At 74.9% G+C, this 56,519-nt stretch carries 55 protein-coding genes and 2 tRNA genes (1 of these 57 only partly in view); 39 read left to right on the top strand and 18 right to left on the bottom strand.

What is annotated here, in order from left to right; translation table 11 throughout:
• Window positions 1-23: 23 nt before the first annotated feature.
• From AC4OR8_RS12755 to AC4OR8_RS12695, 13 genes are all read left to right on the top strand, one after another.
• Window positions 24-1,253, top strand: a complete 1,230-nt coding sequence (locus AC4OR8_RS12755) for an FAD-binding domain-containing protein (protein WP_492165934.1) — start codon at window positions 24-26, stop codon at window positions 1,251-1,253.
• 13 nt (window positions 1,254-1,266) lie between these two features.
• Entirely contained in the window at window positions 1,267-1,683 is a 417-nt protein-coding gene (locus AC4OR8_RS12750; protein ID WP_492165933.1) for a VOC family protein, read from the top strand.
• Entirely contained in the window at window positions 1,680-2,378 is a 699-nt protein-coding gene (locus AC4OR8_RS12745) for a 4a-hydroxytetrahydrobiopterin dehydratase (protein ID WP_492165932.1), read from the top strand. Before AC4OR8_RS12750 ends, AC4OR8_RS12745 begins: the two co-directional genes overlap by 4 nt.
• A 306-nt stretch (window positions 2,379-2,684) precedes the next feature.
• The gene (locus tag AC4OR8_RS12740) at window positions 2,685-4,439 is read left to right on the top strand and encodes an acetolactate synthase large subunit (RefSeq protein ID WP_492165931.1); all 1,755 of its coding nucleotides are present in this window, start codon (window positions 2,685-2,687) and stop codon (window positions 4,437-4,439) included.
• Window positions 4,436-4,990 carry an acetolactate synthase small subunit gene (ilvN, locus tag AC4OR8_RS12735; protein ID WP_492165930.1) on the top strand — a complete coding sequence of 185 codons (555 nt, stop codon included), beginning with the start codon at window positions 4,436-4,438 and terminating at the stop codon, window positions 4,988-4,990. The genes AC4OR8_RS12740 and ilvN overlap by 4 nt, the downstream gene beginning before the upstream one ends.
• Window positions 4,991-5,043: 53 nt before the next feature.
• Window positions 5,044-6,072, top strand: a complete 1,029-nt coding sequence (ilvC, locus tag AC4OR8_RS12730) for a ketol-acid reductoisomerase (RefSeq protein ID WP_492165929.1) — start codon at window positions 5,044-5,046, stop codon at window positions 6,070-6,072.
• Between the two features lie 53 nt (window positions 6,073-6,125).
• Entirely contained in the window at window positions 6,126-6,314 is a 189-nt protein-coding gene (locus tag AC4OR8_RS12725; protein WP_492165928.1) for a hypothetical protein, read from the top strand.
• Window positions 6,315-6,356: 42 nt separating this feature from the next.
• A complete protein-coding gene (locus AC4OR8_RS12720; protein WP_492165927.1) occupies window positions 6,357-7,070 on the top strand; it encodes a DsbA family oxidoreductase in 714 nt (237 codons plus the stop codon).
• A gap of 85 nt (window positions 7,071-7,155) precedes the next feature.
• On the top strand, window positions 7,156-8,016 hold the full coding sequence (gene efeU, locus AC4OR8_RS12715) for an iron uptake transporter permease EfeU (RefSeq protein WP_492165926.1): 861 nt from the start codon (window positions 7,156-7,158) through the stop codon (window positions 8,014-8,016).
• A gap of 78 nt (window positions 8,017-8,094) precedes the next feature.
• On the top strand, window positions 8,095-9,267 hold the full coding sequence (gene efeO, locus AC4OR8_RS12710) for an iron uptake system protein EfeO (RefSeq protein WP_492165925.1): 1,173 nt from the start codon (window positions 8,095-8,097) through the stop codon (window positions 9,265-9,267).
• A gap of 2 nt (window positions 9,268-9,269) precedes the next feature.
• A complete protein-coding gene (gene efeB / locus AC4OR8_RS12705) occupies window positions 9,270-10,535 on the top strand; it encodes an iron uptake transporter deferrochelatase/peroxidase subunit (RefSeq protein WP_492165924.1) in 1,266 nt (421 codons plus the stop codon).
• 103 nt (window positions 10,536-10,638) lie between these two features.
• The gene (locus tag AC4OR8_RS12700; protein WP_492165923.1) at window positions 10,639-11,142 is read left to right on the top strand and encodes an MSMEG_6728 family protein; all 504 of its coding nucleotides are present in this window, start codon (window positions 10,639-10,641) and stop codon (window positions 11,140-11,142) included.
• A 33-nt stretch (window positions 11,143-11,175) separates the two neighbouring features.
• Window positions 11,176-12,105: an esterase/lipase family protein gene (locus AC4OR8_RS12695; protein WP_492165922.1), complete on the top strand. Its 930-nt coding sequence runs from the start codon at window positions 11,176-11,178 to the stop codon at window positions 12,103-12,105.
• Here AC4OR8_RS12695 and AC4OR8_RS12690 read toward each other — a convergent pair.
• Window positions 12,069-13,718 carry an ABC-F family ATP-binding cassette domain-containing protein gene (locus AC4OR8_RS12690; protein ID WP_492165921.1) on the bottom strand — a complete coding sequence of 550 codons (1,650 nt, stop codon included), beginning with the start codon at window positions 13,716-13,718 and terminating at the stop codon, window positions 12,069-12,071. The two genes, AC4OR8_RS12695 and AC4OR8_RS12690, sit on opposite strands and share 37 nt — an antisense overlap.
• 656 nt (window positions 13,719-14,374) lie before the next feature.
• Entirely contained in the window at window positions 14,375-15,811 is a 1,437-nt protein-coding gene (yczR, locus tag AC4OR8_RS12685) for a MocR-like transcription factor YczR (RefSeq protein ID WP_492165920.1), read from the bottom strand.
• A 62-nt stretch (window positions 15,812-15,873) separates the two neighbouring features.
• Here yczR and yczE point away from each other — a divergent pair, with 62 nt between their 5' ends.
• Entirely contained in the window at window positions 15,874-16,560 is a 687-nt protein-coding gene (gene yczE / locus AC4OR8_RS12680) for a membrane protein YczE (RefSeq protein ID WP_492165919.1), read from the top strand.
• Window positions 16,561-16,587: 27 nt separating this feature from the next.
• Here yczE and AC4OR8_RS12675 read toward each other — a convergent pair whose 3' ends face one another.
• On the bottom strand, window positions 16,588-17,157 hold the full coding sequence (locus AC4OR8_RS12675) for an O-methyltransferase (RefSeq protein ID WP_492165918.1): 570 nt from the start codon (window positions 17,155-17,157) through the stop codon (window positions 16,588-16,590).
• 277 nt (window positions 17,158-17,434) lie between these two features.
• On the opposite strand from AC4OR8_RS12675, the gene AC4OR8_RS12670 reads away from it, so the two are divergent.
• The 8 genes from AC4OR8_RS12670 to AC4OR8_RS12635 all read left to right on the top strand — a co-directional run bounded on the left by AC4OR8_RS12670 (window position 17,435) and on the right by AC4OR8_RS12635 (window position 26,713).
• Window positions 17,435-17,701: a hypothetical protein gene (locus AC4OR8_RS12670; protein ID WP_492165917.1), complete on the top strand. Its 267-nt coding sequence runs from the start codon at window positions 17,435-17,437 to the stop codon at window positions 17,699-17,701.
• Window positions 17,702-17,711: 10 nt separating this feature from the next.
• Complete coding sequence (locus AC4OR8_RS12665) at window positions 17,712-18,821, top strand: 3-isopropylmalate dehydrogenase (RefSeq protein WP_492165916.1); 1,110 nt, start codon at window positions 17,712-17,714, stop codon at window positions 18,819-18,821.
• A 108-nt stretch (window positions 18,822-18,929) separates the two neighbouring features.
• On the top strand, window positions 18,930-20,018 hold the full coding sequence (locus AC4OR8_RS12660) for a branched-chain amino acid aminotransferase (protein WP_492165915.1): 1,089 nt from the start codon (window positions 18,930-18,932) through the stop codon (window positions 20,016-20,018).
• 209 nt (window positions 20,019-20,227) lie between these two features.
• A complete protein-coding gene (locus AC4OR8_RS12655; RefSeq protein WP_492165914.1) occupies window positions 20,228-21,250 on the top strand; it encodes a FecCD family ABC transporter permease in 1,023 nt (340 codons plus the stop codon).
• Window positions 21,247-22,344: a FecCD family ABC transporter permease gene (locus tag AC4OR8_RS12650; protein ID WP_492165913.1), complete on the top strand. Its 1,098-nt coding sequence runs from the start codon at window positions 21,247-21,249 to the stop codon at window positions 22,342-22,344. Before AC4OR8_RS12655 ends, AC4OR8_RS12650 begins: the two co-directional genes overlap by 4 nt.
• A gap of 23 nt (window positions 22,345-22,367) precedes the next feature.
• Window positions 22,368-23,300, top strand: coding sequence for an ABC transporter ATP-binding protein (locus AC4OR8_RS12645; protein WP_492165912.1), 933 nt, complete (start codon window positions 22,368-22,370; stop codon window positions 23,298-23,300).
• Window positions 23,301-23,398: 98 nt separating this feature from the next.
• Window positions 23,399-24,454: an iron-siderophore ABC transporter substrate-binding protein gene (locus AC4OR8_RS12640; protein WP_492165911.1), complete on the top strand. Its 1,056-nt coding sequence runs from the start codon at window positions 23,399-23,401 to the stop codon at window positions 24,452-24,454.
• Window positions 24,455-24,817: 363 nt separating this feature from the next.
• Entirely contained in the window at window positions 24,818-26,713 is a 1,896-nt protein-coding gene (locus AC4OR8_RS12635) for a serine/threonine-protein kinase (protein WP_492165910.1), read from the top strand.
• Between the two features lie 37 nt (window positions 26,714-26,750).
• Here AC4OR8_RS12635 and AC4OR8_RS12630 read toward each other — a convergent pair whose 3' ends face one another.
• Window positions 26,751-29,009, bottom strand: coding sequence for a GH92 family glycosyl hydrolase (locus AC4OR8_RS12630; protein WP_492165909.1), 2,259 nt, complete (start codon window positions 29,007-29,009; stop codon window positions 26,751-26,753).
• Between the two features lie 218 nt (window positions 29,010-29,227).
• On the opposite strand from AC4OR8_RS12630, the gene cimA reads away from it, so the two are divergent.
• Entirely contained in the window at window positions 29,228-30,823 is a 1,596-nt protein-coding gene (cimA, locus tag AC4OR8_RS12625) for a citramalate synthase (protein ID WP_492165908.1), read from the top strand.
• A 25-nt stretch (window positions 30,824-30,848) separates the two neighbouring features.
• On the opposite strand, the gene AC4OR8_RS12620 is transcribed toward cimA, so the two are convergent.
• Entirely contained in the window at window positions 30,849-31,451 is a 603-nt protein-coding gene (locus tag AC4OR8_RS12620; RefSeq protein WP_492165907.1) for a TetR/AcrR family transcriptional regulator, read from the bottom strand.
• A 130-nt stretch (window positions 31,452-31,581) separates the two neighbouring features.
• On the opposite strand from AC4OR8_RS12620, the gene AC4OR8_RS12615 reads away from it, so the two are divergent.
• The 3 genes from AC4OR8_RS12615 to AC4OR8_RS12605 all read left to right on the top strand — a co-directional run bounded on the left by AC4OR8_RS12615 (window position 31,582) and on the right by AC4OR8_RS12605 (window position 34,269).
• Window positions 31,582-32,133, top strand: coding sequence for an NADPH-dependent FMN reductase (locus tag AC4OR8_RS12615; protein WP_492165906.1), 552 nt, complete (start codon window positions 31,582-31,584; stop codon window positions 32,131-32,133).
• Between the two features lie 93 nt (window positions 32,134-32,226).
• Window positions 32,227-32,655: a hypothetical protein gene (locus AC4OR8_RS12610; protein ID WP_492165905.1), complete on the top strand. Its 429-nt coding sequence runs from the start codon at window positions 32,227-32,229 to the stop codon at window positions 32,653-32,655.
• 186 nt (window positions 32,656-32,841) lie between these two features.
• Window positions 32,842-34,269 (top strand): amidase, encoded by a 1,428-nt coding sequence (locus AC4OR8_RS12605; RefSeq protein WP_492165904.1) that lies wholly within the window; start codon window positions 32,842-32,844, stop codon window positions 34,267-34,269.
• Between the two features lie 32 nt (window positions 34,270-34,301).
• Here AC4OR8_RS12605 and AC4OR8_RS12600 read toward each other — a convergent pair whose 3' ends face one another.
• Genes AC4OR8_RS12600 through AC4OR8_RS12585 form a run of 4 tightly spaced genes read right to left on the bottom strand, consistent with a single transcriptional unit; the run spans window position 34,302 to window position 36,619 of the window.
• Window positions 34,302-34,616, bottom strand: a complete 315-nt coding sequence (locus AC4OR8_RS12600) for a hypothetical protein (protein WP_492165903.1) — start codon at window positions 34,614-34,616, stop codon at window positions 34,302-34,304.
• 9 nt (window positions 34,617-34,625) lie between these two features.
• On the bottom strand, window positions 34,626-35,276 hold the full coding sequence (locus AC4OR8_RS12595) for an energy-coupling factor transporter transmembrane component T family protein (RefSeq protein WP_492165902.1): 651 nt from the start codon (window positions 35,274-35,276) through the stop codon (window positions 34,626-34,628).
• Window positions 35,273-35,974: an energy-coupling factor ABC transporter ATP-binding protein gene (locus AC4OR8_RS12590; protein ID WP_492165901.1), complete on the bottom strand. Its 702-nt coding sequence runs from the start codon at window positions 35,972-35,974 to the stop codon at window positions 35,273-35,275. Before AC4OR8_RS12590 ends, AC4OR8_RS12595 begins: the two co-directional genes overlap by 4 nt.
• A 6-nt stretch (window positions 35,975-35,980) precedes the next feature.
• A complete protein-coding gene (locus AC4OR8_RS12585) occupies window positions 35,981-36,619 on the bottom strand; it encodes a biotin transporter BioY (RefSeq protein WP_492165900.1) in 639 nt (212 codons plus the stop codon).
• 108 nt (window positions 36,620-36,727) lie between these two features.
• Between AC4OR8_RS12585 and AC4OR8_RS12580 the strand changes: the two genes are divergently transcribed.
• Entirely contained in the window at window positions 36,728-37,300 is a 573-nt protein-coding gene (locus tag AC4OR8_RS12580; protein WP_492165899.1) for a TetR/AcrR family transcriptional regulator C-terminal domain-containing protein, read from the top strand.
• 23 nt (window positions 37,301-37,323) lie between these two features.
• Window positions 37,324-37,932: a DUF6461 domain-containing protein gene (locus AC4OR8_RS12575; RefSeq protein ID WP_492165898.1), complete on the top strand. Its 609-nt coding sequence runs from the start codon at window positions 37,324-37,326 to the stop codon at window positions 37,930-37,932.
• Window positions 37,933-37,962: 30 nt separating this feature from the next.
• On the opposite strand, the gene AC4OR8_RS12570 is transcribed toward AC4OR8_RS12575, so the two are convergent.
• From AC4OR8_RS12570 to AC4OR8_RS12540, 7 genes are all read right to left on the bottom strand, one after another.
• Complete coding sequence (locus AC4OR8_RS12570) at window positions 37,963-38,871, bottom strand: aldo/keto reductase family oxidoreductase (protein WP_492165897.1); 909 nt, start codon at window positions 38,869-38,871, stop codon at window positions 37,963-37,965.
• A gap of 443 nt (window positions 38,872-39,314) precedes the next feature.
• Window positions 39,315-39,863, bottom strand: coding sequence for a 2'-5' RNA ligase family protein (locus tag AC4OR8_RS12565; RefSeq protein ID WP_492165896.1), 549 nt, complete (start codon window positions 39,861-39,863; stop codon window positions 39,315-39,317).
• Window positions 39,850-40,032, bottom strand: coding sequence for a hypothetical protein (locus tag AC4OR8_RS12560; protein ID WP_492165895.1), 183 nt, complete (start codon window positions 40,030-40,032; stop codon window positions 39,850-39,852). The genes AC4OR8_RS12565 and AC4OR8_RS12560 overlap by 14 nt, the downstream gene beginning before the upstream one ends.
• A gap of 21 nt (window positions 40,033-40,053) precedes the next feature.
• Window positions 40,054-41,898, bottom strand: a complete 1,845-nt coding sequence (locus tag AC4OR8_RS12555) for an IucA/IucC family protein (protein WP_492165894.1) — start codon at window positions 41,896-41,898, stop codon at window positions 40,054-40,056.
• Window positions 41,895-42,452: a GNAT family N-acetyltransferase gene (locus AC4OR8_RS12550; RefSeq protein WP_492165893.1), complete on the bottom strand. Its 558-nt coding sequence runs from the start codon at window positions 42,450-42,452 to the stop codon at window positions 41,895-41,897. The genes AC4OR8_RS12555 and AC4OR8_RS12550 overlap by 4 nt, the downstream gene beginning before the upstream one ends.
• Window positions 42,449-43,840, bottom strand: a complete 1,392-nt coding sequence (locus tag AC4OR8_RS12545; RefSeq protein ID WP_492165892.1) for a lysine N(6)-hydroxylase/L-ornithine N(5)-oxygenase family protein — start codon at window positions 43,838-43,840, stop codon at window positions 42,449-42,451. The genes AC4OR8_RS12550 and AC4OR8_RS12545 overlap by 4 nt, the downstream gene beginning before the upstream one ends.
• Window positions 43,837-45,297, bottom strand: coding sequence for a pyridoxal phosphate-dependent decarboxylase family protein (locus AC4OR8_RS12540; protein ID WP_492165891.1), 1,461 nt, complete (start codon window positions 45,295-45,297; stop codon window positions 43,837-43,839). Before AC4OR8_RS12540 ends, AC4OR8_RS12545 begins: the two co-directional genes overlap by 4 nt.
• A gap of 130 nt (window positions 45,298-45,427) precedes the next feature.
• Between AC4OR8_RS12540 and AC4OR8_RS12535 the strand changes: the two genes are divergently transcribed.
• The gene (locus AC4OR8_RS12535) at window positions 45,428-45,811 is read left to right on the top strand and encodes a VOC family protein (protein WP_492165890.1); all 384 of its coding nucleotides are present in this window, start codon (window positions 45,428-45,430) and stop codon (window positions 45,809-45,811) included.
• 25 nt (window positions 45,812-45,836) lie between these two features.
• On the opposite strand, the gene AC4OR8_RS12530 is transcribed toward AC4OR8_RS12535, so the two are convergent.
• Window positions 45,837-46,754, bottom strand: a complete 918-nt coding sequence (locus AC4OR8_RS12530; protein ID WP_492165889.1) for a 3-methyladenine DNA glycosylase — start codon at window positions 46,752-46,754, stop codon at window positions 45,837-45,839.
• 127 nt (window positions 46,755-46,881) lie between these two features.
• On the opposite strand from AC4OR8_RS12530, the gene AC4OR8_RS12525 reads away from it, so the two are divergent.
• The 8 genes from AC4OR8_RS12525 (at window position 46,882) to AC4OR8_RS12490 (ending at window position 53,126) form a co-directional block, all read left to right on the top strand.
• Window positions 46,882-48,366, top strand: a complete 1,485-nt coding sequence (locus AC4OR8_RS12525; RefSeq protein WP_492165888.1) for a methyl-accepting chemotaxis protein — start codon at window positions 46,882-46,884, stop codon at window positions 48,364-48,366.
• 1 nt (window position 48,367) lies between these two features.
• Window positions 48,368-48,763, top strand: coding sequence for a hypothetical protein (locus AC4OR8_RS12520; RefSeq protein WP_492165887.1), 396 nt, complete (start codon window positions 48,368-48,370; stop codon window positions 48,761-48,763).
• Window positions 48,756-49,442 (top strand): hypothetical protein, encoded by a 687-nt coding sequence (locus tag AC4OR8_RS12515; RefSeq protein WP_492165886.1) that lies wholly within the window; start codon window positions 48,756-48,758, stop codon window positions 49,440-49,442. The genes AC4OR8_RS12520 and AC4OR8_RS12515 overlap by 8 nt, the downstream gene beginning before the upstream one ends.
• A gap of 41 nt (window positions 49,443-49,483) precedes the next feature.
• Window positions 49,484-50,293: a fumarylacetoacetate hydrolase family protein gene (locus AC4OR8_RS12510; RefSeq protein WP_492165885.1), complete on the top strand. Its 810-nt coding sequence runs from the start codon at window positions 49,484-49,486 to the stop codon at window positions 50,291-50,293.
• Window positions 50,293-51,777, top strand: a complete 1,485-nt coding sequence (gene gltX / locus AC4OR8_RS12505; RefSeq protein ID WP_492165884.1) for a glutamate--tRNA ligase — start codon at window positions 50,293-50,295, stop codon at window positions 51,775-51,777. Before AC4OR8_RS12510 ends, gltX begins: the two co-directional genes overlap by 1 nt.
• Window positions 51,778-51,824: 47 nt before the next feature.
• Window positions 51,825-52,808 carry a CPBP family intramembrane glutamic endopeptidase gene (locus tag AC4OR8_RS12500; protein ID WP_492165883.1) on the top strand — a complete coding sequence of 328 codons (984 nt, stop codon included), beginning with the start codon at window positions 51,825-51,827 and terminating at the stop codon, window positions 52,806-52,808.
• A 63-nt stretch (window positions 52,809-52,871) separates the two neighbouring features.
• A tRNA-Gln gene (locus tag AC4OR8_RS12495) sits at window positions 52,872-52,943 on the top strand.
• A gap of 110 nt (window positions 52,944-53,053) precedes the next feature.
• A tRNA-Glu gene (locus tag AC4OR8_RS12490) sits at window positions 53,054-53,126 on the top strand.
• A 134-nt stretch (window positions 53,127-53,260) separates the two neighbouring features.
• Here AC4OR8_RS12490 and AC4OR8_RS12485 read toward each other — a convergent pair.
• The gene (locus AC4OR8_RS12485) at window positions 53,261-54,472 is read right to left on the bottom strand and encodes an LCP family protein (protein WP_492165882.1); all 1,212 of its coding nucleotides are present in this window, start codon (window positions 54,470-54,472) and stop codon (window positions 53,261-53,263) included.
• Between the two features lie 91 nt (window positions 54,473-54,563).
• On the opposite strand from AC4OR8_RS12485, the gene AC4OR8_RS12480 reads away from it, so the two are divergent.
• Together AC4OR8_RS12480 and AC4OR8_RS12475 are read left to right on the top strand one after the other, a co-directional pair.
• Complete coding sequence (locus AC4OR8_RS12480) at window positions 54,564-56,189, top strand: DNA-3-methyladenine glycosylase 2 family protein (RefSeq protein ID WP_492165881.1); 1,626 nt, start codon at window positions 54,564-54,566, stop codon at window positions 56,187-56,189.
• Window positions 56,189-56,519, top strand: the 5' portion of a protein-coding gene (locus AC4OR8_RS12475) for a methylated-DNA--[protein]-cysteine S-methyltransferase (RefSeq protein WP_492165880.1). 149 nt of this gene lie beyond the right edge of the window; the window shows 331 of its 480 coding nt (coding positions 1-331); its start codon is at window positions 56,189-56,191; its stop codon lies off the right edge, out of view. The genes AC4OR8_RS12480 and AC4OR8_RS12475 overlap by 1 nt, the downstream gene beginning before the upstream one ends.

The following is a 56,519-nucleotide window of genomic DNA, read 5'->3' as shown; positions in this document are numbered from 1 at the left end:
TGGCCGCGGCGAGACTGCCGGTCGTGCCGCTCCTCCCCGCCCCGCCCTCGGTCGCCGACGGCGACACCCGCGACGACGTCGTCGCCTGGGTGTCCCGCCACCTCGGCGACCTCGCGCTCGAGGGACCCGACGGCGTGCGTCCCGGCGCGCTGCGCGGTGGTCAGTCGGCCGCCGACGCCGCGCTGGCCACCCTCGACGTCACCGGCTACGCCTCCTCCCGCAGCACGGTGCTGCCGGCCGCGCGCCAGGGCGCGACGCGGATGTCGCCGTACGTGCGTCACGGGCTGCTGCCGCTGCCCCAGGTGTGGGCGGCGGTGGCCGACGCGCCGGGCCGCGACCGGCACAAGTACCGCGACGAGCTGCTGTGGCAGGAGTACGCGCGCCACCTCTACGCCCGGGTCGGCTCCGACCTGGGGCGCTCGCTGCGCCGCGAGCAGCCGGCCCCCGCCCAGCCGTGGGACGACGAGCCGTGGCCACGGCGGATGGCCTGCATGGACCACGTGGTCGGTGCGCTCCACGACGACGGCTGGCTGGTGAACCAGACCCGGATGTGGCTGGCCTCGCAGTGGGGGGTGCGGGCCGGCGCCCCGTGGCGCGCGGGGGAGGACGAGATGTTCACCCACCTGCTCGACGGCTCGCGCGCGGCCAACCGGCTCGGCTGGCAATGGACCGTCGGCACCGGCAGCGGCAAGCCCTACGGCTTCAGCCGCTGGCAGGTGGAGAAGCGGGCGCCGCAGCTGTGCCGCTCGTGCCCCCTGGCCACGGCCTGCCCGGTGCAGGACTGGCCCGACAGCACCCCCGGCGGTCCCGTCGACGGCCCCGACCTCGCCCGTGCGGCGATCCCCGCCGGGCCCGAGCGGGTGGAGGGCGCGGGGGGCGAGCAGGTGTGGCTCACCGCCGAGTCGCTGGGCGTGGACGACCCCGCCCTGGCCGCCGTCGAGGACCGACCGGCGGTGTTCGTCTTCGACGAGCCGCTGCTGCGGCGCCTGCGGCTCTCGGGCAAGCGGCTGGTCTTCCTCGCCGAGACGCTGGGCGAGCTGGCGGCGCTGCGGCCCCTCGAGGTGCGTCGCGGCGCGGTGGTCGACGAGCTCGCCGGCCGACGCCTCGCCACCACCCACGCCCCGGTGCCGGGATGGACGCGGCGCGCCGCCGTCCTCGAGCCGGTGGAGGTGCACCCGTGGCCCTGGCTGGTGCGCCCGCGGCCGGCGCCCGTGCGCTCGTTCTCGGCCTGGCGCAGCGGTGTCGGGGCCTGAGAGGGTGGGCGCCGTGGACCAGCGCCTCAGCTTCGTCACCCTGGCCGTCCGCGACGTCGCCGCGAGCCGTCGCTTCTACCTCGACGGGCTCGGCTGGCGCGCCGCCGTCGACGTCGAGGGCGAGGTGGTGATGCTCAGCGTGGGCGAGCGGGTGGTGCTGTCGCTGTGGGACCGCGCGGCCTTCGAGGCGGAGGTCGGCCCGCTGGCCGACGGGCCGGGCCTGGCGCCGTTCACCCTCGCCCACAACGTCGCCACCCCCGAGGAGGTCGACGCGGTGCTCGCCGCCGCCCGGGCCGCCGGCGCCGATCCGGTCCACGACGCCCGCGAGCGGGAGTGGGGCGGCGTCACGGGGTACTTCGCCGATCCCGACGGCCACCGCTGGGAGGTCGCCTGGAACCCCGGGCCGATCGGGCGGTCGGTGCTGCCGTGAGGATCGATCCCGACGACCGGGTGGTCCTCGACGGCCACGCCGTGGCGGCCGCCGGTCTCGACGACTGGCGCTACGTGCTCGGGAGGCTGCACGCCCGGTTCGGCACCGGCGACTTCGCCACCGGCGTGCGCCTGGTGACCGCGGTGGGCGCCGCCGCCGACGCCGCCGACCACCACCCCGACGTCAACCTGCGCCACCCCCACGTCGACGTCGTGCTGCTCAGCCACGACGTCGGCGGGCTGACCCACCGTGACCTGCGCCTGGCCGCCACGATCTCCGGGCTCGCCCGCGAGGTGGGCGCCCCGGCGGTCCCGGCGCAGGTGCAGGCCGTCGAGTGGGCGCTGGACACCCCCGACCCCGCCCGGCTCAAGCCGTTCTGGGCCGCGGTGCTGGCCCACGACCCCGGCGCCGGCGACGACGACGAGGTGCTCGACGGCGACGGCCGCACCGCCCTGTGGTTCCAGGTCGGCCCGCCCACCGACACCCCGCCGCAGCGGTTCCACCTCGACGTCACCGTCGCGCCCGAGGAGGCCGAGCCGCGGGTGGCCGCCGCGCTGGCCGCAGGCGGCACCCTGGTGACCGACGCCCACGCGCCGGCGTTCTGGGTGCTCGCCGACGCCGAGGGCAACAAGGCGTGCGTCTGCACCTGGCAGGGGCGGGACGCCGGGCCCGACGCCGATCCCGACACCCTGTGACCGGCCACGATGTGGGACGAGCGTCCCGCATGGTGGGACGGGGTGCGACGCTGTGGTGACGCGACGAGGGCCGCGGGCTACCGTGGTCGCATGCGCCAGGACCTCCTTGTACGCACGCGACGCGTGGGCTGAGACCGCCACCACCGGTCGAGCCGACGCGTCACCCCTCGTTGCCCACGGGCCGGGGGGCTTTTTTGTGCCCCGCGTCCTGGCGACACCCCGCCGGCGCCGCGGGGGCACGGCGAGCAGGGATCACGGCAGCACCCGGGCCCCACGGGGCCACGACACACGAGCAAGGGAATGGTCATGAGCGAGCAGGTGACGGGCGCGCAGAGCCTGGTGAGGTCGCTGGAGGCGGCGGGGGTCACCGACGTGTTCGGCATCCCCGGCGGCGCGATCCTCCCGGCGTACGACCCGCTGATGGACTCCTCGATCCGCCACATCCTGGTCCGCCACGAGCAGGGTGCGGGCCACGCGGCCCAGGGGTACGCCGCGGCGACCGGTCGGGTGGGGGTGTGCATGGCCACCTCCGGTCCGGGCGCCACCAACCTGGTGACACCGATCGCCGACGCCCACATGGACTCGGTGCCGATGGTCGCGATCACCGGCCAGGTCGGCGCCGCGATGATCGGCACCGACGCCTTCCAGGAGGCCGACATCCGCGGCATCACGATGCCGATCACCAAGCACAACTTCCTGGTGACCGACCCCGCCGAGATCCCGCAGAAGGTGGCCGAGGCGTTCCACATCGCCTCCACCGGCCGCCCGGGCCCGGTGCTGGTCGACATCGCCAAGTCGGCGCTGCAGGCGATGACCGACTACCGCTGGCCCACCGAGCTGCACCTGCCCGGCTACCGCCCGGTGACCAAGCCGCACGCCAAGCAGATCCGCGAGGCTGCGCGGTTGGTGCTGGAGGCGCGCCGTCCGGTGCTCTACGTCGGCGGCGGCGTCATCCGCTCCGGCGCCCACCGCGAGCTGCGGGTGCTCGCCGAGCTCACCGGCATGCCGGTGGTGACCACGTTGATGGCCCGCGGGGCGTTCCCCGACAGCCACCCGCAGCACCTCGGCATGCCCGGCATGCACGGCACGGTGGCGGCGGTGGCGGGGCTGCAGAAGTCCGACCTGATCATCAGCCTCGGCGCCCGCTTCGACGACCGCGTCACGGGCAACCTCGACTCCTTCGCGCCCGGCGCCAAGGTCGTGCACGCCGACATCGACCCCGCCGAGATCGGCAAGAACCGCCACGCCGACGTCCCGATCGTCGGTGACTGCCGCGAGGTGATCAGCGACCTGGTGGTGGCGCTGACCGCCGAGAGCGACGCCGGCACCACCGGCGACTACGAGCAGTGGGTGCAGTTCCTCGCCGGGGTGAAGAAGAAGTACGCCCTGGGCTACGACCTGCCCGCCGACGGCAGCCTGTCGCCGCAGTACGTCATCGAGCGGCTCGGCAAGATCGCCGGGCCCGAGGCGATCTACACCTCCGGCGTCGGCCAGCACCAGATGTGGGCCGCGCAGTTCATCGGCTACGAGCACCCCGGCACCTGGCTCAACTCCGGTGGCCTCGGCACCATGGGCTACTCCGTGCCGGCCGCCATGGGCGCCAAGGTGGGCATGCCCGACACCACCGTGTGGTCCATCGACGGCGACGGCTGCTTCCAGATGACCAACCAGGAGCTGGCCACCTGCGCGATCGAGGGCATCCCGATCAAGGTGGCCGTCATCAACAACGAGTCGCTCGGCATGGTGCGCCAGTGGCAGACGCTCTTCTACAACGAGCGCTACTCCAACACCAACCTGCAGCGCCACGGCGGCCCGGTGCGGATCCCCGACTTCGTCAAGCTCGCCGACGCCTACGGCTGCGTGGGCCTGGCCTGCGAGACCCCCGACGACGTCGACGCCACCATCGAGAAGGCGATGGCGATCAACGACGTGCCGGTCGTCGTCGACTTCCGGGTGCACCGCGACGCCATGGTCTGGCCGATGGTCGCCGCCGGCACCAGCAACGACGAGATCAAGTACGCGCGGGACCTCGCGCCCGACTTCGACGAGGACGACCTGTGAGCGCGCACGCCGACTCCCGCAGCACCCTCTCGGTGCTGGTCGAGAACAAGCCCGGTGTCCTGGCCCGCATCGCGGGACTGTTCAGCCGGCGCGGGTTCAACATCGACAGCCTCGCGGTGGGCCCCACCGAGCACCCCGAGATCTCGCGGATGACCATCGTGGTCGACGTCGAGCGCTCCCCTCTCGAGCAGGTGACCAAGCAGCTCAACAAGCTGGTCGAGGTCATCAAGATCGTCGAGCTCGACCGGGACGCCTCGGTGACCCGCGAGCTCGTGCTGGTCAAGGTCGCGGCCACCGCCGAGACCCGCGGCCAGGTCCTCGACACGGTGCAGCTGTTCCGCGCCAAGGTCATCGACGTCGCCCCCGACGCCGTGACCATCCAGATCACCGGCAACGCCGGGAAGATCGCCGACTTCCTGCGCGTGCTCGAGCCCTTCGGGGTCCGCGAGCTCGTGCAGTCGGGCATGGTCGCCATCGGTCGCGGCTCCCGGTCCATCTCCGAGCGCAGCCAGCGCCCGGTGGCGGTGCCGGCGCCGCCCGCCGCGGTCTGACCGCGCCCCACGACGTACCCCACCCATGGAAGACAACCGAAGGAGAAGCCCCCGTGGCTGAGATGTTCTACGACGACGACGCCGACCTGTCCCTGATCCAGGGCAAGAACGTGGCGGTCATCGGCTACGGCAGCCAGGGCCACGCCCACGCGCTGTCGCTGCGCGACTCCGGCGTCGACGTGCGCATCGGCCTGCAGCCGGGCTCGAAGAGCCGCGCGAAGGCCGAGGCCGAGGGCCTGCGCGTGCTCACCCCCGCCGAGGCCGCGGAGGAGGCCGACGTCATCGTCGTGCTCGCCCCCGACCAGCACCAGCGCACGCTCTACTCCGAGGAGATCGCCCCGGCGCTCACCGAGGGCGACACCCTGGTCTTCGGCCACGGGTTCAACATCCGCTTCGGCTACATCACCCCGCCCGAGGGCGTCGACGTGATCATGGTGGCCCCCAAGGGCCCCGGCCACCTCGTGCGCCGCGAGTACGTCGACGGTCGCGGCGTGCCCGTGCTCGTCGCCGTGGAGAAGGACTCCTCCGGCACCGCCTGGGACCTCGCGCTGGCCTACGCCAAGGCCATCGGTGGCCTGCGCGCCGGCGGGATCAGGACGACGTTCACCGAGGAGACCGAGACCGACCTGTTCGGCGAGCAGGCCGTGCTCTGCGGCGGCGCCTCCCAGCTGGTGCAGTACGGCTTCGAGGTGCTCACCGAGGCCGGCTACCAGCCCGAGGTCGCCTACTTCGAGTGCCTGCACGAGCTCAAGCTCATCGTCGACCTCATGTACGAGGGCGGCATCGCCAAGCAGCGCTGGTCGGTGTCCGACACCGCCGAGTTCGGCGACTACGTCTCCGGCCCGCGCGTGATCACCCCCCAGGTGAAGGCCAACATGGTCGAGGTGCTCGACGACATCAAGAACGGCGCCTTCGCCGAGCGGTTCATCACCGACATGGACAACGGCTCGCCGGAGTTCACGAAGTTCCGCGAGCAGGGCGAGGCCCACCCGATCGAGAAGACCGGCCGTGAGCTGCGCAAGCTGATGTCGTGGGTCAAGAGCCACGACTCCGACTACGTCGAGGGCACCTCCGCCCGCTGATGCGTCGAGGCCGGTGGCGACCCGCAGCGTCGATCGCGCTGCGGGTCGTCGCCGTGGTCCTCCTCGTGCTCACCCTGGTCGGCGGCTACCGACGTATCCGCGACGGCGCCTACCTCACGCTGAGCGCCACCCTCATCGGGATCGGCATCTCGGGCTGGCTCTGGAAGCAGGGCGCTGCGCTGGGGCGTGGGTCCGACCACGCCCCCGACCACCCGCCGCCTGCCGGTCTCGACGGCGCCTGAGACCGCAGGAATGCCGGGGGAGGGCCGCTGGTTGGGATGGGCATGCAGATCGAGATCTGGTCGGACGTCGTGTGCCCGTGGTGCTACGTCGGCAAGCGCCGGCTGGAGGCCGCGCTGGCGGACTTCGAGCACCGTGACGACGTGGAGGTCGTCTACCGCTCCTTCGAGCTCGACCCGTCGGCACCCCACCACGGTCACGAGGGCACGCTGCCGCAGCTGGCCCGCAAGTACGGGCGCAGCGAGGACGAGATGCGGGAGATGGTCGGCTCGCTGATCGAGACCGCCGCCGGTGACGGCCTCGACCTGCGGCTGTTCGACACCGTGCACACCAACACCGTCGACGCCCACCGCCTCCTCCACCACGCGCTGGCCACCGGTGGCCCCGCCCAGCAGCGCGAGCTCAAGGAGCAGCTGCTCGCGGCGTACTTCACCCGCGCCGAGGACGTCGGCGACCACGACGTCCTGGTCGCGGCGGCGGTCACCGCCGGGCTCGACGAGCAGGGCGCCCGCGCCGTGCTGGCCTCCGACGCCCACGCCGACGCCGTGGCGGCCGACGTCGCCCAGGCGCGGGCGTACGGCGCCACCGGCGTGCCGTTCTTCGTCGTCGACTCCCGCTACGGCGTCTCGGGCGCCCAGCCCGCCGAGGTGTTCGCCCAGGTGCTCCGCACCGCGTGGACCGAGGCCCACCCGCCGCCGCTCCAGGTCGTGGGTGGCGCGGACGCCGAGGCGTGCGGCCCCGACGGCTGCGCGATCTGACTCTCCGCCACCTCGACGGCACGCCCGGGGGCGACGTTTGAAGATTGGTTAGGCTTACCTGACCTGTCTGACGTACGCTCCGGGTGTGCTGGGCAACTTCCTGATCGGGCTGCGCGAGGGCCTCGAGGCCGCGCTCGTCGTGAGCATCCTCGTGGCCTACCTCGTGAAGTCGGAGCGACGCCACCTGCTGCCCCGCATCTGGCTCGGCGTGGCCCTCGCCGTACTGGTCTGCGTGGCCGTCACCGTCGGTCTCGGCCTCCAGGAGCGTGCGCTCACCTTCGAGACCCAGGAGCTCATCGGCGGCTCGCTGTCGATCGTCGCAGCCGCCTTCGTCACCTGGATGATCTTCTGGATGTCGACCGCCGCCCGGTCGATGGGCTCGATGCTGCGCGGCAAGGTGGACGCCGCCGCCGAGGGCAGCGCGTGGGGCCTGGTGCTGGTGGCCGTGCTCGCCGTGGGCCGCGAGGGCCTCGAGACGTCGCTCATCCTGTGGACCAACACGCGCCAGGCCACCGGCGACCAGCCCGGCGAGCAGACGGCCACGCCCATCCTCGCCGCGCTGCTCGGCATCGCGGTGGCCGTCGTGCTCGGCTACCTGCTCTACCGCGGCGCGATCTCGATCGACCTGACCAAGTTCTTCACCTGGACCGGCGTGCTGCTGATCTTCGTCGCCGCCGGCGTGCTGGCCTACGGCGTGCACGACCTCCAGGAGGCCGGCCTGCTGCCGGGGCTCAACGCGATCGCGTTCGACGTCTCCTCCACCATCCCGGCCAGCTCTTGGTACGGCACCGTGCTCAAGGGCGTCTTCAACTTCTCCCCGCGCACCACCTGGCTCGAGGCTGCGGCGTGGGTGCTGTACGTCGTGCCGGTGCTCACCCTCTTCGTGCGCCGCGTGCGGCGCCCCTCCGCGCCGGCGTCGCGCCCGGCCGTCACCACCCCCGCCTGACCTGCCCGACCCGCCCGACCTGCCTCACCGACCCCGTCCCGGCCGCCGCGCGGCCGGACCCCGATAGGACGTCCCACGATGCGCTCGACCCCGACCCTCCTGCTGGCCGCCCTGGCGCTGGCCACCCCGGCCCTCGCGGCGTGCACCGAGAGCACCGCCACCTCGGGCGGCGAGGAGGGCGACGCCCGCACCGTCTCGGTGTCCTCGTCGGCCGACGCCTGCGAGGTGTCCACCGGCGAGGTGCCGGCCGGCACGGTCACCTTCAACGTCACCAACGACGGCTCCGAGACGACCGAGTTCTACCTGCTGGCCGACGACGGCCTGCAGATCGTGGCCGAGGTGGAGAACATCGGACCGTCGGTGACCCGCCAGCTCGTCGTGAACGCCGCCGCCGGCGACTACGTCACCGCCTGCAAGCCCGGCATGGTCGGGGAGGGGATCCGCTCCGACTTCACCGTGGCCCCCTCCGACGAGGAGGTCGCCGTCTCCGGCGACGAGCAGCAGCTCATCGACACCGCGGAGACCAACTACGCCGCCTACGTCTCCGACCAGTCCGACCAGCTGCTGGTGAAGACCCGGGCGTTCGTGGAGGCCTACGAGGGTGGCGACGACGACGCCGCGCGCACCCTCTACCCCGACGCACGCACCCACTGGGAGCGCATCGAGACCGTCGCCGAGTCGTTCGGCGACCTCGACCCCAAGATGGACGCCCGCGAGGCCGACCTCACCCCCGGCCAGAAGTGGACCGGCTGGCACCTGCTCGAGAAGGACCTCTGGCCCGAGCGCGCCGAGGACTACACCGCCCTGAGCGACGCCGAGCGCACGACGTACGCCCAGGACCTGCTCGACAACACGGTGACCCTCGACGGGCGGATCCAGGAGCTGGAGTTCAGCGTCGACCAGATCGCCAACGGCTCGCGCGGCCTGCTCGAGGAGGTCGCCACCGGCAAGGTCACCGGCGAGGAGGAGTACTGGTCGCGCACCGACCTGTGGGACTTCCAGGCCAACGTCGACGGCGCCCGCGTCGGCTGGGAGGGCGTGCGCCCGATCGTGGAGGAGAAGGACCCGCTGCTCACCGAGCAGCTCGACACCCGCTTCGAGGAGCTGCAGGTCCTGCTCGACGAGCAGCGCCGCGGCGACGGCTTCGTCTTCTACGACGAGCTCAGCGAGCAGGAGGTGCGCGACCTCGCCAACGCGGTCAACGCCCTCTCCGAGCCCCTGTCGCGGTTGACCGCCGCCGTACTGTCCTGAGGATGACCAGCCCCAGGATCTCGCGCCGCGGCCTGCTCGGCGGCGGCGCGGCCGCCGCCGGCGTGGCCGGTGCCTTCGTGGCCGGCCGCGCGACCGAGGCCGAGGCCGCCCCCGCCGGCGGTGCGGAGCTGACCTACCCCTTCCGCGGCACCCACCAGGCCGGCATCGTCACCCCGGCACAGGACCGGCTGCACTTCGCGGCGTTCGACGTGCTCACCGACTCCCGCGACGAGCTGGTGGCCCTGCTGACGGCGTGGACGCAGGCCGCGGAGCGGATGACCGGCGGGGGACCGGCCGGGCCGGTGGGTCCGGTGGAGGGGGCCACCAACCTGCCGCCCGACGACACCGGCGAGGCCATCGGCCTGGCGCCCGGCGGGTTGACCATCACCTTCGGCTTCGGGCCGGGGCTGTTCCGCGACGCCGAGGGCCGCGACCGCTTCGGCCTCGCCGACCGGCGCCCCGCGGCGCTCGAGGACCTGCCCCACTTCCCGGGCGACCAGCTCGAGCCCACCCGCAGCGGCGGCGACCTGTGCGTGCAGGCCTGCGCCCAGGACCCCCAGGTCGCGGTGCACGCCGTCCGCAACCTGGTGCGTATGGGATTCGGCACCGTCGGGGTGCGCTGGTCGCAGCTCGGCTTCGGGCGGACGTCGAGCACGTCGACCACCCAGGACACCGCACGCAACCTTTTCGGCTTCAAGGACGGCACCGCCAACGTCAAGGCCGAGGAGGCCACCGCGCTCGACGACCACGTGTGGGTCGGCGCCGACGACGACACCGATGCCGCATGGCTCGCCGGCGGGTCCTACCTGGTGGCGCGACGCATCAACATGGTCATCGAGACCTGGGACCGCCAGCCGCTGGGCGACCAGGAGGCGTTCGTCGGGCGCACCAAGGGCACCGGCGCGCCGCTGTCGGGCGGCGACGAGCTCACCCCGCCCGACTTCGCCATGCCGGGCAGCAACGGCACCACGATCATCGCCCCCGACGCGCACGTGCGGCTGGTGCACCCCGACCAGAACGGCGGCGCGCGGATGCTGCGTCGCGGCTACAACTTCGTGGACGGCACCAACGCCATCGGCGGGCTCGACGCCGGGCTGTTCTTCGTGGCGTTCGTGCGCGACCCCGCCCGCCAGTTCATCCCGGTCCAGACCCGGATGGCGCAGTCGGACGCGCTGATGGAGTACCTGAAGACCACCGGCTCGGCGCTCTTCGCCGTGCCGCCGGGCGCCGGCCCCGGCGAGCACGTCGGCCAGGCGCTGTTCGCCTGACCTCGAGGGGCGCCTCCCGGTGCGCCGCCTCCTGGTGCGCCGCCTCCCGGGCGTCCTCCGGCGGGTGAGGCGCGTGCGGCGGCGTCCTGGCACGGTGGGGTGGGTGCAGACCTTCCTGCCCGTCCCCGAGTTCACGGCGTCGGTGCGCTCCCTCGACGTGAAGCGTCTCGGCAAGCAGCGGGTGGAGTGCCTCCAGGTGGTGCGCGGTCTCACGGTCCCGGGCTACGGGTGGCGCCGCCACCCCGCGGTGCGGATGTGGCGCGGCCACCTCGAGGCGCTGGGGTGCTACACCCAGGAGTGCTGTGCGCACTGGGTGGCGCTGGGCCACGCCGACACGGTGGCCGCGACCGTGGCCACCGAGCTGTCCGCGGCCGGCGTGACCCGGGTGCGGACCCAGGACGAGCTGGCCGCCGCCGGCGTCCTCCCGGCCTGGCTGGGCGACCCCGCACTGCACCTGAGCCACCGCTCGGCGCTGGTGCGCAAGGACCCCGGCCACTACAGCCCGCAGTTCCCCGGCACCCCCGACGACCTGCCGTACGTCTGGCCGGTCGGCCCCGAGGACCCGCCCGAGACCCAGCCCGACGACCAGCCCGGTGCACACCTGTAGCCCCGGTGGGGTGACCGTGGCTACAGTCACGAGGTGACCCGTCATCGCCCCCTCGGGGCCCTCCTGGCCGCTGCGGCCCTCCTGCTCGCGACCGTGCCCGGTGCGGCGGCCGCCGCCGAGCCGGAGCCGGGGCCGCGGCTCACGTCGTTCCCGGCGGCGCTGCTGGTCAGCAATGCCGACCCCGATCTCGACCCGCCCGGCGCCAACGACTGGTCGTGCCGCCCGAGCGCAGCCCACCCCCGGCCGGTGGTGCTCGTGCACGGCACCTTCGAGAACCGCTACGACAACTGGGCCCAGATGGCCCCCGACCTCGCCGCTGCGGGCTACTGCGTGTTCGCCCTCGACTACGGCGACCGCGCCGGCACGCCGTACCGCGGGCTCTCCGACATCGCCGCCTCCGCCGGGCAGCTCGCGCGCTACGTCGATCGCGTGCTGCGCGCCACCGGCGCCGAGGAGGTCGACCTCGTGGGCCACTCGCAGGGCGGGATGATGCCGCGCTACTACCTGCGCTTCCTCGACGGTGCACCGAAGGTCAAGCGGCTGGTGGCGCTGTCGCCCAGCAACTACGGCACCACGTTCTTCGGGGTGCTGCCGCTGATCGCCGCGCTGCCGGGCGGCGAGGAGGCGACCGGCATGTTCGCCCGCTCCGTGCCCCAGCAGCGGGAGGGCTCGAGGTTCCTGCAGCGGCTCAACCGCGGCGGCGACACCGTGCCGGGGGTGCGCTACACGATCATCCAGACCCGCTTCGACGACGTGGTCACCCCCTTCACCAACGCGTTCCTGCGCGACGACGGCGTGCGCAACATCCTGCTGCAGCGGCGCTGCGCGCTCGACCAGAGCGACCACCTGAGCATCAGCTACTCGCCCAACGTCGTGCGGCTCGTGCTGAACCGGCTCGACCCGTCGACGGCCAGCCCGCTGTGCGTCTACGCGCCGCCGCTGCTGCGTCCCTCCGCGTCCTGACCGGCCTCGTCCAGGGCTGACGGGGTCAGGTCGACCACCCGGTCGACGCCGACGTCGGTGAGGAACACCGGGTCGTGGCTGGCCACCAGCAGCGCCCCGGCGTACGACGCGAGGGCCGAGACCAGCGCGTCGTAGGAGGCCAGGTCGAGGTTGTTGGTCGGCTCGTCGAGCAGCAGCAGCTGCGGCGCCGGGTCGGCCAGCAGCAGCGCGGCCAGCGTCGCGCGGAAGCGCTCGCCCCCGGAGAGCCGACCCACGAGGCGGTCGCCGGCGGCGCCGCGGAACAGGAACCGGGCCAGCCGCGCCCGCACCTCGTGGGGGTCGGCGTCGGGCGCGCGCGCGGCGACCCCGTCGACGACGGAGGCGTCGTCGTCGAGCAGGTCGAGGCGCTGGGGCAGCAGGGCGGTCGGCACGTGGGTGGCCACCGCGCCCGACGCCGGCGCCAGCAGGCCCGCCACGGTGTGCAGCAGCGTGGTCTTGCCGGAGCCGTTGGGCCCCACCACCGCGACCCGGTCGGGCCCGCTGACGTCGAGGTCGACCGGCGCGCCGGTGCGCAGCACCAGGTCGTGGGTCGTCAGCACGCGGCGACCGCGCGGCACCAGCGTGCCCGGCAGGTCGACGCGGATGCGGCCGTCCTCGCGCACCTGCTGCTCAGCGGCGTCGAGCCGCTCCCGGGCCGTGGCCAGCCGGTCGTCGTGCACCTTCCGGTAGCCCGCGGCCGAGCGCTCCGAGCGGTTCTGCTTGTAGTCGATCGCCGCCTTGCCCAGGCCGCCCGCGCTGGCCGCCCGCGCCCCCTGGCGTCGACGCTGGGCCAGCACCCGCTCGGCCTCCACCCGGTCGGCGCGCTGACGGCGTACGTCGGCCCGCGCCGCGGTCACCGCCTGCTCGGCCGCCTCCTGCTCCACGGCCACCTGCGCGGCGTACGCCGACCAGCCGCCGCCGTACCAGCGCACCGCGCCGTCCCGCAGGTCGCCGACGCGCTCGACGTGCTCCAGCAGCGAGCGGTCGTGGCTGACGAGCAGCAGCGTGCGGGGCCAGCCGGCCACCACCTCCTCGAGACGGCGGCGGGCCGCGGCGTCGAGGTTGTTCGTGGGCTCGTCGAGCAGCAGGACGTCGGGACGGCGCAGCAGCAGCCGGGCCAGCCCGAGCCGCACCACCTCGCCGCCGGACAGCTCGCCGAGGCGGCGGCGCACGACGTCGGCGGGCAGGCCGAGCCGCTCGAGCTCGGCGGTGGCGCGCTCCGCGACGTCCCAGTCGTCGCCGACCACCTCGAGGAGCTCGGCGGTGCGGTCGGGGTCGGCGCCGGCGTCGAGCGCGGCGATCGCGCGCAGTGCCGGTCCGATGCCGAGGAAGTCGGCGACCGGCTGCGCGACGTCGCCGGTGAGGTCCTGCGGCAGGTGGCCGACCTCGCCGGCGACGGCGACGTGGCCGCTGGTGGGCGTCAGCTCGCCCGCGACCAGGCGCAGCAGGGTGGACTTGCCCGACCCGTTAACGCCGACCAGCGCCGAGCGGCCGGGCGGCACCACGAGGTCGAGGCCGCCGGCGCCGCCGAGGGCCGGGGTGCCGTCGGGCCAGGTGTGGACCACGGAGGACAGGGTGATGGCGGGATGCGGCACGAGGGGCTCCTGAGGGTGCGGCGAGTCGCGCTGGGAGCAGGGCTCACCAGCGCGGGGACGTGGGCCTCAGAGGAGCAACCGGACCGCCTGGGGGAGGGGACGTGACCGGTCCACCGTAGGCGGGGGTGGGGCGCCGGCGCCACGGGTTTCCGCCCTGGCCCTCCGGTGGTCAAGCAGCGAGCACCCCGGCTTTCGTTGGTCGAGCAACGAGCGCCAGCGAGCGTGTCGAGACCTCTGTCGCCGCCGAGGGGTCTCGATACACCTCGTCGCTGGCGCTCCTCGGCACTCGACCGACGAGTGGTGGCCGTTCGGCGGTCGGGCAGGGAGCCCCCCGACGTTCGTCGGTCGAGCAGAGAGCGCCCCGACCTTCGTTGGTCGAGTAGCGAGCGCCAGCGAGCGTATCGAGACCCCCCGCCCGCCCGGGGGTCTCGATACACCTCGTCGCTGGCGCTCCTCGGCACTCGACCGACGAGTGGTGGCCGTTGGTCGGTCGAGCAGCGAGCACCCCGGCTTTTCGTCGGTCGAGCAGCGAGCGTCGGCGAGCGTGTCGAGACCCCTCTCGCTCGCACGGGGGTCCCGAGGCACCTCGTCGCTGGGGCTCCTCGGCACTCGACCGACGACACCGGGTCCGGTGGTCGATCAGCGAGCACTCGACGTCAGGCGACGGTGACGCGGTCGCGGACGAGGGGGCGGCGGGAGGTGCCGCGGCGGGTGACGACGTCCCAGGCCGCGGCGAGGCGGGTGACGGCCTCCTCGAGCTCGGCCGGGGGGCGGCTCCACGGCAGCCGGACGAAGCGGTCGAGCCCGCCGTCGGCGGCGAAGACCGGACCGGGGGCGACGAGGACGCCGTGGCGCTCGGCCTCGTGGGCCAGGGCGGTGGCCAGGGGCGCGGGCAGCTCGCACCACAGCGCCAGCCCGCCGCCGGGCAGCCGGAAGCGCCAGTCGGGCAGCAGCCGGCGCACGGCGTCGGCGAGCGCGGCGCGCTGCTCGCGCAGCCGCGCGAGGTGCTCCGGCAGCACGGGTCCGGCGGCCAGCAGCCGCGCCAGCACCAGCTGCTCCATGACGGGCGCGCCGAGGTCGAGCGACATCCGGGCGCGGGTGAGCTCGTCGACCCGCGCGTGGGGTGCACGGATCCACCCCAGCCGCAGGCCGCCCCAGAAGGCCTTGCTGGCGCTGCCGAGCGTGAGGGTGTCGGGGGCGTGGGCCGCGAACGGGCGGGGCGCCGGCTGCCCGTCGAGGGCGAGGGCCTGATGGGCCTCGTCGACGACCGCGGTGGTGCCGGCGGCGGCGAGCAGCGCGGCGTACCGCTCGCGCTGGTCGTCGTCCATGACCAGGCCCGTGGGGTTCTGGAAGTCCGGCACGAGGTAGGCCAGGTGGGGTCGTGCCTGGCGCAGCGTGGCGGCGACGACGTCGAGGTCCCAGCCGTCGGGGTCGACGGGGCAGGCCACCAGCCGGGCCCTGGCGTTGCGGATGGCCCGGGTCGCGTTGGGGTAGACCGGCGACTCCACCAGCACGCGCCTCCCCGGGCCCGCGAAGGCCTGGGCCACCACCGCCGCCGCCGACAGCGCGCCCGCGGTGACCAGCACCTGTGCGGGGTCGGTGGGCAGCCCGCGGGCGTCGTACGACGCGGCGATGGCGGCCTGCAGCACCGGGAGGCCGGCCGGGAAGTACCCGTGGCCCCCGAGGTGGGCCGGCAGGTCGCCGGCGGCCTCGGCGAAGGCCGCGGCCAGTCCCGGCGGAGCGCTGGCCGCGGCGCAGTTGAGGTCGAGGGCGTCGGCGTCGTCGGGGCCCGGCATCAGGGCCTGGTCGTGGGCGCGGGCGGGCCCGCCGGGCAGCCGGGCGAAGGTGCCCGCGCCCTGGCGGGCCTCGGCGTACCCGCTCTCGCGCAGCGCGGAGTAGGCGCGGGTGACGGTGGTGCGGGAGACCCCGAGGGTGTCGGTGAGGTCGCGCTCGCTCGGCAGCCGGGTGCCGTAGCCGATGCGGCCGTCGCCGATGAGCAGCACCAGCGCGTCGGCCAGGCCGACGTAGGCGGGACTGCGGTCGAAGGTGCCGACCAGCGCGGCGACGCGGGAGGCGGGGACCGTGGGCGGCATGCAGGCCACTGTCCCACGATTGGCTATTGGGAGGAAGGCCAATCGGGGCGCATGCTGGACCGGTGAGCAACCCCGCGCGGTCCCGCCCCCGTCCGCCGCGACCCGCGCTGGCCGACCTCGGCCCCGTGGCGCAGCTGCGCGCCGGTCGGCTCGGGCGCCGGTTGCTGCAGCTCGCCGTCGGCCTCGTGCTGTACGGCGCGTCGCTGGGCCTGATGATCCGCGGCGACCTCGGCCTCGCGCCGTGGGACGTGCTGCACTCCGGCCTGGCCGACCTGGTGCCGCTCAGCATCGGCCAGGTCATCATCGTGGTCAGCTTCCTGCTGCTGCTGGCCTGGATCCCGCTGCGCGAGGTGCCCGGCATCGCCACGGTGGCGAACGCGGTGGTGGTGGGGCTGGCCGCCGACGCCACCGTCGCGCTGCTCGAGCCGCCGTCGGCCTGGGCGCCGCGGGTGGCCCTGATGCTCGGCGGGGTGCTGCTCTGCGGCTTCGCCACCGCGCTCTACATCGGCGCCCAGCTGGGCCGCGGCCCGCGGGACGGGCTGATGACCGGGCTGCACCGGCGCACGGGGCTCTCGCTGCGGCTGGTGCGCACGCTGCTGGAGGTGTCGGTCGTGGTGGCGGGCCTGCTGCTGGGTGGCGTGCTCGGCGTCGGCACCGTGGTGTTCGCGCTGGCCATCGGGCCACTGGCCCAGGCCATGCTGCCCGCGCTCACCGTGGACCTGTCGGACCGTCCCGGTCGCCGGGCCTGACCGTCGGCGCGCGCGGCGTACGGCGGCTCAGCGCCGGGTGGCGATCAGCGTGGAGGCGTCGGGGGCGACCATGACCTCCACGGTGGTGAAGCGGTCGTCGCTGAGCCACTCCTCGCGCAGGGTGTCGACGCGGCCGTGGGTGATCGGCGGCCACGACTCGCACGGCGTGAAGTCGTCGAGCACCACGATGCCGCCGGCCTCGACGAGGTCGGCGATCGCGTCGACGCCCACCTGGGTGGGCTCGCCGGAGTCGAGGAACAGCAGCGAGAAGGGCCCCTTGTCGAGCAGCGTCGACCAGTCGGCGGCCAGCACCTCCACCTGGGGGTCGTCGACGAAGATCTCCGCCGCGGCGCCGGCGAGGCGGGGGTCGAGCTCGGCGGTGACGATGCGGGCACGGTCGGCGCGCACGCCGGAGCGCAGCCAGGCCGTGCCGACGCCGCACCCGGTGCCGAACTCCGCCATCACCCCGGCCCGCGTCGCGGCCAGGGTCGCCAGCAGCCGCCCGGTCTCGTTGCGGCAGAACGACACGTAGCCGGCCCGGCGCGACACCGCGAACGCGCGAGCCACGACGTCGGGCAGGTCGGGTGGGGCGCTCATGCTGTGAGTCTCCCACCGTGGGACGGGCGTCTCGGATGGCGGACGGTTTTCGGAATGCGGTGGCCGGTGTCCGGAATGCGGGGCTACCGTGGTCGCACCATGCGGAGCATCCTCGTACTCATCGAGCGCCGCGGCGAGGCCTTGCAGTAACCCTGCAGCGAGAGGCCACCTCGTCGCGGTGGTCGTCGTACGTGGTCTCTCGGCACACCCGGATCGACCCGTCCCGGCTGCCGGTTCCGTGCACCACGCGCGATCCGCCCCTGCATGGTCCCTCCTCGTGCGATCCACGAGCCCGCCCGCCGTCTGCGGGGGCTCGTCGGCCCGGGTGTGCCGCGAGTCGCGCGGCCCCACTGCCCACGGGCAGCACCCCACGGCCGGCATCCCGCCGGCCGCCCACCGACCCACCGAGGAGCACCCGATGTACGACATGTACCCCGACTGGGGACCTGCCCGCCACGACCCCGAGAACCCGTCGTCGCGCGAGGCGCTCCAGCGCTCGTTCGACCTGCGGGACGCGCGCGGGGAGCACCCCGAGGACAACTAGCCTCGCGGCCATGAGCCACCCCGACGCCACGCCCCCGACGTCCCCCGCCAGCGGAACCGGCGCCGGCTCCGAGACCGGCACCGTGCGCCTCGCCGTCATCGGTGGCGACGGGATCGGCCCCGAGGTGACCCGCGAGGCGCTGAAGGTGCTGGAGGTGGCCGCGCCCGACGGCGTGCGCATCGAGCAGACCGCCTACGACCTGGGCGCCGAGCGCTACCTCGCGACCGGCGAGGTGCTGCCCGACACCGTTCTCGGCGAGATCCGCCAGCACGACGCCATCCTGCTCGGCGCGGTGGGCGGCAGGCCCAACGACCCGGCACTGCCCCCGGGCCTGCTGGAGCGCGGGCTGCTGCTGCGGCTGCGCTTCGAGCTCGACCACTACGTCAACCTGCGCCCGTCGCGGATCCTCCCCGGCGTCACCTCGCCCCTGGCCCACCCCGGCGAGGTCGACTTCGTGGTCGTGCGCGAGGGCACCGAGGGCCCCTACACCGGCAACGGCGGCGCGCTGCGCGTCGGCACGCCGGCGGAGGTGGCCACCGAGGTCTCCGTCAACACCGCGTACGGCGTGGAGCGGGTCGTGCGCGACGCCTTCGCCCGCGCGCAGCGGCGTCCGCGCAGGAAGCTGACCCTGGTGCACAAGACCAACGTGCTGGTGCACGCCGGCGCCGTGTGGTGGCGGCTCACCCAGCAGGTCGCCCGGGAGTTCCCCGACGTCACCGTCGACTACATGCACGTCGACGCCGCGATGATCTTCCTGACCACCGACCCCTCGCGCTTCGACGTCATCGTCACCGACAACCTCTTCGGCGACATCGTCACCGACCTCGCCGCCGCCATCACCGGGGGCATCGGGCTCGCCGCGTCGGGCAACGTCAACCCCGACCGCACCACGCCCAGCATGTTCGAGCCCGTGCACGGCTCGGCCCCCGACATCGCGGGCCAGCAGAAGGCCGACCCGACCGCGGCGATCCTCTCGGTCGCGCTGCTGCTCGACCACCTCGGCCACTCCGGGGCCGCCGCGGTGGTGGAGGCCGCCGTCGTCGCCGACCTCGCCGACCGCACGGTCTCGCGGCCCACCGCCGCCGTGGGCGACGCGATCGCCGCCCGCATCGCCGGCTGAGCCGCCCCGACGGCCGGCGCCGACCTCCCGCCGGGCGCGGCCGGGGGCCGGCAGGGCCACCCGACCTGCCCCACCGACCCGCCAGCGGAGGCGACTACCGTGAGCCCCATGCAGATCAGCACCACCCGGTCCACCGCCCCCGTCGACGACGCCCGCCTGGCCGAGATCCTCGCCGACCCGGGCTTCGGCAACCACTTCACCGACCACATGCTCACCGTGGAGTGGACGCCCGAGCGCGGCTGGCACGACGCCCGCATCGAGCCCTACGCGCCGCTCAGCGTCGACCCGGCGTCGGCGGTGCTGCACTACGCGCAGGAGACCTTCGAGGGCATGAAGGCCTACCGCCACGGCGACGGGTCGATCTGGACCTTCCGGCCCGAGGAGAACGCGAAGCGGATGGCGCGCTCGAGCCAGCGGCTCGCGCTCCCGGTGCTCGACCCCGCCGACTTCGTGCAGGCCGTCGACGCCCTCGTCGAGGTCGACCAGCGGTGGGTGCCCGACACCACCACCCCCGGGGCGGGGGAGAAGAGTCTCTACCTGCGGCCGTTCATGTTCGCCTCCGAGGTCTTCCTCGGCGTCCGGCCCGCCCAGCACGTCACGTTCATGGTCATCGCCAGCCCCGCCGGCTCGTACTTCAAGGGCGGGGTCAAGCCGGTCAGCCTGTGGCTCACCGAGGAGTACACCCGCGCCGGGCGCGGCGGCATGGGCGCGGCCAAGACCGGCGGCAACTACGCCAGCTCCCTGGTCGCCCAGCAGGAGGCGATCGCCCACGGCTGCGACCAGGTCGTGTTCCTCGACGCGCAGGAGGGTCGCTACGTCGAGGAGCTCGGCGGGATGAACCTCTACTTCGTGCACCGCGACGGCACCGTGGTGACCCCCGAGACCGGCACGATCCTCGAGGGCATCACCCGGGCGAGCATCATCGACCTCGCCGGCGCGATGGGCCACCGCGTCGTGGAGCGGAAGTTCTCCATCGACGAGTGGCGCGACGGTGTGACCAGCGGCGAGATCACCGAGGTCTTCGCCTGCGGCACCGCCGCCGTGGTCACCCCCGTCGGTGCCCTGAAGTGGGACGGCGGCGAGGTGCCGTGCGCCGCCGAGGCCGGCCCGGTCACCACCGCGGTTCGCGCCGCGCTGGTGGACGTCCAGCTCGGCCGGGCCGACGACGCGTTCGGCTGGATGCACCGCATCGTCTGACCGGGGCTCGGGTCCGGCTGCTCGGGCCGCGACGGACTGCACCCTCGCCCGACCTGAGGTTAGGCTACCCTCAGTCGACCGCGCGCCCGGCGCGGCGCCGGGTGAGGAGGGACGTCATCGCCTCCGTGCTGCGCACCCCGCCACCGTCCGGGTCCCCGGGCGACCCAGGGCTCCCCGGGACGCCCGGGACGCCCGCGACGCGCTCGTCGTTGACCGCGTCCGCCGCGCGCCGCGGTGGTCTCCGCGGCACGGCGGTGGTGGTCGGGCTGCTGGTGGTCATCGTGCTGGTCGCCCTGACCAGCCTCATGTGGGGTGCGCGTGACGTCGCCCCGGGGGCGGTGTGGCGCGCGCTGGTCGACCCGGTGGCCGGCGACAACGACCACCTCGTGGTGCGCGACCTGAGGGTGCCGCGCACGCTGCTCGGCCTCGCCGGCGGCGCCGCCCTCGGTGCGGCCGGCGCCCTGATGCAGGGCGTCACCCGCAACCCCATCGCCGACCCCGGCCTCCTCGGCATCAACGCGGGCGCGTCCCTGGCCGTGATCGGCGCGATCGCCGGCCTCGGCGTCAGCTCCGTCGCGGGCTACCTCTGGTTCGCCTTCGCCGGGGCCGCGGTCGCCGCCGTCGTCGTGTACGGCGCCGCGTCCCTGGGCTGGGAGGGCGTCACGCCGGTCAAGCTCGCGCTGGTGGGCGCGGCGTTCACCGCCACCGCCACCTCGGTGATCACCGTCGTGCTGCTCACCGACCAGCGCACCCTCGACGAGTACCGCTTCTGGCAGGTCGGCTCGCTGGCCAACCGCCCCCTCGACGCGCTCACCACCGTGCTGCCGTTCGTGCTGGTCGGCCTCGCCCTGGCCCTGGCCGCCGGCCGGGTGCTGAACGCCCTGGCCCTCGGCGACGACGTCGCCCGCGGGCTCGGCCAGGACGTCACCCGCGGGCGCCTGCTGGTCGTGGTGGCGGTGGTGCTGCTGTGCGGCTCCGCGGTGTCGCTGGTGGGCCCCATCGCGTTCGTCGGCCTCGTCGTGCCCCACCTCGCACGGGCGATGGTCGGCCCCGACTACCGCTGGATCGTCCTGCTCTCGGCGCTGCTGGGCCCGGTCGTGCTGCTGGTCGCCGACGTCGTCGGGCGCCTCGTCGCGCGCCCCGGCGAGATCGAGGCCGGGCTCGTGGTGGCCGTCATCGGCGCCCCGGTGCTGATCGCGCTGGTGCGCCGCTCCCGGACGGTCGCGGCGTGAGCGCCCCCGTCGCCGAGCCCGGCCACCCGCCCGGCCACCCGTCCGGCCACGCCGCACGCCAGGAGGTCGCGGCGCGCGGCCTGCTGGCCACCCGCCGGCGCCGCCTGGCCCGTCGTACGGCGGTGACCGTGGTGCTGGCGGCGCTCGCGGTGGTGCTGTCGGCGCTGTCGCTCATGCTCGGCGACTTCCGCCTCGGGGTCGGCCAGGTGGTCGGTGCGCTGCTGGGCGACACCGACGACGGCGCCGCCCGCTTCGTGGTGGTCGACCTGCGCGCGCCGCGGCTCGCGCTCGGCGTGCTGGTGGGCGTGGCCTTCGGCCTGGCCGGCGCGCTGTTCCAGTCGGTGCTGCGCAACCCGCTGGCCAGCCCCGACATCATCGGGATCTCGCAGGGTGCCAGCGCCGGTGCGGTGCTGGCGCTGCTGCTCGGCGGGGCCAGCGGCACCGTGCTGTCCCTCTCGGCCCTCGCCGGGGGTGCCCTGGTCGGCCTCCTGCTCTACGCGGTCGCCTGGCGGGGCGGGATGACCGGCCAGCGCTTCGTGCTGGCCGGCATCGGCACGGCCTACGTGTGCAGCAGCATCGTGGGCTACCTGCTGACCCGCAGCGACGTGCAGGAGGCCCAGGCCGCGCTGCTGTGGATGACCGGCAGCCTCGGGCAGGCCGACTGGGGGCTGGTGACCTCGCTCGGCACCGCCCTGGTCGTGCTGGTGCCCGTGGTGGCGCTGGTCGCCCGCGGCCTCGACCTGCTGCTGCTCGGCGACGAGCAGGCCGGGGGCCTCGGCGTGCGCCCGGAGCCCATGCGGGCCGCGGTCGTGGCGCTCGGTGTCGCGTTGGCCTGCGTGGCGACCGCCGCCGCCGGACCCGTGGCCTTCGTGGCCTTCACCGCCGCGCCCGTGGCCCGACGGCTGCTGGGCGACGGCACCCTCGCGCTGCTGCAGTCGGCGCTGGTCGGGGTCGTCCTGGTCGTCGGCGCCGACGTGGTGGCCCAGCACCTGCTGCCGGCCGACCTGTCCGTGCCCGTGGGTGTCGTGACCGGCGCCGTCGGCGGGCCCTACCTCATCTGGCTGATGGCCAGCGGCCGACGACGTACGACGTGAGCCCCCGGACCAGGAGAGACCCCATGACCACGCTCCACGACGGACCCTCGACGGACGGCGCCCCCGGCCGGTCCACGGCCGGGCACGACGGGGCGGGGCACGACGGGGCGGGGCCGTCCCGCGCGCCGGTCACCCTCGCCGCACGCGGCCTGCGGCTGGCCTACGACCAGCGCACGGTCGTCCACGACGTCGACCTCGTGGTGCCGGCCGGTGCCGTCACCGCCATCGTCGGGGCCAACGGCTGCGGCAAGTCGACGCTGCTGCGCGGGCTCGGGCGCATCCTGAAGCCCGCCGCCGGCACCGTCGAGCTCGGCGGGCGCGACCTCGCCCGGATGCGCCCCCGTGACGTCGCCGCCGTGCTGGGCCTGCTGCCGCAGCAGCCGCTGGCCCCCGAGGGCATCACGGTGGCCGACCTCGTCGCTCGCGGCCGCCACCCCCACCAGGGAGCGTTCCGCCGGTGGAGCGCCACCGACGCCGACGCCGTCGCGGAGGCCCTCGCGCTCACCGACACCCACGAGCTGGCCGGACGTCGGGTCGAGGAGCTCTCGGGCGGGCAGCGCCAGCGGGTGTGGGTCGCGATGATGCTGGCCCAGGACCCGCGCATCATGCTGCTCGACGAGCCCACGACGTACCTCGACATCGCCCACCAGGTCGACGTCCTCGACCTGCTGCGCGAGCTCAACGAGGCCCGCGGCACCACCGTGGTGATGGTGCTCCACGAGCTCAACCTCGCCGCCCGCTACGCCGACCACCTGGTGGTGATGTGCGAGGGCCGGCTGCTGCGCGAGGGCCGCCCCGCCGACGTCCTCGACGCGGCCTGCGTGCAGGAGGCGTTCGGCCTCACGGCGCAGGTGGTGCCCGACCCGGTCACCGGCTCGCCCATGGTGGTGCCGCTCGGGCGCCATGCCGCGCGCCCGGGCGGTCCGGCCGTCCCGCCGTCCCGCCCGACGTCCTGACGGACCGGGGTCCGCAGCCCAGTCGAGGTGTAGTAAGGTGAGCCTTACCTAAGCCAACTGACCGGGCTCGGCCGGTCCCTGCACCTCGAGGAGTGGACGTGACGTCCCTTCGTCCCCACCGGACCCGCGCGGCACGCCGCCTGGCCCTGCCCATCGGCGCGCTGCTGCTCGCCCTGCCCCTCGCCGCCTGCGGCACCGAGGAGAGCGGCTCCGCCGACGAGGGCGCCGCACCGAGCGAGGAGACCTTCGAGCCGGTCACCATCGAGCACGCCTTCGGCGAGACCGAGATCGACGCCGAGCCGCAGCGCGTCGTCACCTGGGGCTGGGGCAGCGGCGACGCCGCGCTCGCCCTCGGGGTGGTGCCGGTGGCGATGCCGGAGTACTCCTACGGCGCCGACGACTCCGGCCGGATGCCCTGGCAGACCGAGGCGCTCGAGGAGCTCGGCGGCGAGGAGCCCACGCTGCTCAGCGAGACCGCCGAGCCGCCGTTCGAGGAGATCGCGGCGGCCGCGCCCGACCTGATCCTGGCCAACTACTCCGGCATCACCGAGGCCGACTACGAGAAGCTGTCGAAGATCGCCGACACCGTGGCCTACCCCGACGAGCCGTGGGCCACGCCGTGGCGCGACGTGATCACCACCGTCGGCGAGGCGCTGGGCAAGAGCGACGAGGCCGACCAGGTGCTCGAGGAGATCGACGCCGAGGTCGCCGCCGCGGCCGAGGAGCACCCCGAGTTCGAGGGCACCACCATCGCAGCCGTCGCCGTCGACCCCAGCGCGTTCTACGTCTACCGCGGCGCCGACCCGCGCGTGCAGTTCCTCGAGGACCTCGGCTTCACGCTGGCCCCCAGCGTCGGCGAGCTCGACACCGAGGAGTCGACGTTCTACTACACGCTCAGCACCGAGGAGGTCGACAAGCTGACCTCCGACGTCCTGCTGTCCTACGTGCCGAACGAGGAGCGCGCCGCCGAGATCGAGGAGGACGCCGCCGTGCAGGCCATGTCGCAGTACCAGGACGGCACCGTGGCCAACGTCGTCGGCGAGTCCTACGTCTCGTCGGTGTCGCCCCCCACCGCGCTCTCGCTGACCTGGGGACTCGACGAGTTCGTCGAGTCGCTGGTGCCGGCGGTCGAGGCCGCTGCCTCCGCCCGCTGACCTGTTCCTCGGGGGTCGTGCGTCATGCGGATGGTGGAGTCGCATCCACGGTTCGCATGACGCCCGGTCCGGGCCTCGGGTGGTGGTCGGGGCGCGCGGTCGCGCGTCATGCGGATGGTGGAGTCGCATCAACGGTTCGCATGACGTCCGGTCCGGGCCTCGGGTGGTGGTCGGGGCGCGCGGTCGTGCGTCATACGAATGGTGGAGTCGCATCCACGGTTCGTATGACGTAACCCCCGCGCCCCGCACAGCAACCACCCGCAGCAGCCACACCACGGCAGCCGCGGTCGCAGCCCCCGCCACGACGGGCGCCGCGGCCGCGGCTGCCGCCGTCCGGGGCGTCGGCGGCGGTACATTCGTCGCGTGACGACCTTCTCCCAGGGCCGGTCCGGCGAGCACGCCGCGGTCGCGCGCCCGCCCGGCGCCCCTGCGGTCGTCACCGTCGGCCCCTACACGCTGCTCACCAAGATCGGCGAGGGCGGCATGGGCGTGGTCCACCTCGCGCGCGGTCCGCGCGGCGAGCGGGTGGCGCTGAAGGTGATGCGTCCCCACATCGTCGGCGACGACGAGGCCCGCGCCCGGCTGGCCCGCGAGGTGGCGTCGCTGTCGCGGGTGCGCAGCCGCTGGGTCGCCGAGATCAAGGACGCCGACCCGTGGGCGGTGGTGCCCTACGTCGCCACCCGCTACGTGCCGGGCCTCTCGCTGCACGACCACGTGGTGGAGGAGGGTCCCATCGAGGGTGCCGACCTCACGTGGTTCGCCGCCTGCCTGGCCGAGGGCCTGGCCTCGGTGCACGCCGTGGGCGTGCTCCACCGCGACGTGAAGCCCTCGAACGTGCTGATGGAGGGCCGCACGCCCATCCTCATCGACTTCGGGCTGGCCCGTGTGGCCGACGACCCCAAGCTCACCCACACCGGCTGGCTGCTCGGCACGCCGGGCTACCTCGCCCCCGAGATCCTGTACGGCGACGACGCCACCAGCGCGGCCGACGTGCACAGCTGGGCCGCCACCGTCGCGTACGCCGGCCTCGGCCGCGCGCCGTTCGGCCGCGGACCGTCGATGGCGATCATGGACCGGGTGCGCCGCGGCGAGCACGACCTCACCGGCCTCACCGGCGACCTCGCCGGCGTGGTGGCCGCCGCCCTCGACCCCGACCCGGCGCGCCGGCCCACCCTCGAGCAGCTGCTGGCGTGGCTGCGTCCGCAGACCACCCGACCCGGTGCCGCCGCCGCGGTCGCGCCGCCGGTCGCGGTCGCCGACGACCCGTTCACCCTGCCGCTGGCCCTCGCCGCCGACGTCGTCGCCCCCACCACCCGCCTCGGCGACCCCGGTGGCCCGGGCGACCCCGGCGACCGCGCCGACCCGCCCACCCGTCGCTACGAGCAGGTGCCGCCGACGCGGGTGCTGCCCGACCCGCCTGCCACCGACCACGGGACCCACCAGGGCCGTCAGGACCACCAGGACCACCAGGACCACCAGGACCACCCCCGGGAGACCCGCCCCTACGACGACGGCCCCCACGGCGCCCACCCGTACGTTCCCGACCCCTACGGCCAGCAGCACGGCCAGCAGCACGGCCAGCAGCACGGCCAGCAGCTCGGCGAGCAGCCGGGCGAGGCCGGGCCGTGGGGCCCGTGGGCGGAGTCGTGGGGCGAGCCCGTCGAGGTGGCACCGGTGCCGGTGGCCGAGCGGCTGCGTCGAGGTGTGCTGCTCGCCGCCGGGGTGCTCGCCGTCGGCGCCGCCACCGCCGCGCTGCCCTGGGGTGCGCTCGCCGTCCTGCTGCTCCTCGTCGTGCTGCTGCGCGGTGCCTCCCTGGCCGGCAGCGTGGCCGCCGACCGGCGGCGCCTGCGCGGGCGTCGCTGGCACGACGGGCCACGCCTGCTGGTCGGCGCCCCCTGGCACCTCGTGCGCTCGCTGCCCGGCACCGCCGTGCTGGTGCTGTGGAGCGTGGGGCTGGCGGTCGCCGTCGGCCTGCTCTGCTACGCGGTGGCCGCCGGCCACGCGGTGACCCTGTTCGTCGGCGGCGCCGTGCTGGCCGGTTCGCTGTGGGGCGGCCCCGGCGGCTCCCGGGTGCGGGGACCGCTCGCCCGCGTCGTGCACCCCGCCTCCCGCGCGCTCGGCACCTGGCTGGCCGCGCTCGCGGTGGTCGGGGCGGTGGGTGGCCTCGCCGCCGTCGCCGTGGCCGACCGCGGCACCACCTGGACGCCCGACGACGGTCAGCCGCTGGCCGACGTCCGGCTGCCGTCCTGGATGCCCTGACCGACAGACCCCGGTCCGCCCGACCTGCCCCGACCCGTCAGCGGTACGACGGCGGCGCGTCGGCCGGCGCGGTGCCCCACGCCGGTCGCCCGTCGGTCGTGCCGACCGCGACCCGCCGGGGCCGTGACCCGGGGCCCAGGCCGAGCCACGACCGCGTGGTGTCGACCCCGTCGACGGTGAGCGAGGCGACGTGGGAGCCGCTCCCGCGGCGCACGACAGTGGTGGCGGGGCCGGCGGAGGGGCGCACGACCACCCGGTCGAAGGCCGGAACGCTCACCCCGACGTCGGCGGTGCCGGGGGTGAGCGGGTACAGCCCGAGAGAGGCCCAGACGTACCACGCCGACAGCGAGCCCAGGTCGTCGTTGCCCGGCAGGCCCTGCGGGCCGGTGCTCCACAGCTCGTGGCGGGCGCGGGCGACGACGTCGGCGGTGCGGTCGGGGCGCCCGAGCCACAGGTAGGCCCAGGGGGAGGCGAAGCCCGGCTGGTTGCCGAGCCAGGCGTGCGGGCCGCCCGCGCCCTGGTTGAGCCCGATGAACAGGTCGTCGAGGCGGGCCACCAGGGTGTCGGGGGCGCCGACCACCGGCAGGTCGACCAGGGCGTCGAGGAGGCCGCCCATGTCGTGCGGCACCGACCAGGCGTGCTGGAGCGCGTTGCCCTCCTGGAACCCCCGGCAGCACGCCGCCGGGTCGAAGCCCGCTCCGGGGAACGCCCCGGCGCCGTCGCGCGGCAGCAGCAGGCCGCGGTCGGGGTCGAGCAGGGCCCGCCACGAGCCGCTGCGCCGCAGCAGCCGGGCGGCGTCGTCGGGGCGCCCGGCCGCCGCCGCGAGCCGGGAGACCGCGAAGTCGTCGACGGCGTACTCCAGCGTCATCGAGGCGCCGTGGGGCTGCGGCACGCCGCGGTCGGGGACGGTGTCGGGCACGTAGCCCAGCGCGAGGTAGTCGGCCAGCTGGGGGCGCCCGGGTCCGGGCTCGTCGGCCTGGCGCAGCAGCCGGTCGGCCACGGCGCGCACGTCGAGGTCACGGGCGCCGAAGGCGTGGGCGGCCGCGGCCACCGGGGCCGCGGAGTCGCCGTTCATCACCTGGGTGTCGACGCCTCCCAGTGCCCACCGCGGCAGCCAGCCCGCCTGGCGGCCGGTGGCCAGCAGGGAGCGCACCACGTCGGAGGCGACGTCGGGTCGTAGCCAGGCCAGCAGCGGCACCTGCGTGCGGTAGACGTCCCAGCCGGCGATGGCGGTGAGCTGGCGGTGCCCGACGGGTGCGCGATGCACCTCGCCGTCGGCGCCCGGGTAGCGCCGGTCGACGTCGCTGGCCGTGCTGGGGTGGAGCAGCGCGTGGTAGAGCGCGGTGTCGAGGACCCGGCGCTCGGCGGGCGAGCCGCCGGTCGCCACGACCCGCGACAGCTCGCGGTCCCACACGTCGTCCGCCTCCTGCCGCAGGCCGGCCCAGGACCAGCCGGGGCGCTCGCGCTCGAGGTTGCGCCGGGCACCGGCCGGGTCGGTGAACGACACCGCCACCTGCACCCGCGCGGTGCGGTCGCGCCCGGTCGGCGGCACGACCCACGCGCCGCCCGGCCACCGGCCGCGGTCGACGACCGGTGCGTCGAGGCGGAGCAGCACGTGCACGTCGTACGTCGTGGGCGAGCCGCAGAAGCCCCCGCTCCTTACGGAGACCGCGACCTCCCGTCGGCTCGGGAAGGTGACCCGGCTGCGGTCGACGCCGGCCAGGCTGCGGTCGGCCCCGACCAGCAGGCGCGGCGTCGCGCCGGCGGGGTAGCGCAGCGTCATCAGCCCGGAGCGGTCGTCGGCGGCCAGCCGGGCGTCGACACCGTTGCCGAGGGCGGCGGTGTACCAGCCCGGGCCCGCCGCCTCGCCGTCGTCGGGCAGCGCGACGGTCGCGGCGCCCGGCCGCTGCGGCAGGTCACCGACCCACGGCAGCACCGGGACGTCGCCGAGCGTCGGGCAGCCCGCGCCGGAGAGGTGGGTGGGGGAGAAGCCGCGCAGCAGGTCGTCGTCGGCGGCGTAGCCGGAGGCCGTCGCCGACGCAGTGCCGTCGACGGCGTCGTCGGTGGTGTCGGGACCCAGCTGGAGCATGCCGAAGGGCCGGGCCGCGGCCGGTGTCGTGCCGCCGCTGCGCCACGGTGGGGGACCGCCGGTGCCGGTGAACACGTCGACGTCGGTGCCGGCCTGCGCGGGCGCGGCGCCCACCAGGCCCCCGGCCAGCACGGCCAGCACGGCGAGGGCCGCCACCAGGGCGCGCGGGACGCCGGCGGGGCGATCGCGCGGCACGGGTCGGGTCACCGGGCCACGGTAGGCCCCGCGGGGCCGGCGGCGGGCCGGATCGCGAGACGGGCCGGGCGGCGGCCGGCGGGGCGTGCCACGATGACCGGCATGTCGCAGCACCGCACCATCGTCATCGCCTAGCGCGTCCGGTCACCCCGGACGCGCCCACCTCTCGTGACCCGGGAGGTTTTTTTGTGCCCGCACCACCCGACCGACCCGAGGGACGGACCGAACCGATGGACCTGCACGGCGCCTTCCACGTCTACGACACGACCCTGCGCGACGGCGCCCAGCAGGAGGGGCTCACCCTCTCCGTCGCCGACAAGCTGACGATCGCGGGGCTGCTCGACCAGCTCGGCGTCGGCTACATCGAGGGCGGTTGGCCGGGGGCCAACCCCAAGGACACCGAGTTCTTCCGCCGCGCCCGCACCGAGCTCGACCTGCGGCACGCCCGGCTCGCGGCGTTCGGCTCGACCCGGCGTCCGGGCGGGCGCGCCGCCGACGACCCTGGCACCGCCGCGCTGCGCGACAGCGGCGCCCCGACGGTCACCCTCGTCGCGAAGGCCCACTCGCGCCACGTCGAGCTGGCGCTGCGCACGACGCCGACGGAGAACCTCGCCATGGTGCGCGACACCGTCTCCCACCTGCGCGCGGAGGGCCAGCAGGTCTTCGTCGACGCCGAGCACTTCTTCGACGGCCACCGCCTCGACCGGGCCTACGCCCTCGAGGTGCTGCGCACCGCGGCCGAGGCCGGCGCCGAGCTGGTGGCGCTGTGCGACACCAACGGCGGCATGCTGCCGCCCTGGGTCGCGGAGGCCGTGCACGACGTGGTCGAGGCCACCGGCGTGCGCGTCGGCATCCACGCCCACAACGACACCGGCTGCGCGGTGGCCAGCTCGCTGGCCGCCGTGGAGGCCGGCGCCACGCACGTGCAGGGCTGCCTCAACGGCTACGGCGAGCGCACCGGCAACGCCGACCTGGTCAGCGTGGTGGCCAACCTCGAGCTGAAGACCGGACGCCGGCTGCTGCCCGACGGTGCGCTGCGCGACGCCACCCGCATCGCCCACGCCGTCGCCGAGGTCACCAACGTGCCGCCGGCCTCGCGCCAGCCGTACGTCGGCACGTCGGCCTTCGCCCACAAGGCCGGCCTGCACGCCAGCGCGATCAAGGTCGACCCCGACCTCTACCAGCACCTCGACCCCGCCCAGGTCGGCAACGACATGCGGTTGCTGGTCTCCGACATGGCCGGGCGCGCCTCCATCGAGCTGAAGGGCCGCGAGCTCGGCTTCGACCTGTCGGGGGAGACCCGCCGCGGCCTGGTCGGCCACATCACCGACCGGGTGAAGGTGCTCGAGGCGCGCGGCTACACCTTCGAGGCGGCCGACGCGTCGTTCGAGCTGCTGCTGGCCGAGGAGGTCGAGGGCCGGCGCCCGTCGTACGTCGACGTCGAGTCGTGGCGCGTGATCACCGAGACCCGCGCCGACGGCGAGGCGCTCTCGGAGGCCACCGTGAAGCTGCGCGCCGCCGACGTGCGCTACGTCGTCACCGGGGAGGGCAACGGCCCGGTCAACGCCCTCGACCAGGCGCTGCGCACCGCGATCGGCCAGGCCTACCCGGCGGTGGCACGCTTCGAGCTGATCGACTACAAGGTGCGCATCCTCGACCAGGGTCACGGCACCGACGCGACCACCCGGGTGCTCATCGAGACCACCGACGGCGAGTCGTCGTGGGTGACCGTCGGGGTCGGCGCCAACGTGGTCGAGGCGTCGTGGGAGGCGCTGCTCGACGGCGTCACGTACGGCCTGCGCCGCCACGCCGGCGACGCCGGCTGACGGGGCCCCGCCCGGCGGGTGCGGGTCAGCGGTGGACGGCGACGACGCGCTCGACCAGGTCCACCCAGCCGGCGTGCACCCGGTCGACGGACAAGCCCTCCACGTGCACCTGCTGCTGCAGCACCGGCACCTCGAGCGGGGCGATCAGCGCGGTCGCCAGCACCGGGACGTCACCGGTGACCTGCAGCTCGACGAGCAGGTGGCGCACGTGCAGCGCGACGAACGAGTACGCCGCGTACGACCGCGACCCCGCCCGCCCGGCCGCGGCGATCAGGTCGGCGTGCAGCAGCGTGGTCTCCAGCCGGGAGCGGCCGAAGGCGAGCAGTCGCTCGAGCGGCGGCGCCCCCGGGCCCAGCGGCGGCGGGCCGGAGATGACGGAGGCCTGCCAGGCCTTCTCGGAGTGGTCGAGCAGCGCGGCCATCAGGCCCTCGCGGCTCTCGAAGCGGCGGAACACCGTGCCCTTGCCCACGCCGGCCTCGGCGGCGACCGCCTCCATCGTGAGCCGCTCCAGGCTGCACCGCTCGACCAGCCGCTCGGCGGCCTGGAGCAGCGCCACGCGGTTGCGCGCGGCGTCGGCCCGCTCGGCCGGCGGGTCGCCGAGCAGGGGGAGGAGGCGGCGCTCGGTCATGGTGCTCCCACCCTAGGCGGGGCCCCCGCGCACGAACCCCCACCCGAGCAGGGGGAATAGAACCGGACCACGGTCCGTTTGTGCCCACGAACCGTTCGTCGTCACCGTCCCGAACCCGTGGAGGAACCCCATGTCCCAGCCCGTCACCGTCGCCGTCCTCGTCGGCAGCCTGCGCGCCGACTCGCTCAACCGCAAGGTCGCCGAGGTGCTGCGCGACCAGGCCCCCGAGGGCGTCGTCCTCGACCTCGTCGACGGCCTCGCCGACCTCCCGTTCTACAACGAGGACCTCGACGACGGCCAGGCCCCCGCCGCGGCCGTCGCCCTGCGCGAGCGCATCGCCGGCGCCGACCGCGTGCTGGCCGTGACCCCGGAGTACAACGGCACCATGCCGGCCGTGCTGAACAACGCCATCGACTGGCTCTCGCGGCCCTACGGCGCCGGCGCCATCGTGGGCAAGCCCTTCGGCGTCATCGGCGTGACCCCCACGCCGTACGGCGGCAAGTGGGCCCACGGCGACACCGCCCGCTCGGCCGGCATCGCCGGGGCCACCGTCGTCGAGGAGGTCGCCGTGTCGCAGTCGGCGCTCGAGGTCGACGTGCTGACCGACACCGAGGTCCTCGGCCGGCTGCAGGCCGCCGTCGAGGCCCTGGCGGCCCACCAGCCGCAGACCACCGCGGCCTGAGCCTCCGGCTCCCCGCGCGTCCGCGCCCCGTCCCCTGCCGGGGGCGGGGCGTCGTCGTGTCCGCCGGCCCGGTCGCGCGGGTACGGTCGGGGGGTGAGCGAGCCCCGGGAGCCGTACCGTCCGCCGGTGCCGTACGCGCCGTACGGTCCGGTCCACCCGCCGCCGCCACCCCTGCCGCCCGCGCCGCGACGGCCGAGCCACCCGCTCGACGTGGTGGTGACCGTCGTGCAGCTGGTACTGCTCTCGGTGGTGGCGTTGCTGGCGACGTTCGGCGGCCTGGTCGTCCTGGGCGAGGCCGACGCGTGCGCCGGCGCCACGGAGTGCCACGACGGACTGGTCGCGGCGGGGACGATCCTCGCCGTCGCCGCGCCCGGCACCTGCCTGGTCATCGCCGCTGCGTGGGCGGTCGTGCGGATGGTGCAGCGCCGCCTGGCGTTCTGGGTGCCGCCGCTCGCCGTGCTCGCCTGGGTCGGCCTCGTCGCGGTCGCGGTCGGCCTCGTGCGCTCCGCCGCCGGTCGCTGACCCTCTCCTTCCTGCCTCCTCCCCGGCTCGGGGACGCGGGGACGCGGAGCAGCGTCATCCGCATGGTGGAGTCGCCTCCACGATCTGCATGACGTCCCGCCCCGCCCGCCGCGCGTCCGGCAGGTCCGCGCGACGAGGCCCGCGACCCGCGGTCGGGGCGGCGCGGCGAGCCGCTAGCGTCGAGGCATGGTCGACCTCAGCGACGTCCACGAGCTCACCGCCCTCGAGCAGGGCGACCTGGTGCGCCGGGGCGAGGTGACCCCCGCCGAGCTGACCGAGCACTACCTCGACCGCGTCGCGCGCCTCGACGACGTGGGCGCGTTCGTCACCGTGACCGCCGAGCGGGCCCTCGAGCAGGCCAGGGCGATGGGCCGCGTCGCGCCGGGCGAGACGGGTCCGGACGGGTCGACGTCACGGTTGTGGGGCGTGCCGACCGCGCTGAAGGACCTGACGCTGACCGCCGGGGTGCGCACGACCTTCGGCTCGGCGGCGTACCACGACTTCGTGCCCGACGCCTCCGACGCTGCGGCGCTGGCCGTCGAGGGTGCGGGCATGGTGAGCCTGGGCAAGACCGCCACGCCGGAGTTCGGCTCGCCCTGCTACACCGAGCCCGAGGGGCGGCCCCCGGCCGTGACTCCCTGGGACCGCACCCGGATGGCCGGCGGCTCCTCGGGCGGCGCGGCGGCAGCGGTGGCCGCGGGGCTCGTGCCGGTGGCGCAGGGCTCCGACGGCGGCGGGTCGATCCGCATCCCGGCCTCCTGCTGCGGCCTGGTGGGGCTGAAGCCGTCACGGGGCCGGGTCAGCGGCTTCCCGGCGTACGGCGACCCGGTGGGGCTGGCCACCGGCGGTCCGCTGGCCCGCACGGTGCGCGACGCCGCGGCGATGCTCGACGTGCTGGCCGGACGGCTGGTGGGCGACCCGTCGTGGGCCGCTCCGCCCACGACCACCTTCCTCGACGCCTGTGACCGCGACCCGGGGCGGCTGCGGGTGGCCCGCTTCGTCGCGCCGGTGATCGCCGACGTGCCCGTCGACCCCTCCAGCGTCACCGCGTGGGAGGACGCCTCGGCGCTGCTGGAGTCACTGGGTCACGAGGTGGTCGACGTCGCGGTGCCGCTCCCGCCGGAGTCGGTGGCGGTGTTCGAGACGTGCTGGGCGGTGCTCACGGCGCTGTCGAGCGCCCCCGCCGGGCGCGAGCACCTGCTGCGCCCGCTCACCCGCTGGCTCGCCGAGCGCGGCCACGCGGTGTCGGGGCCCGAGTTTGGCCTGGCGATCGCGGGCGTGCGCCAGCACGCCGCCAACGCGCTGGCCGCGCTCGCGCCGTACGACGTGGTGCTGACGCCGACGCTGGCCGCCCCACCACTGCCGGTGGGCGCGATCCGCGACGACGCCGACCCCGCGGCCGACTTCGCCGCCCAGAAGGCCTTCACCCCCTGGACGTCGGCGTGGAACGTCACCGGCATGCCCGCGGTGTCGCTGCCGCTGCACCACAGCGACGGGCTGCCGATCGGGGTGATGCTGGCCGGGCGTCCGGCCGAGGACGAGCTGCTGCTCGGCGTGGCCGCGCAGGTGGAGGCCGCCGCGCCGTGGCACGACCGGCGCCCGCCCGGCTGGTGAGCCCTCGGCCGGTCAGCGGCCGGTGAGCGGGCTCAGACAGCCCGCTCGTCGACGCCCCACTGCTCGCGGAACTCCTCGGGGCTGAGCTCGGCCAGCTGCTCGCGCAGGTGGTGGAGGGTGTGGCTGGCGACCTCGGGGTTGTCGGCGTCGATGGCCAGCACGCGCCGCCCGGAGTGGATCTCGTGCACCTCCACGGTGCCGGCCGAGGAGCAGTCGAGCGTGCCGCCGCTCATCGCGAACCACACGTCGATCGTCACCACGCACCACCGCTGGAGCCGCGGGCGGCTGTCGGCGGCCAGGCCGACGGCGTACACCTCGTCGGCGGTCTCCGGGTCGAGCGTCAGCATCGTCAGATCCTACGACCGTCCGGGAAGCGCCGGCTCGTCCTCGACCTGGTCGTCGCCCAGCCCTCGCGCGGCCAGCGCGTCGCCGGTCTCGTGGGCGCGGGCGACGACGCGCACGACGAACGGCGTCAGGTAGGCGCGGGGGTGGCGGCCCAGGCCACGGGCGCGGGCGGCGTCGCGGGTCTCGAGCGCGAGGGCGACGGTGCCGGGCAGGGCGCCGATGGCCAGGCTGACGGTCAGCGCGACCCGGTCGGGCGACACCCCGACACGGCGCAGCGGACCCAGCCAGCGCACGATCGCGTCGAGCATCGCGTTGACCGGGGTGGTGGCGCTGACCACCACGGCGGCCAGCGCCAGGGTCAGCAGGTCGACCAGCGTCTCGACCGCCTTGTCGCGTCCGATGAACACCCACTGCAGGACGCCGACCACCACAGCGATCAGCAGCACCCCGCGCGCCGCGCGGGCCAGCAGCCCCACCCGCACCCGTGCCAGGGCGGCGAGCCCGAGCGCGACGGCGAGGAAGCCGAACGACGCCGGCATGCTCCGCACCAGCACGATCGTCAGGCTGAGCGCGGCCAGGCCGAGCAGCTTGGCGCCGACCGGAGCGCGGTGCAGCAGGGAGCGGCCCGGCTGGTAGACCGCGACGAGCACCGACGTGCTCACCGGCGTGCGTCCACGGAGGCGACGTAGTCGGCGACCCCGGCCGCGGCGGGCCCGTCGTGGCGCACCCGGCCGTCCTCCACCACGACCACGCGGTCGCAGCGCGCGGCGAGCTCGAGGTCGTGGGTGACCAGCACCAGCTGCTGGGGCAGCCCGAGCAGCAGGTCGCCCACGCGCCGGGTGTGGGCGAGGTCGAGCAGGGTGGTCGGCTCGTCGGCCACCAGCACCGCCGGCTCGGTGGCCAGGACGCCGGCCAGCGCCAGCAGCTGTTTCTGCCCGCCGGAAAGCGCGTGCACCGACACGTGGGCGTGGTCGGCCAGGCCGTGGCGGGCCAGCACGGCCAGCGCCCGCTCCCGGCGTCGCCCGGCGTCGCGCTCCAGGCGGCGCAGCGAGAGCTCGACGTCCTCCACGCAGGTCGGCATCACCAGCTGGGCCGCGGGGTCGGTGAAGCAGAACCCCACGCGGCGGCGTACGGCGGCGGCGTCGCGGGCCACGTCGAGGCCGTCGACGACCACCCGGCCCGAGGACGGGGTGACCAGTCCGTTCAGCAGCCGCGCCAGCGTCGACTTGCCGGAGCCGTTGGCGCCCACCACCGCGACCCGCTGCTCGGTGAGCCGCAGCGTCGTGGGGTGCAGCACGACGCGCTCGCCGTCGGGCACCTCCACGGTGACCGCAGCGGCGTCGAGCTCGAGGACGGCCACCCGGGGTCAGCGGCGGTGCAGCAGGTGCGGGAAGGCGCGGTGCACCTCGGCGGCCACCAGCGCCACCAGCGCGGTCTTCAGCACGTCGCCGGCCCAGTAGAGGGCGTCGATCTTCGCGGCGTCCAGCAGGGAGAGGTCGAGGACGAGCGCGAGCCCGGCGATGCCCATCGTGTGGATCACCAGCACGCTCGCGGTCAGCGAGCAGCCGAACACCACGAGCGCGCGGGTCTTGCCGCGCCGCCCGGCGACGTGCTTCACCAGCAGACCGGCCACCAGCGCGGCCAGGGGGAACGACCAGAGGTAGCCCGCGGAGGCGCCGGTGAAGACGCCGAGGCCGGAGGCGTGCTGGGCGAAGACGGGCAGGCCGACGGCGCCGAGCACCAGGTAGAGCGCCACCGCGAGGAAGCCGCGCACCGGGCCGAGCAGGCAGCCGGCCAGCATCACGCCGAAGGTCTGCAGCGTGATCGGCACCCCTGCGCCGCCCACCGGGATGCCGCCGACGTAGGCGCAGGCCGAGACGAGCGCGGCGAACGCCGCCACCAGGGCGAGGTCGGTGGTGGTCATCCGGCGCGAGCCGGCGGACGCCGAGGACGCCGAGGACGCCGAGGACGCTGCGGTGGCGGCGGTCGGGTGGGAGCTGCTCATGGGGGTCCTCCGGTGGTGCGGCGCTCGCACGATGGCCAGCTGAACGGCGTTCAGGTTAGGGTCCGTGCAGTGGCCGGGTCAACGCCGACCGCCGGCCCGAGGAGTGACATGCGCTACCACCGCAGCGACGTCGTCGCGCGCGCCCTCGACGTGCTCGACACCTACGGCCTTGCCGACCTCACCATGCGTCGCCTCGGCGCCGAGCTCGGCGTGCAGCCCAGCGCGCTCTACCACCATGTCGCCAACAAGCAGGCCCTGCTCGCCGCCGTCGCCGAGGAGCTGCTGGCCCGCGGTGCGCGTCCCGAGCCCGCCGGGGCCTGGGACGAGCGGGTCGCGGCGACCTGTGCCGAGCTGCGCGAGGCGATGCTGGCCTACCGCGACGGCGCCGAGCTGGTCGCCACCGTGCACGCCTTCGGCCTCGGTGCCGCCGCGCCCGGACGCCGGCTGCGCGCCGCCCTCGCGGAGAGCGGCCTCGACCCGGCCGTGGTCGGCACCGCCGCGCGCACGCTGCTGCACTACGTCTTCGGCCACACCCTCGACGAGCAGACCCACCTGCAGGCCGGCAGCGCCGGCGCCATCGACGACCAGCCCCGCGAGGCCTCCGACTTCGCGCTGGGCCTGGCCCTGGTCGTCGACGGCATCCGGCTGCGCGCGCAGGCCCGGGCGACACCGGGGGCGTGACGGCAGGTCCTAGGGTGGCGCGCATGGCTGCGACGACGGAGTACTACGCCGAGATCCTCGACGAGGCCGGGATGGACACCGAGGCCACGTTCGTCGTGGTCACCGGCGCGAGCGTGGAGCAGGTCGCCGGCGTCCTCGGCGTCGACCTGGGCCGGCAGGTCGACCCCGACGACGTCTGGGGCGACGAGCACTCGGCGTACGCGCTGGTCGAGGTGGCGGGCGGGGTGCTGGCCGGTGAGCCCACGGGGTACGCCGACCCCGGCGTCGACGTCCTGCGCCGGCTCTCGGCCGACGGGCGCCGCGCGGCCGTCGCGAGGTCGAACGTGCAGGCCCACGACCGCTTCGGCTGCGCCCGCGACGGCGAGCTGGTCTTCGACGACGACGAGTACGCCTTCATCACCGACCGGTCGCGTGTGCCCGACGAGCTGCGGCCGCTGCTCGACGAGGCGTGGGTCGACCCCGACGGCGCCGACGACGGCGACGAGGCCGACCCGCTGCCGGTGGCCCTGGCCATGGCGGAGCTGGTGACCGGCATCGAGGTCACCGCCGACGACCTCGACCGGCTGCAGCGGGCGCCGCGGTTCTGGGTGGCCTCGCTGACGTACGGCGACGACACCCGCACCGGCTCCTGACCCGGGCCGCGGCCGGCGCCAGGTTCGGGGTCAGCCGGCGATCGCGTCGAGCTCGGCGACGTCGTCGGTCGACAGGGCCAGGCCGGCGCCCGCGACGTTCTCGCGCAGGTGGGCCACCGACGACGTGCCCGGGATGAGCAGGATGTTGGGGCTGCGCTGCAGCAACCACGCCAGCGCCACCGCCATCGGGGTGGCACCGAGGCGCTCGGCCACGGCGTCGAGGGCCTGCGACTGCAACGGGGAGAAGCCGCCGAGCGGGAAGTACGGCACGTAGGCGATGCCCTGCGCGGCCAGGGAGTCGACGAGATCGTCGTCGGCGCGGTGGGCGAGGTTGTAGCGGTTCTGCACGCACACCACGGGCGCGATGGCCTGTGCCTCGGCGACCTGGGCGGCGTCGACGGTGCTCAGCCCGAGGTGGCGCACGAGGCCCTCCTGCTGCAGCGCGGCCATCGCCTCGAACGGCTCGGCGATCGAGCCGGGCTCGGGGGCGTCGAGGCCGCCGAGGCGCAGGTTGACGACGTCGATCGCGTCGAGGCGCAGGTGCTCGAGGTTGTCCAGCACCGCGCGGCGCAGCTGCTCGGGGGAGCGGGCCGGCGGCCAGCCGCCCTGGGCGTCGCGCAGGTTGCCGACCTTGGTGACCAGGTGCAGCTGCTGCGGGTAGGGGTGCAGGGCCTCCCGGATGATCTCGTTCGTGACGTGGGGGCCGTAGAAGTCGCTGGTGTCGATGTGGGTGATGCCGAGCTCGACGACCTCCCGCAGGACGGCCACGGCGGCCTCGCGGTCGGCGGGCGGGCCCCACACGTGGGGGCCGGCGAGCTGCATGGCGCCGTAGCCGACCCGGGTGAGCTCGAGATCGCCGACGGGGTAGGTGCCGCCGGGCAGGCCGCTGGTCGGGGCGCTGCTGGTCGGGGTGATGCTGGTCGGGGTGGTGCTGGACATGGTGGGTCCTCTCGGAGGTGCTGGTGGGACCAGCCTTCCCCGGCCGGCGGGGCGCAGGGAGAGTGCATCGCTCCCCGGGAGCCGCGCGGCCCGGCTGCGCCGGTCGAGCCCGGGGCGTCCGCCGTCCTGATCGCCGCGACCCGCCCGGCCGCGCCTCGACCCGACGTACCCGACGCGGCGTGGGCGCGGCCCCTACCCGGGTCGTCGAGCACCCACGATCCGCCCCCGTGCCGGAGGGTTGTCGACCCGAACCCTTGGTTGTCGACCGAGGCTTCGGCTGACAACCGAGGGTTTCACCGGATATCCGGTGAAACCCGCGAACCGGCGCCGACGGCCGACCTGTCGGCCCAGACCCGCACCTGTCGGCCCACGTGACGGCCGACAGGTGCGGGTTTCGCCAGCCGGCTGGTGAAACCCGCGACCCCGCCCCGCCGGACCGGGGGTCAGCCGAGCGGCCACCACCGCAGCCGCCGGGTGCCGCCCTGCTCCCACCACGCGAGGTCGACCCGCTCGGCGCGCACGACCACGGGCAGCACCCCCGCCAGCTCGGCGGCCACCGACCGCTCGTCGACCCCCGGCGCCGCGACGTCGAGGGTGAGGTGCGGCACCGGGTCGTGCCGCCCGGCGTACGGCGGGCACTGCGGGAACGCCCGGGCCAGGGCCGCGGTCAGCGCCCGGAACCCGTCGTCGGGCTCGGGCGGGAGGTGCAGGGTGCCGTCGGGGAAGCGCGCCACCCGGGCCAGCACCACCTCGAACGCCGGCACCGACGCCACCACCTCGCCCACCCGGCGCGCCACCTCGTCGTCGACCACGGGCAGGAACGGCCCGAGCGCGGTGACGTGGGCGTGGGTGAACCCCGGGTCGGCCGACAGGTACGTCGCGTCCTGCCCGGTCGTGCGCGCGCGCACGAACGCCTCGAGCGCCGGCACCGGCACCTGCAGCACGCTGTGTCCGGGCCAGGGCCCCGCCCCGGCCGGCTCAGTGCTCGTCACGCAGGTACCACGCCACCCACGTCGCCGGGAACACCGCGGCCGAGAGCACGACCACCGGCCACGACCCGCCCCGGCGGCGCGCGCCGAGGCCGGTGGTGGCGGCCAGGCCGAGGCAGGACGCCGCCATCACGACGACGACGGTGACCAGGACGACTGTGGGTGACTCCACCCCCGCAGTATCGCCCCCGGCTCAGCGCTGCCGGTAGGTGTGCAGCGGGTTGTCCAGCTCGCCGGCGTACAGCAGCGACGACGCCTGGTCGGTGAGGTCGACCATCTGCCGGGTGTCGCGCAGCTGCAGCCGGTTGAGGCAGGAGTGCCGGAAGGTCGGCCGGTGCAGGTCGTAGGCCGTGACGGCCTCGGCGAGCCAGGGGTGGTCGTCGGCGTGCTGGTCGACGCAGCGCGACACCTCGGCCCAGAACACCGTCTCGTCCACCACCCCGTCGAGGTGCAGCACGGCCGCGAGGTGGCGCAGGAAGCCGTCGAGCACGTCGGTGTGCAGGGCCAGCGCCTTGACGTCGGGCTCCACGTCGGCGCGCACCCGCTCCACGTCGGCGGGCAGCGGCCGGTCGGGGCTCATCACCGCGACTTCCTCGCCGACGTCCTTCATCAGCGCCCGCACCGGCACGTGGTCGCGCAGCACGAGCACCAGGTTCTCGCCGTGGGGCATGAACGCCAGGTCGTGGGCCAGCAGGCAGTGCACGACCGGGCGCAGGTAGGCGTGCAGGTAGCTGCGCAGCCACTCCCGGGCGTCCAGCGGGGAGGCGGAGACCATCGCGGTGACCAGCGCCCGGCCCTGGGCGTCGCGGTGGAGCAACGAGGCCATCGTCGCCAGCCGCTCGCCCTCGCCCAGGCGCGGCACGGGGCTCTCGCGCCACAGCGCGGCCAGCATCTTGCGGTACGGCGTCGACGCGGCCGGCCCGGTCAGCCGGTGGAAGGCGTCGCCGGTGTAGCCCACGGCCGCCCGCTCGCGCAGCACCGTGAAGCCGCAGCCGGCCAGCGTCGGGTCGGCGTGCACCAGGTCGGCCACCCAGTCGTTGATCGCCGGGGTCGCCGCCATGTACGCCGGCGACAGCCCGCGCACGAACCCCATGTTCTGGATCGCCAGGGCGGTCTTCACGTAGCTCCGCTCCGGGCGTGCGGTGTTGAAGAACGTGCGGATCGACTGCTGCGCCCGCATCGTGTCGGGTCCCTCGCCGAGGTGCACCAGGTCACGGCGGGCGACGTCGGGGGCGAAGGTGACCGCCACCTGGTGGCGCCACTGCCAGGGGTGCAGCGGCAGGTAGGTGTAGTCGTCGGGGTCGAGGCCGAGGTCGAGCAGGTGGGTCGCGAACCGGTCGCGCACGTCGTCGTCCAGCTCGCCGGCCCACAGGGCCTCCTCGGTGAGCCCGGCGCCCAGCGCGAGGTGGGTGGCGCTGCGCCGCGCGGCCAGCCACACCAGTCGCACGTCGCGGCCGGCCTCCGGGGCGTACGCCGCGTGGTCGTCGAGGTCGAAGCCGATGCGCCCGTTGTTGGCCAGGAAGCCCGGGTGGCCCTCGGTCATCGCGGCCTCCAGCTCCTGGTAGTCGGCGTCGAGGAGCTCGTCGACGCCGGCGGCGTGGTGCTCGAGCTTCCAGGCGGCGCCGGCGAGGGTGGCGGCCAGCTCCTCCAGGTAGGTCGCGAGCAGGGCGTCGGGCACGCCGAGCAGCGGCGCCAGCTCCACGACGAGCTCCTGCACGTCGAGGGGACGCGGCTCGCCGTCCACACGACGCTCGATGCTGGGCGCGTGCACGGCCCAGTGGTCGAGGGCCAGGCGCCGGGCCCGGAAGCGGTAGGCGGCCCGGCCGTCGGGGGTGGTCAGCACCCACGCCGGGGCGCTCCCGTGGTCGGCGTCGGGGTCGGGGCGGGGCGCGACGAGGCGCTCGTGGGCCAGCTCGGCGAGCGCCTTGGCCACCAGGTGGCGCTGGGCGGCGGCGAGGCGGCACGGCGTGAGGTGGGCCACCGGGTCGACCACGGGGTCGGGGGCGTCGGGCGAGGGACGGGTGGGCGCGAGGGTCATCGGACGGTCTCCGGTCGGGCGAGGGCGAGTGGCGAGGCCGGCCAGGCCTCACGGGGGCAGAAGGACAGAGCGGCGGTCTTGCCGGGCAGCGCGACGTGGCGGGCGACGGTGAAGCCGGCCTCGGCGTTCAGGACGGCGATCGGCTCGTTGCGGGCGTCGGGCTCCACCACGACGCGGCGCACGGCGGGGTCGGCGAAGCAGTGCTCCAGCACGGCGCGGAACACGACTCGGGTGAGGCCGCGCCGCGGCGGTCCCGCGGGCGGGGCGACCAGCACGTGCATGCCGAGGTCGCCGGGGCGCAGGTCGGGCAGGTCGCGCAGGTGGGGGTCGTGGGCGGGGTCGTAGGTCTCGGCGAGGAACGTGGGCTCGTCGTCGACACGCCCCAGCCAGGCGTGGTGGGTGGGGGAGGAGCCGATCGCGGCGTAGGCCCGCGCCACCTCCTCGACGTCCGCCTCGCCCATCTGCCAGTACGCCGAGCGCGGGTGGGTCACCCAGGCGTGCAGCAGAGCGGTCGTGGTGGCGTCCGGCACCAGCGGCTCCAGCACGGCCCTCACCGCGTCGCCCCGGCCCGGGACGAGGGCGCCCGGGACGAGGGCACCTGGGACGAGGGCACCTGGGACGACGCAGGCGCCCGGGGCGGGCGGCGCAGGTGGTCGGGCACGCCGAAGCTCTGCACCGCCACCCGCTTCTCCAGCGGGTAGACCTCGCGGCCGGTGACCGCGGCGAGGATCACCGAGCTGCGGTGGGCCCCCATCCCGAGGTCGGGGGCGACGAAGCCGTGGGTGTGCTCCTCGCCGTTCTGCACGAACACCTCGCGGCCGGTGTGGTCGACGGCGTAGGAGGCGTCGGCGAGGTAGCGGCCCTGGTCGTCGAGGCGCAGCCGGTGGCGCACGGGGTCGAGGAACGACGGCACCGCTGCGGCGTACCCGGTGGCGAGCACGAGGCCCTCGGTGCGCACCGCGAAGTCCTCGCCGGTCTCGTCGTGGTGGAGGTCGAGGTCGTAGGCGGCGCCGTCCCACCGCGCGCCGGTCAGGCTGGTGTTGCTCACCAGCGTGGTGCGCGGCCCCGCGCCCTGCACCCGCAGCCGGTAGTGCAGGTCGGAGATCTCGTCGACCAGGTCGCTGCTGATGCCCTTGTAGAGCGAGCGCTGCTCGCGCAGCAGGCGCTCCCGGGTCGCGGCCGGGAGGCCCTGGAAGTAGGTCGTGTACTCCGGAGAGGTCAGCTCGAGGGTGAGCTTGGTGTACTCCATCGGGAAGAAGCGGGGGCTGCGGGTCAGCCAGGTCAGCTCGTAGCCGTGGTGGGGCGACTCCGCCAGCAGGTCGCGGTAGACCTCCGCCGCGCTCTGCCCACTGCCGACCACGGTGATCGAGCCCAGCGCCTGGAGCTCGCTCCTGCGGGCCAGGTAGTCGGCGGTGTGCAGGGCGGGGCCACCGGCCCGCGTCACGCAGTCGGGCACCTGCGGGCTGGTGCCGACACCCAGCACGAGCCGACGTCCGAGGAACGTCTCCCCGGTGCCGGTGCGCACGACGTACGTCGAGGCGCCGTCGGCGTCGGTGGTGTGCTCCACCGACGTCACCGCCCGCCCGAAGCGCACCGAGGGGAGCCGCTCCGCGGCCCAGCGGCAGTAGTCGTCGTACTCGCGGCGCAGGGGGTAGAACGACTCGCGCACGTAGAACGGGTAGAGGTGGCCGCTCTGCTTGAGGTAGCTCAGGAACGACCAGCGCGAGGTCGGGTCGGCCATCGTGACCAGGTCGGCCAGGAACGGCACCTGCAGGGTGGCGTCGTCGAGCAGCATGCCGGGGTGCCAGGCCAGCTCGTCGCGGGCCTCGAGGAACACCGCGTCGAGGTCGTCGATCGGGTCGGCCAGGCAGGCCAGGCCCAGGTTGAACGGGCCGAGGCCGATGCCGACGAGGTCGTGCACGTGGGGGGTCGTGGTGCTCACGCGGCCACCTCCGCGTGCAGCTCCTCGCCCAGCGCGACGCAGTGCGCCACCACGGCGAGCAGGTCGTCGACGGCGGCCATCGGGTTGAGCAGGGTCAGCTTGAGCCAGCGGCGCCCGTCGACACGCGTGGCGGCGACCATGCCGAGGCCCCGCTCGTAGAGGGCGGCGCGCACCAGCGGCACCAGCCGGTCGGCGACGTCGTCCGCGGCGCCGGTGGCGGGCGGGCGGTAGCGGAACAGGACGGTGCTCAGCTCGGGCACGGCGGCCAGCTCGACTCGGGGGTCGGCGGCCAGGTGGAGGGCCACCTCGCGGGCCAGGTCGGTGACGGCGTCGACGTACCCGCCGATCAGGTCGGGGCCCATCACGCGCAGGGTGAGCCACAGCTTGAGCGCGTCGAAGCGGCGGGTGGTCTGCAGGCTCTTGTCGACCTGGTGGGGGCTCGCGGCGCCGGCGGGGTCGCGAGGGTTGAGGTAGTCGGCGTGCCACGCGACGTGGGTGAGGTGGCGCGCGTCGCGCACCAGCACCGCGCTGGAGGAGACCGGCTGGAACCACGTCTTGTGGTAGTCGACGGTCACCGAGTCGGCCCGCTCGATGCCGGCGAGGCGCCCGCGCTGGGTGGGGGAGACCAGCAGGCCGCCGCCGTACGCCGCGTCGACGTGCAGCCACGTGTCGTGGGCCCCGGCGAGGTCGGCCACCCGGTCGAGCGGGTCGATCGCACCGAGGTCGGTGGTGCCGGCCGTGGCGACCACGGCCATCGTGGTGGCGCCCGTCGCCGTCACGTCGTCGAGGGCCGCCGCCAGCGCGCCGGGGTCGAGCCGCCGGCGGGCGTCGACGCCGACGCCGATCACCGCGTCGGCGGGCAGGCCGAGCAGCCGCGCCGACTTCTGCACGCTGAAGTGCGCGTCGACCGAGGCCAGCACCCGCAGGTCGCCCAGGGCGGCCCCGGCGGCCAGGGCGCGGTCGCGGGCCAGGTGGAGGGCCTGCAGGTTCGACTGCGACCCGCCGCTGGTGAAGACCCCGTCGGCCCCCTCGCCCCAGCCGAGGCGGCCCGCCGTCCAGGCGACGAGGTGGCGCTCCACGAAGGTGCCGGCGACGCTCTGGTCGAAGGTGTCGAGGCTGGCGTTGACCCCCGAGACGAACACCTCCGCCAGCAGCGCCGGGATCACCACCGGGCAGTTGAGGTGGGCGGCGTACGCCGGCTCGTGGAACCACACGGTGTCGTCGAGCCAGAGCCGGCTCATCTCGTGCAGGGCCGCGGCGGCGTCGCCGAGCGGGGCGTCGAGGTCGACGTCGAGCACCGGCTTGGCGGCCCGCTCCGGCGTCACGCCCGTGGCGGGGCCGCCGACGCGGCCCAGCGCCTCGGCGAGGTGGTCGACCCCGAGCCGCATGGTCGCGACGTAGGAGTCCGCGTGGTCGGGGTGGAAGAGGTGGGCGAGGGCGGGAGGGGAGGGGGGCACCGCGAGTCCTTCCGAGATCAGGTCAGGTAAGGCTCACCTTACTTAGGCTCACCTAAGTCGGCGCAAGGGGTCCGTCCGACGACCCGGCGGGGGCCTTGCCGCGCCCGCCCGGGTGCGGCAGCGTGCGGGCATGGCACTGCGCACGAAGGCCCACTGGCTCGGGGTGGTCCTCGACTGCCCGTCGGCTCCCGACCTGGCGTCGTTCTACGAGCGCCTGCTCGGCTGGACGCTGTTCGACGTCGGCGACGACTGGTGCACCCTCGCCCCGTCACGCGACGCCGGCTACAACCTCGGCTTCCAGACCGAGCCGCACTACCGGCGCCCCGTGTGGCCGGGCGAGGCCGGGCAGCAGCTGATGATGCTCCACCTCGACCTGGAGGTCGACGACCTCGCCGAGGCGACGGCGTACGCCGTGTCCTGCGGGGCCGAGGTCGCGGCCCACCAGCCGCAGGACGACGTGCGGGTGCTGCTCGACCCCGCCGGCCACCCGTTCTGCCTCTACGTCGACCGCTGAGCCGTCTCCCCCCTGCGCCGGGGGGTCAGGCAAGGGCCCTCAGGCGCGCGACCTCGGCCAGCAGACGCGCGCGCAGGACGCCGCCGCGCTCCGCGAAGACGCGCTGCGCCGCGACGTACTCCTGCTTGCCCTCGGGTGTCTCGACCGCGACCGGCGACCACGGCTCGCCGGTGCGGTCCATCACCACGCCGCTCAGGTCGTACGGCGCCGCCCGCATGTCGAGCACCCGGATGTCCCAGGCCAGCTCGAAGCAGTCGGCGACGAGGTCGGAGCAGATCATCGGCGTCAGCCGGAAGGCGTGCTTGTAGAGGTCCATCCCGCCGTGGAGGCAGCCGGGCTGCTCGTGCTCGGCACGGTCGGCCGCGGTGGGCGCGAGCGTGTTCAGCGGCACGGCCGTGGGTGTGAAGAAGCGGAACGCGTCGAAGTGGCTGCACACGATGCGGTGCGACTCCACGACGGCGTCGGTGCCGGCCCGGCCCAGGCGCAGCGGCCGGTCGTGGCGGGTCTCGTCGGCGCCGTGCACCATCGCCCACTCGTGCAGCCCGAAGCAGCCGAAGGACGCCGGCCGCGCCGCGGTGGCGCGCAGCAGCCGGTGCAGCGCCTCCAGCAGCGGGCGCTGGGTGGCGACGTACGCCGCCGGGACCGTCGGCGGGTCGCCGGCGTACCCCTTGAGCGGGGAGTAGCCGCCAGCGGCGCCCTCGAGGGCGACTCCTGCCCCGGGGTGCCAGCGGCGCAGCTGGCCGGGGCGCTGGGAGTAGTAGGTGAACAGGAAGTCGTGCACCGGGTGGGTGGCGCCGGCCGCGCGGCGCGCCAGGTGGGGTGCGGTGAGCCGGTCGACGCGGGCGGCGTGGGCCGCGGCCCGCTGCTCCCACTCCGCACGCCCCAGCACGACGACCGGTGCCGTCACCGGTGCCGCCGCCTGCTGCTCGACCCGTCCCTGCACCGGCCCAGCCTAGGACCGGGTGGCTGGACCGCAGGAGACGTGGGCGAGGTGTAGCGCACGCCCGGCCGGGTAGAGGGCCACTCGACGGTCGTGCCACGGGGCGGCGACCCGCACCGACGGGGTGGTCATGGGAGACGTGCTGCAGATCGAGTGGGGCCAGCTCGACATGCTCTTCGAGGACATGGAGAAGGTGAAGGGCTACATCGGCGACCTCGACACCTACTTCGCCGACCACGTCTGCAACCCCGCCGGGTTCGACTTCAAGCCGTTCGCCCTCGAGCCGCTGGCCGACGCGATGACCACGATGCGCGGGTACTTCGGCGAGGTGAGGGGGGTCTTCGACGAGCGCTACGACGGCCTGGTGCACGCCACCGCGCTGACGGCGCAGAAGTTCGACGACCTCGACGGCCAGGTGTCCTACGACTTCAGCGCCCTGCTCGGCGGGGGGCAGCCGGCGCCGCGCGGGGGAGGCGGGCAGGGCCCGGGGCTGGAGGTCCGGGGCATCGCCCTGTCCGACCCCAACGACGACCTGACCGCGCCCGAGGAGGGAAAGCAGAAGTTCCCGGGCGAGCACGACGCGCCGTTCATGGCGGTGGCCGGCGGGTGGGACTCCGCGCGCGACACGATCAACGAGTGCATCCGCTGGTGCCGCGACCACGGCATCGACATCTTCCCCGAGCTGCCGGACAAGAGCCTCGAGCACTACATCGTGTTCCCGCTCACCGGCGACTACTACGCCATCCAGCAGAACGCCACCGCCTGCCGCAGCTTCGCGACGGGCCTGCGCACCTTCGGCGCGAACTTCACCCAGCTCGCCGCCAAGGCCCAGCTGGCGATGAAGGGCCAGGCCGGCCTGGCCCTGACCGGGCACATCGCGCTCTACAACGCGGTCATGATGGCGGTCGGCGGCGTCATCGACGGGCTCGCCGTCGTCTTCGACGAGCTCGCCGCGATGAGCGAGAAGCTCGCCACCAAGGTCGAGAAGGTCATCCGGGTCCTGGGCCAGAAGCTGCTCAAGCTGATGAAGTTCCTGCTCAAGCGCATCAACGCCGCCGTCGGCATCTTCGTGACCCTCAAGGAGCTCGCCGAGAAGGGCACCGAGTTCTTCACCGACCTCGTCGACGACGTGACCACCGTGGTCAACCTCGTGGAGATGGCCTTCAACCTCGCCGACGAGGTGAAGGCGTGGGCCGAGGAGCAGGCCGACCGCATCGCCACCGCGCAGCAGGTCGTCGCCATCGCCGAGAAGCTCCCCCATGCCCGCGCCAGCATGGACATCAGCGACCTGATGGCCTTCGACCCCGCAGCCGTCGAGAAGTCGCTGAGCGACCTCGAGGCCGACTACGGCGACCCCGGTGGCGAGGCGTTCGACGACCTGAACTCCGCCGTCGACGACGCCGTCGAGGAGGCCGACGCGCCCCCCGCTGCCCCGCCGCCCAACGACGACTGCTCGCCGGTCGACCCGTTCCCCACCACCGACATGTTCGGCAACCCCGTCGAGCCGGAGCCGCCCGGCCACCTGCTGATGGCGCCCCCGGACGACGGCCCGCGGCTCGCACCCGCTCCCGAGGCGCCCACGCCGACCGAGCGCGACACGCCGGCCGGCCGCTGACGTGGAGCTCTACGACGCCTCGGCGCAGCCTGCCGCGGGCCGCCCGGACGACCTGATGGCCCGGCTGCTGCGCGACGGCAGCGAGGCGCGCCTGCTGGCCGCCCTCGACGAGATCGACGTGTTCGTCGACGGCCTCCTCGAGGAGGAGGCGGGACAGCCGCTCGACCCGTCGCTGGCGCAGCTGCTCGAGCAGGTCTGCGGCGCAGACGACGCCCCGGCCCACTTCCGCCGCATCCACGACCGGGTGGCGCAGGGACGCACGACCTGGGACCGGTTCTGGGCGCGACCCACCGACGAGTACCGCGGGTTCGAGGTCGTGCAGGCCGCCATCGCGGCGACCGTGCGCGACGCCCGCACCGGGCTCGCCGCCCTCCCGCTCGGAGACCGGCGTGGCTGAGCCGGCACCGACGTCCCGCACCGTCAGCACCCCCGCGGGGCGATCGGCCAGGCGGCTGACCGCAGGGGCGGTCGTCGCGCTCGCCCTCGTCGCCGGCGGCTGCGCGGGCTCCTCGGACGACGCCGACCCCGCTCCGTCCGGCGAGGCGACCGGGTCGACCGAGTCGTCGGCCCCGTCGTCGACCCCGTCGTCCAGCGCCCCGCCCACGGGGTCGCCCACCCCGTCGACGTCCGCCTCGGGGGGTGCGAGCGCCGAGCCCGCCGTCGACGGCCCCTGCGGTGCCCTCGACCCCGCCGCGCTGGGCGAGGTGCTCGGGGCGCCCCTGGAGGTGCCGACCACCTACGGCGAGGCCGGCGCCACCGAGGGCTGCCAGGTGCTGTCGACCGAGGGGGCGGCCACCGTGTCGGTCGACCTGGTGACCGACCACGGGTCGCTGGAGCAGGACCTCGACCTCGCCCGGCTGGCAGGCGGCGAGCGGCCGCAGCGGCTCACCGTGGCCGGCGGTGAGGCGCTGCTGGTCTCGGGGGACGGCTCCGGGGTGCGCTACACCGGACTGGTCACCCACGTCGGGCCGCGGCTGCTGCTGGTCTCGACGCTGTCGTCGCAGGACGGCCTGTCGGGCGGCGACGTGCGCGCGGTCACCGAGGCCGCGGCGGTGGCGGTGGCCGAGGCGCTGTGACCGCACGCCGGCCGCCCGCGCCCGGTCGCTAGGGTCGGGGCGTGCGCATCGCGAGATTCACCACCGGCGAGGACCCCCTGTACGGCGTCGTGACGGGCGGGGTCGACGAGCTCGGCCAGCCCGACGAGGACAGCGTGGTGGTGGCCCTCGCGGGCGACCCGCTGTACGTCGGCGTCAAGCTGCTCGACCAGGAGCACCGGCTCGCCGACGTGCGCCTGCTCGCGCCGGTGCTGCCCCGCAGCAAGGTGGTCGGCATCGGGCGCAACTACGCCGCCCACGCCGCCGAGCTCGGCAACGACGTACCGGCCGAGCCGCTGATGTTCCTCAAGCCCAACACCAGCGTGGTCGGCCCCGGCGACCCGATCTACTACCCGCGCCAGACCTCCGAGCTGCACTACGAGGGCGAGCTGGCCGTGGTGATCGGGCGGATCTGCCGCGACGTGCCGGCCGAGCAGGCCACCGACGTCATCCACGGCTACACCGTCGCCAACGACGTGACCGCCCGCGACCTGCAGCGCTCCGACGTGCAGTTCACCCGGGCCAAGGGTTTCGACTCCTTCTGCCCGCTGGGCCCGTGGATCGAGACCGACCTCGACCCGCAGCAGTTCAAGGACGGTGTGCGCATCCAGACCTTCCTCAACGGCGACGTCGTGCAGGACGGCAGCACCGCCGACATGATCGTCGACGTCCCGGCGCTGGTGGCCCACGTGTCGAGCGTGATGACGCTGCTGCCCGGCGACGTGATCCTCACCGGCACCCCGGAGGGTGTCGGTCCGATGGAGGTGGGCGACGAGGTGGAGATCGCCATCGCCGGCCTCGGCACCCTCACGAACAAGGTGGCGACCCGCTGATGAGCACCCCGATCCGCGTCCGGATGGCCCCGTCCCCGACCGGCTCCCCGCACGTCGGCCTGGTCCGCACCGCGCTGTTCAACTACGCCTTCGCCCGGCACGCCGCGCTGAAGGGCGAGCAGGCCACCTTCGTGCTGCGCATCGAGGACACCGACAAGGAGCGCTCCACCGAGGAGTCCTACCGCGCCATCCTCGACCTGTTCCGCTGGATCGGCCTGGAGTGGGACGAGGGCGTCGAGGTGGGCGGCCCCTACGGCCCCTACCGCCAGTCGGAGCGCGGCGACCTCTACCGCGACGTGCTGGCCCGGCTCGCGGCGTCGTCGTACACCTACGACTGCTTCTGCACCACCGAGGAGGTCGACGCCCGGCGCAAGGCCAGCGGCTCCAAGGTGATGGGCTACGACGGCTTCTGCCGCGAGCTCAGCGCCGAGCAGCGCGCGGCCTTCGAGGCCGACGGACGCCGTCCGCTGGTGCGCTTCCGGATGCCTGACGGCTCCGTCACCTGGCACGACCTGGTGCGCGGTGACGTGACGTTCGAGTCGGCCCACGTGCCCGACTTCGCGCTGTGCCGGGCCAACGGCGACCCGCTCTACACCCTCACCGCGCCGGTCGACGACGCCACCATGCACATCACCCACGTGCTGCGCGGGGAGGACCTGCTGTCCTCGACCCCGCGCCAGGTCGCGCTCTTCGAGGCGCTGAAGGCGATCGGCGTCGCCGAGACCACACCCGCCTACGGCCACCTGCCCTACGTGATGGGGGAGGGCAACAAGAAGCTGTCGAAGCGCGACCCGCAGGCGCACGCCCTGGCCTACCGCGACCAGGGCTTCCTGCCCGAGGGGCTGCTGAACTACCTGGCCCTGCTCGGCTGGGCGATCGCTGCCGACCGCGACGTGTTCAGCCTCGAGGAGATGGTGGCGGCCTTCGACATCGGCGACGTCAACCCCAACCCCGCGCGCTTCGACCTGAAGAAGGCCGACGCGATCAACGGCTCCCACATGCGGCTGCTCTCGACCGACGAGATCACCCACCGGGCGCTGCCGTTCCTGCAGGACGCCGGCGTCGTGGGCGACCCTGTCCCCGACGCCGACGCCCGGCTGCTGGAGCTGGCGATGCCGCTGGTCGCCGAGCGCATCAACAAGCTCACCGAGGCCGTCGACATGCTCGGCTTCCTCTTCGTCGACGACGACGCCTTCACCCGCGACCCCGCCGACGTCGCCAAGCTGGTCGACACCGACGACGGCCGTGCGGTGGTGCAGGCCGCCCACGACGCGCTGGCCGAGCTGCCGCAGTGGTCGACCGCCGCCATCCAGGACGCGCTGCAGGCGCGGCTCGTCGACGGCCTGGGCCTCAAGCCCCGCGTCGCCTTCGGGCCCGTGCGGGTGGCGGTCACCGGACGCCGGGTGTCGCCGCCGCTGTTCGAGAGCCTCGAGCTGCTCGGCCGCGAGCGCGGCCTGGCCCGCCTGCGCGGCGCGCTGAGCTGACCGGTGGGCCTGAGCGGCCCGCACCCCCACGACCCGAGGAGCAGCAGATGACCCAGGTCGGTCCGCCCGACGGCGCGACGTCCGCCGCGCCCGCCCGCGAGGGGCTGGCCTACGACCAGCTGCTGCGCGGGGGCCGGCCGGGGTGGTGGCGCCCCGTGCTCGGCGTCGTGGCGTTGGTGGCCCTGATCCTCGTGGGGCAGGTCGTCGTGGTCGCGGTGCTCAGCGTCTACCTGCTGCTGCAGGGCACGGACGCCGGCGACGCGGCGGCGCGGCTCTCGGGCGAGGGGGAGGTCACCCCGATCTTCCTCGTGGTGGTCAACCTCGGGTGGGGCCTGGCGATCCCCGCGACGTGGCTGGTGCTGTACGCCGTCCACCGGCTGCGGCCGGGCTGGCTGGCCTCGGTGCGTCCCCGGCTGCGCTGGCGGTGGTTCGCCACCTGCCTGGGGCTGGCCCTGCTCGCCCTGGTGGCCACCGTGCTGGTCTCCGCGCTGCTCCCCGCGCAGGGCGGCAACGGCGAGGTCGGCACCGAGCTGAACCCGCTGACCCGCACCACCGTCGACTTCCTGCTCGTCGTCGTCCTGCTGACCCCGCTGCAGGCGGCGGGGGAGGAGTACGTGTTCCGCGGCTACCTCGCCCAGGTGTGCGGCGGGCTGGTGCGCCAGCGGTGGGTGGCGGTGGTGGTGCCGGCGCTGCTGTTCGCGCTGGCCCACGGCCTGGGCCAGGACCCGCCGGTCTTCGCCGACCGCTTCGCCTTCGGTCTGGTCGCCGGCACGCTCGTCGTGCTGACCGGCGGGCTGGAGGCCGGCATCGCGATGCACGTGCTGAACAACTTCTTCGCCTTCGGCCTGGCGCTGGCCTTCGGCGACATGACCTCGGCGCTCGAGCCCACCGGCGGCAGCTGGTGGAGCCTGCCGGTCACGCTCACCCAGTCGCTGGTGTTCCTCGGTCTGACCCTGCTGGTGGCCCGGCGCCAGGGGGTGCAGCGCACCGCGCGACCCCTCGACTTGGTGGCCCCCCGAGGCCCCGTGTAATGTCTCCCCCGGCCCGGAAACGGGCCGGACGGCCACGAGGAGCGTGCTCCTCTTGACCTGCAGTGGGATATGGTGTAATTGGCAACACGACTGATTCTGGTTCAGTTATTCTAGGTTCGAGTCCTAGTATCCCAGCGGACTTCCGGCCAGACCGGGGTGTGAGAGCCCCGATTTGAGCGGCACGAGAGCCTCGGCTAGCGTGGCGCAGGAAGTCAGGAGAGGCCGTGAGGCCGATCCACTGTGAGGCCCCCGTTGTGTAGCGGCCTAGCACGCCGCCCTCTCACGGCGGTAGCGCCGGTTCGAATCCGGTCGGGGGTACGACAGCACCGCAGCAGGGCCCGGCTCCTCGGAGTCGGGCCCTGCTGCATTTCGCGTCCACCCGGGGTGCCCGTGGGCGCCCGGGTGGCCGGACGCCCACGGGCGGGCTCAGGTGTCCCGCTGGCTGCGTTGCCTCAGGCGCACAGGCCGGCCGCGGCGGCCTCGTCGGCGTCCGCCGCGCTGCCGCCGCCCTTGCCGCCGGAGCCGCCGGAGCCGCCGTTGGGGGTGCCGACGGGATCGGCGGCGGAGATGGCGTCACCGTTGAACTTTCGGCCCAGCGACTCGTCCATGCTGATGCGCTCCCAGAGGTCGTCGGCCTCCTCGGTCCACACCAGTCGGTTGGGGTCGGGCTCGTAGGCCTCGAACGGCACGCTGATGAAGCGGATCTTGCTCAGCCCGGTGTCCTGGAACTGCATCGCCAGGTCGGCGAGGTCCTTGAGGCTGTCGAGCTGGTCGTCGATCTCGATCGACGACGTGACCGCCTTGACGAAGCCGTAGACCCGGTCGGGGCGGCTGAGCGTGCCGGCCGAGATGACCTTGTTGACCAGGGAGGCGATGAAGGCCTGCTGGCGCTTCATCCGGCCGATGTCGCCGGTCTGCGACAGCACGGTGCGCTCGCGCACGTAGTTGAGGGCCTGCTGGCCCTCGAGCTTCTGCGTGCCGGCGTCGAAGTAGATGTCGTGCTCGGGGTCGTCGACGTCGCGGGGGATGCAGACCTCGACCCCGTCGACCGCGTCGACCATGTCCTTGAAGCCGTTGAAGTCGAGCACGACGAAGTGGTCGATGTAGATGCCGGTCAGCTTCTCCACGGTCTGCACGGTGCACAGCGGCCCGCCGACGGAGAACGCGGTGTTGAACATCGCCGCCCGCTCGCCCGGCACCTGCTCGCCGTCGACGTTGCACACGGGCCGGTCGACGATGGCGTCGCGCGGCAGGCTCACGCCGTACGCCTCCTGCCGGTCGGCGGAGACGTGCACCAGGATCGTGGTGTCGGCGCGCTGCCCCTCGCCGGTCAGGCCGTCGATGTTGTTGCCCTCGCCGTCGCGGGAGTCGGAGCCCAGCACCAGGATGTTGAGGGGCTCGGTGGGGGCGGTGGTGCGGGTCTTCTTCTTCTCCACGACGTGGGCGATCTCGCGGCCCTCGGCGATGTTGCCGTCGAGGCGCCCGTAGGCGACGGTGACCGTCGCGCCGGTGATCACGGCCAGGCACAGCTGGGTGGCCAGCACCACCTTCAGCACGGTGTGGCGGTGGCGCGTGGGCCGCGAGCGGCGCCCGCGGCGTGCGCCGGTGGGGGTGGGCTCGGTGCCGGCCGTGGCGTGCTCCGCGGGGGGAGTGTCGTCGTTCACGGCTCCATGGTCGCAGGCGGGGCGTAGCGGGCGTGGTCGTCGTGTCCGATTCCCGCCGGTGGGGTGACCCTGCGTCGGCCATCATGGACCGGTGCCCGCCCCCGCCGCCCTCGCCGCGCTCGACCCCGACGCCTGCTACGGCGCGGTGAAGTCGCGCGACCGCCGCTTCGACGGCCTCTTCTGGACCGCGGTCAGCAGCACGGGCATCTACTGCCGGCCCTCGTGCCCGGCCCGTACGCCGGCGCGGCGCAACGTGTCGTTCCACCCCAGCGCGGCCTCCGCGCAGGCCGCCGGCTACCGCGCCTGCAAGCGCTGCCTGCCCGACGCCGTGCCCGGCAGCCCCGACTGGGACGTCGCCGCCACCGCCGCGGGCCGCGCGATGCGCCTGATCAGCGACGGTGTCGTCGACCGCGACGGCGTGGAGGGCCTGGCCTCCCGGCTGGGCTACACCCCGCGCCACCTCACCCGGCTGCTCACCCACGAGCTGGGCGCCGGCCCGCTGGCGCTGGCCCGTGCCCGCCGCGCACAGACCGCACGGGTCCTGATCGAGACCACCGACCTCGGCTTCGCCGACGTGGCGTTCGCGGCCGGCTTCGCCAGCGTGCGCCAGTTCAACGACACCGTGCGCGAGGTGTACGCCGCCTCGCCCACCGAGCTGCGCGGGCGCCGTCCGGCCGGGGGCCGCGGCGTGGAGCGGGCGGACAGCGCCGTGCTGGACGGGGGACCGGGCGCCCTGGCCACGATCACCCTGCGGCTGGCGGTGCGCACGCCGTTCGCGGGGGCGTCGTTGCTGGCGTTCCTGGCCTACCACCTCGTCCCGGGCGTGGAGGTGGCCGGACCGGGCTGGTACGCCCGCACCCTCGACCTGCCCCACGGCCACGGCACCCTGCGTCTCGACATCGCCCCCGACGGTCGGGAGACACCGGCAGCGGCAGTGAACGGCGGCGACCCCCAGGCCGGCACCGCCTTCGTCACCACGACGCTCGCGCTCTCCGACCTGCGCGACACCACCGCGGCCCTCGAGCGGGCGCGGCGGCTGGTCGACGCCGACTGCGACCCCGTGCCGGTGGCCGCCCACCTCGGCGCCGACGACGTGCTCGGCCCGCTGGTGCGGGCCACGCCGGGGCTGCGGGTGCCGGGCCAGGTGGACGGCGACGAGACCGCGATCCGCACCGTGGTGGGCCAGCAGGTCAGCGTGACCGGGGCGCGCACGGTCACCGGGCGGATCGTGGCCGAGCACGGTCGTCGCGTGGCGACGACGACGCCGGGACTGACCCACCTCTTCCCCTCGGCCGCGGTGCTGGCCGGGGTCGACCCCGCCGGGCTGCCGATGCCCCGGGCGCGGGGGCGCGCCCTCGTGGGTCTCGCCGAGGCGCTCGCCTCGGGCGGGGTGGCCCTCGACCGGGGCACCGACCGCCGCCAGGTGCGCGAGGCCATGCTCGCGCTGCCCGGCATCGGCCCGTGGACCGCCGACTACGTCGCGATGCGCGCCCTCGGCGACCCCGACGTCTTCCTGCCCACCGACATCGGGGTGCGCAACGCGCTGCGCGGGCTCGGGCACGACCCGGTCGCGGTGGTGGCCGCCTCGGGGCGCTGGCGTCCGTGGCGCTCGTACGCCCTGATGCACCTGTGGGACACCCTGATGCCGCCCGTCGCACCGCCGACCCAGCCGCCGACCCAGCCGCCGACCCAGCCGTCGACCTTCGAGGAGAGCTGATGCACACCGAGACAGACAGCCCCGTCGGGCCCCTGCGCGTCGTCGAGCAGGACGGCGCGCTGACCGCGATCGACTTCGCCCCGTGGACCGACCTCGCCGCGCGGCCCGTCGGTGAGCGCGACGACGACCACCCGGTGCTCGCCGAGGCGGTGCGCCAGCTCGCGGCGTACTTCGCGCGCGAGCTGAAGGACTTCGCGCTGCCGCTGGCGCCGCGGGGCAGCGACTTCCAGCAGCGGGTGTGGCAGCAGCTGCGCGGCATCGGGTACGGCGAGACGGCGTCGTACGGCCAGGTCGCGCTGCGGCTCGGCATGACCGGCGCGGCGTCGCGGG

The sequence above is a fragment of the Nocardioides sp. FY1077 genome, from assembly GCF_058681775.1.
This window is presented reverse-complemented; position numbering and strand designations above follow the sequence as displayed.

Excerpts from the sequence above, each read along its gene's own strand:
- AC4OR8_RS12620 (WP_492165907.1), bottom strand. The coding sequence starts at position 31,451 with ATGACCGAGCGCCGCCTCCTCCCCCTGCTCGGCGACCCGCCGGCCGAG.
- AC4OR8_RS12525 (WP_492165888.1), top strand. The coding sequence starts at position 46,882 with ATGGGAGACGTGCTGCAGATCGAGTGGGGCCAGCTCGACATGCTCTTC.
- AC4OR8_RS12570 (WP_492165897.1), bottom strand. The coding sequence starts at position 38,871 with ATGTCCAGCACCACCCCGACCAGCATCACCCCGACCAGCAGCGCCCCG.
- AC4OR8_RS12575 (WP_492165898.1), top strand. The coding sequence starts at position 37,324 with ATGGCTGCGACGACGGAGTACTACGCCGAGATCCTCGACGAGGCCGGG.
- AC4OR8_RS12580 (WP_492165899.1), top strand. The coding sequence starts at position 36,728 with ATGCGCTACCACCGCAGCGACGTCGTCGCGCGCGCCCTCGACGTGCTC.
- AC4OR8_RS12645 (WP_492165912.1), top strand. The coding sequence starts at position 22,368 with ATGACCACGCTCCACGACGGACCCTCGACGGACGGCGCCCCCGGCCGG.
- cimA (WP_492165908.1), top strand. The coding sequence starts at position 29,228 with ATGGACCTGCACGGCGCCTTCCACGTCTACGACACGACCCTGCGCGAC.
- AC4OR8_RS12720 (WP_492165927.1), top strand. The coding sequence starts at position 6,357 with ATGCAGATCGAGATCTGGTCGGACGTCGTGTGCCCGTGGTGCTACGTC.
- AC4OR8_RS12605 (WP_492165904.1), top strand. The coding sequence starts at position 32,842 with ATGGTCGACCTCAGCGACGTCCACGAGCTCACCGCCCTCGAGCAGGGC.
- AC4OR8_RS12740 (WP_492165931.1), top strand. The coding sequence starts at position 2,685 with ATGAGCGAGCAGGTGACGGGCGCGCAGAGCCTGGTGAGGTCGCTGGAG.
- yczR (WP_492165920.1), bottom strand. The coding sequence starts at position 15,811 with ATGCCGCCCACGGTCCCCGCCTCCCGCGTCGCCGCGCTGGTCGGCACC.
- AC4OR8_RS12535 (WP_492165890.1), top strand. The coding sequence starts at position 45,428 with ATGGCACTGCGCACGAAGGCCCACTGGCTCGGGGTGGTCCTCGACTGC.
- AC4OR8_RS12585 (WP_492165900.1), bottom strand. The coding sequence starts at position 36,619 with ATGAGCAGCTCCCACCCGACCGCCGCCACCGCAGCGTCCTCGGCGTCC.
- AC4OR8_RS12665 (WP_492165916.1), top strand. The coding sequence starts at position 17,712 with ATGAGCCACCCCGACGCCACGCCCCCGACGTCCCCCGCCAGCGGAACC.
- AC4OR8_RS12615 (WP_492165906.1), top strand. The coding sequence starts at position 31,582 with ATGTCCCAGCCCGTCACCGTCGCCGTCCTCGTCGGCAGCCTGCGCGCC.
- AC4OR8_RS12660 (WP_492165915.1), top strand. The coding sequence starts at position 18,930 with ATGCAGATCAGCACCACCCGGTCCACCGCCCCCGTCGACGACGCCCGC.
- AC4OR8_RS12600 (WP_492165903.1), bottom strand. The coding sequence starts at position 34,616 with ATGCTGACGCTCGACCCGGAGACCGCCGACGAGGTGTACGCCGTCGGC.
- AC4OR8_RS12555 (WP_492165894.1), bottom strand. The coding sequence starts at position 41,898 with ATGACCCTCGCGCCCACCCGTCCCTCGCCCGACGCCCCCGACCCCGTG.
- efeB (WP_492165924.1), top strand. The coding sequence starts at position 9,270 with ATGACCAGCCCCAGGATCTCGCGCCGCGGCCTGCTCGGCGGCGGCGCG.
- AC4OR8_RS12675 (WP_492165918.1), bottom strand. The coding sequence starts at position 17,157 with ATGAGCGCCCCACCCGACCTGCCCGACGTCGTGGCTCGCGCGTTCGCG.
- efeO (WP_492165925.1), top strand. The coding sequence starts at position 8,095 with ATGCGCTCGACCCCGACCCTCCTGCTGGCCGCCCTGGCGCTGGCCACC.
- AC4OR8_RS12500 (WP_492165883.1), top strand. The coding sequence starts at position 51,825 with ATGACCCAGGTCGGTCCGCCCGACGGCGCGACGTCCGCCGCGCCCGCC.
- gltX (WP_492165884.1), top strand. The coding sequence starts at position 50,293 with ATGAGCACCCCGATCCGCGTCCGGATGGCCCCGTCCCCGACCGGCTCC.